Raw genomic sequence first — 53,885 nt, 5'->3', positions numbered from 1 at the left:
TCGGTCCACTGTGGGTGCGCTTCGCTGGTTGCAGCGGACATTTCTTCGACCAGATCGGTGGGGACGCTCGTAGCCCGGTCGTACTCTCTTCCGACCTCACGCAGGACGGCCGTTCGTTCGTCGTCGAGATCGGCATCGCGGAGCGTCTCGACCCACTCAGCCATCTCTTCGTCGGTTAACAGCTCGTGTCCGATCGCGGAGAGTGCAGAAAGCTGTCCGGAGCGAGCGGTGGTGCCACCTTCCGGCATCATCACTTCCTGGTCCCAGCGCAATACGCCGGCTGCAGCCCCGACGTTGTGGCGTCGTTCGACGCGCTGGAGGAACTCCTCGTAGGTTTCGTCAGTGTTCGTCGTCGTAGCGCTATCCGACATGAACGATCGTTGCAGAGGGTGGGTCAAGAATGCGTGGGTCTCGGTACTCTACGTCTTTCGGACCGTTCGAAGGGCTTTATCGTGGACGACTCTTCGTGCACTCTGGTTCGATCGAATCCACCTTCTCTCCAGTCATCCGGTGACGTACGACTCGATCGCATCACGGTAGATCGATCGACAGCGCCTGAGGAAGTCGAGGGAGACGCTCTCCGTGGCGGTGTGTGCCTCTCCTGGCTCAGCGGGCCCGCAGATCACGCAGTCGGTGCCGGATTCGGCCAGCCATCCGGCGTCAGTTGCGTGGGGTTTGACCACGTTCTGGGGATCGTGGCCCTCGGATCGATCGTGGCTCGATCGGGCCGCCGCGAGCACGTCCGCAGCGAACGCATCGTCACCGCAACGCATCGGCGGAAGATCCTGGTCGACGATCCACTCGATACCCTCCGTAGCTGCCACGCGGTCGATGGAGGCGCGTTCCCCAGGAACGGTTCGCTCGTCGACCGTGATTTCACACCGATCGGGGACGACGTTCCAGGCCGTCCCGCCCTCGATTTCCGTGACGACCAGGCTGCCAGAGATCGACTCTCCGGCGACCTCGACTGACGGCACGGCCAGCGACTGGAGCGACTCGACGGCGTCAGTCGCCCGATAGATCGCGTTCACGCCTTCGTCCGGAACGCTGGCATGGGCGCTCGTTCCGTTTGCGACGATCGTGCTTGCTCGACGGCCCTTGTGCGCAACGGCGACGTCGGTGACGCCGGATGCCGAGTACCCCGTCGACCCCTCTCCTACGATGGCCGCGTCGGGAGCGAACCCGTTTTCGATGGCGTGCCGGGCTCCCTCCCCGCCGACTTCTTCGCCGACGAAGCTGGCGAAGACGACGGCGGGCGCCGAGGCGTCATTGCGGTCGGGTACCGTCGCATCGCGAAATGCGAGCATGGCAGCTGCGACAGCCCCCTTCATGTCCGCAGCGCCACGGCCGTAGAGTCGGCCGTCTCGCCGCTCGACGACGTACTCGCCGTCGGCGCCGACCTGTTCCTCGTCCGGCGGAACGACGTCGTGGTGCCCCACGAGCGCGAGTGACTCCCCAGCGGTGAGGATGCCGTCCGTGGAGCTGGATTCATCGGCTGCCGATCGTCGCGCGAGTACGTTTCCGACCGCATCTCGTCGCACGGTCGCGTTCGTCTCTTCTCGAAGCCACGATTCGATCAGATCGCCAGCGGCTGTCGGATCGTCGTGGCTCGGGATGGCCACGAGATCGCTGGTGAGTTCGCAGAGTTCGTCCATGCCGCTGGCAGGGGCTGCCAGGCTGATAATCGGTGGGGCTAGCGGTCCCCTGTCCAGAGGGTACGTCCGTGGTGACTCTATAGAAAGCTGGGCCTAGAGCCGTTCGAGTCGCTCGTCTTCGCGGACTTTCGGGCAGTCGACGACCCTGAACTGCTCCATGTTGACGAGTTCGAGGATCTCGGTCCCCTCGTGCGAACAGTTCACTTCTGGTGGGTCCGAGAAGAATGGGCACTGTTCGCAGTAGCTTCGTTTCTCGATCACGCGGACGTCCTGTTCGTCTTCGTCTGGGAGATCGGTCGGTTCGTCGGCATCGTCGAGTTGCTCCCACACCACGTCGGTGTCGATCTCTGGGACGGATTCCTCGTCGAACAGGCCATCGTCGGGTCGATCGGCCTCGCGGCTTCGTCGCTCGTCGACGGTGGCAGCGAGCGATCCCAGTGGCGCGTCTGCGCTCGCACCGCTTTCCTCCGACGCGTCAGTGGGCGAGTCTCCGGTGGACTGGGCCTCGTGGTCGTCTGGGGTGGCACTGGAATTCGTCTCGAGTCCGAACGGATCGGTGCGCTCCTGGTCGCTTCGAATCGGATCCTCGTCGAACCCGGTTTCGGTACTCGCTGAATCCTCTACGGTCTTCGCATCGTCCCGATCTTGATCGCTGTCGCCGTCGGACCGATCGTCGTTGCTCATGAATCGTCGTCACCTGCCGTGTCCCAGTCGACGTCGGCCGGATCGGGCCGTTCCCGATCCACGTCGGCCTGCAGTTCGTCGGCGAGTGAATCATCGACGGAGCCGGTGAGTGCAGGGTGACTACCCGTTAGAAACGTCGGAGAGCCGAGGAACCCCTGTTTTGGTTCGACGTCGACGAAGGTCGCCGCGCAGTAGGGGCACTCCGGAGCCGTGAGCAGCGCCGCACGGACCGATCGGTCGCAGTCACCGCAGTCGGCGCTCGAGATGCCCTCCAACGCGGCGTCCCGTTTGAGCCGGTCGGCGGCCTCCCGCTCCTCGATCGAACCAGCGATTTCACGAAGCTGCTCCCGACTGGCGATCGTGGCTCTGGCGAGCCTGTCGGTGCGGCTCGAGAGGTCGTCCGTCGTGTCGAGGAGATACTCCAGAACGTCTTCGAAGTTGTCGAACCCGTCCTCGAGGCTCCCCTCGACGGTTTCGAGATGGTCCTGGTGAGCCGAGAGCTGTTCGTCCAGCGCCGCAATCTCTGCTTCGAGGTCGTCGAGCGTCGATACGATGGTCTCGTGGTCGTGCTCGGCCGGGGCTTTCCCGTCGGCTTCGCGTTTGACCTGAATCACTCTCGACCGAACGTCCTCGATCAGCGACCGAAACTCGGCCTCGAGGTCGTCGAGATCGTCCTGATCGACGCGGTCACTGTCGCTGTCGTCGGCGCTTGTGATCGTGGTTTCGAGATCAGTCTCTGGGTCGTCGAGCGTCTGATGAGCGGCGAGCAGTTCCTGCAGGAATCGGTTCGCGTCTACGCTGTGCTCGTCTGCCCGGCGCTGGAGCCAGCGCCGGACGTCCTCGGACACCGAAATATCCGTTGCGTTGCCGGTGTCTTCGCTCGCCATCTGACAGTAACACCGGCGTCACAGCATAAGTATCCCGTGGCCAGTCGGGCCAGGAAGTGGCGGTCAGGCAGAGATTAGCGGATCTTGCGGACGTCGCTGATATCGAAGCCGCCGTCGTGAATCTCGGTCTCGAAGCGGATGATCTCCTCTTCTTCGAGTCGGGAGAGCACGCCGCGGAACTGCTTGACGACCATCGTTCGCGCACGCTCGCTCCCGCCAGTCTCCCACTCGAAGAGGAATGTTCCGTCCGTGGCCTCCATGAGACGCCCGAGCTCCGTTGCCTGGAGGGTCTCCAACGTTACGAGCAGGACGACCATGCCGCCCCACTGTTTTGCGGCCTTGGTGAGCCCTTTGATGAGCAGCGTGATGTCGGTCCAGTCCATTTCGCCGCTGGCAACGCTGATCAAGTCGGTGACGGAGTCGATGACCACGAGGCTACCCTCTCCCTTGCGGCTTAGATACTCGCCGACGGCTTCGAGTACGTCTCGTCGGTCGTGTCGGTCCCCGAGCGAGTTGATGTCCGGCGTCTTCCCGGCGTACCAGTCGCTGGGGACCTGACTGAGCTGGAAATACTCCTCAGAGAAGTCCTCGAAGGTGATGGCGTCGGCGGCAGCATCGACGAGCCCTTCGTCCATCGTGTACTCCATCTCCTCGATCAGCGCGTTCCGGTCGTCGGTGAAGGAGAGATACTGGACCGAGGTCGGGAGTTCGGCACCCGTCTCCAGATCGCCGTAGTAGAGTTCGAACTGTTCCTCGTCTGCGTGTGCCAGCGCGTTCATCGCGGCGGTCGTATAGAGGAACTCGCGTCCCCCGGCGCCCACCTCGCTACCCAGCAACACTGTGCTGCCGGCGGGAGCGCCGCCGCCGATCATCGCATCGAGCCGCGAGACGCCGAAGGGGACCCGAACCATAGCGTCCGTTCGAAGCGGCTCCCGTTAGCACTTACGGCAGATTGGCTGGCCGGTTCGCACGCAATCCAGGTAGTATTCCGGAGAATGACCGACGCATGGATATACGGGGTTGGTATCCCCAGTCAGATACTGGACCAGGACATCACCGTTTACTACTGCCCTCGTAAGATACATCACGCTAATGAGAAGCGGAATTATTATGAGGTAGGTGTGGTACGTGGTGGCCATGCACCGGCGCGGAGACCGACGGTGGTTGGTGGATCACCGTATCGGCGCGGATACAGCAGTGACTCGGAGCGGGGCCGACACGTGTTCGGAGGGATCGGCGTGACAGGGACAGACCGCGGGGCGGAACGCCGTCGACTTCTCGCGGCTGTTCGAAACGATGGTGAGTCCAACTCGTCGTCGGACGATGCTGAGCCGAAATCACCCAGCAATCGGCGAGGTGAACCCGCACCCGACGGCGGCATTCTCACGCTCGATGGCCCGCTGTTTCACTGCACGAACTGCGATCGGACCTATCTCGAAGAGCCCGTGACTTGCGATAGCTGTGGCGAATCCGAATTCGATCGTCGCACGGCCGAGTGACTGGCTGGGGGATCGATTTTTCACCGATACTGCCCATTAGGTACGCGTGGGCTCTCCCCCGACGCCCGTAGCGATCTACGACCGTGCAATCGAGGAGGGGAACCGTCGCCTCGAACAGTCGTTTCTGGAGCTCGTCGGAACGAGTTTCCTGGCGGGCCTGACCATCGTTTTCGGCGTCGTGGCGCTCGGGATCGTCGAATCGATCGTCGAGCCACAGTTCGGTGGCGTTGCCAAACTCGCCGGCGCGCTTGCATTCGGCGTCGGCCTCGTATTTCTGGTCGTTGGTCGGACGGAGCTGTTTAATGAGAACTTCTCCGATCCGGCAGCGGCAGCCATCGAGCGATCCGATTCGTGGTTGCTCGGACCCCTTCTCCGACTCTGGTCGCTCACGTTCGCCTTCAATCTCGCAGGGGGCTGCCTGTTCGCGTTCGTCTTTGCCGTCGACGGTGCATTGCCCCCCGGAGCGGGCGAGTCGCTGGCCCATTACGCGACTGCGACGGCAGAGCGTGGTGCCAGAACGTGGTTCGCGCGTGGCATCGCTGGCGGCGCACTCCTCAGTCTGCTCTCCTTCCTCCTCGTCGCCGTCGACGGAGACCCCAGTCGGATCGCGCTCGCGTACGTGGTCGGCGTCCTTCTCGCGCTCGGCCCGTTCGACCACGTCGTGGTGACCGTACTCCACCTGTTCGTCGGCGTACTCTACGGTGCTGACGTCGGCCTCGGAACGGTGCTGTGGTTGACGATCGTCGTGACGGCGGGGAACCTCGTCGGTGGTCTCGGACTGGTGACGTTTACTCATGCGGCACAGGCGAGGGGCGCTCGGGACTGACGGCCCGTCGACTAGTTCAGACCCTGACGCGAGTCGGTAGCCTTCCCCAAATCGGCTGCCAACTGATGCAGTCGACTCGGCGGCTCACACGCGACTGAGGGCCATAGAGTGGGTTGTATGCAAGTTGTTGTCGTTGCCGACCAGAACGTTTTTGGCCTTCTCACAAAATATCTTTAATAGACACGAGATCAATGTCCGTTACCTGCACACTGCCTGCCACGAGCGGTCCTCGGTCCGGTATCGCGACCTCGCAGACTGCTGACTCGACCACCACGGCTGCACCTTCTGAGGTGGCTCCGCAATGAGACACGGTGACACCGACTGGTGGCCCAACCAGCTGAAGCTCGACATTCTGGATCAGAACGCTAGCCACGTCAGTCCCCTCGACGAGGAGTTCGACTACGCCGACGAGTTCGAGGAGCTCGATCTCGAGGCGGTCAAAGCGGACCTCGAGGAGCTGATGACGAGTTCGCAGGACTGGTGGCCGGCCGACTACGGCCACTACGGGCCGCTGTTCATCCGGATGGCCTGGCACAGCGCCGGTACCTACCGAACCATCGACGGCCGGGGCGGTGCGACCGGCGGTCGACAGCGGCTGCCGCCGCTGAATAGCTGGCCGGACAACGTCAATCTCGACAAGGCACGCCGGCTGCTCTGGCCGGTCAAGCAGAAGTACGGCAAGCAACTCTCCTGGGCCGACCTGATCGTGCTGGCCGGCAACGTCGCCCTGGAGTCCATGGGCTTCGAGACGTTCGGCTTTGCTGGCGGCCGTGAGGACGCCTTCGAGCCCGACGACGCCGTCGACTGGGGCCCCGAGGGCGAGTTCGAGTCCATGTCCGAGGACCGCTTCGACGAGGACGGCGACCTCAAGGAGCCACTCGGCAACACCGTGATGGGCCTCATCTACGTCAATCCAGAGGGTCCGGACGGCGAACCCGACGTCGAGGGGTCAGCGAAGAACATTCGGCAGGCGTTCAGCCGGATGGCGATGAACGACGAAGAGACTGCCGCGCTCATCGCGGGCGGACACACGTTCGGGAAAGTCCACGGCGCAGACAGCGGTGACAACCTCGGTCCCGAGCCCGACGCAGCTCCCATCGACCAGCAAGGGCTTGGTTGGGAGAACGAGTTCGGAGAGGGGAAGGGCCCCGATACGATCACCAGCGGCATCGAGGGTCCGTGGACCCAGGCACCGGTTCAGTGGGACATGGGCTACGTCGACAACCTGCTGGACCACGACTGGACGTCGGTCAAGGGCCCCGGCGGCGCGTGGCAGTGGGAGCCAGTCGGCGACGAACTCGAAATGTCCGTTCCCGACGTCGAGGGAGCCCCCGACTCCGTCACCCCCATGATGCTGACGACGGACATCGCGCTCAAGCACGACCCGGACTACCGGGCCGTCCTTGAGCGCTTCCAGGAGGACCCCCAGGCGTTCCAGCAGGCCTTCGCGAAGGCGTGGTACAAGCTCATCCACCGCGACATGGGTCCGCCGTCCCGGTTCCTCGGTCCGGAGGTTCCCGAGGAGACGATGATCTGGCAGGATCCGATTCCCGACGCTACCTACGACCTGATCGGCGAGGCGGAGATCGAAGAGCTCGAATCGGCGATTCTCGACTCGGAGCTCTCCCGATCCCAGTTGGTCAAGACTGCCTGGGCGTCGGCCTCGACGTATCGCGACAGCGACAAGCGTGGCGGTGCGAACGGCGCACGCATCCGACTCGAACCCCAGCGTAGCTGGGAGGTCAACGAGCCAGCCGAACTCGACGCCGTCCTCGACACGCTCGAGGAGATCCAGACGTCGTTCAACGACTCACGCTCCACCGAGGTGCGCGTCTCGCTCGCCGATCTCATCGTTCTGGGCGGAAACGTCGCCATCGAGCAGGCAGCGGCCGACGCCGGCCACGACGTGGACGTTCCCTTCGAGCCCGGACGAACGGACGCGACGCAAGAGCAGACCGACGTCGACTCCTTCGAGGCGCTCAAGCCGCGAGTCGACGGGTTCCGGAACTACTTCGGCGGCGAACACGACCTGCCCGCCGAAGAACTACTCGTCGACAAGGCCGATCTGCTCGACCTGACGCCCCCCGAGATGACGGCGCTGGTCGGCGGTATGCGCGCCCTCGACGCGAACTATCAGAACTCGGATCTCGGCGTGTTCACCGACGAGCCCGGAACGCTGACCAACGACTTCTTCGAGACCCTCCTCGACGTGAGCAACGAGTGGGAGGCCGTCTCCGAGGACGAGCAGACGTTCGAACTGCGAGACCGCGAGACTGGCGAGGTCGAGTGGACGGCGTCTCGCGTCGACCTCATCTTCGGTTCGAACGCCCGACTTCGAGCGATCTCGGAGGTCTACGGCAGCGACGACGGCGAGGAGGAGTTCGTCGAGGACTTCGTCGAGGTCTGGACGAAAGTCATGCAGCACGACCGCTACGACCTCGACTAGCGGCTTTGTAGGGCGGCGAGATGCGGATTTTTGTTTTCTCGGTTTGTTGGCGAGCAATCGTTGCTACCGCTCAGTAGATTGCGGTATGACCAGCAACTGTGTGTCGCCCAATGGGTGAGATAGCGAAACTTGGAACGTCCCGTGGGCCGGGGCGAATATCGAACACGGGAAGACATTCCTGCTCGCTTCGCTCCGCGGGCTGTGACTTCCCTGCTCGAATTCGCTTGGCTGCAATCTCCACGCATCGCAGCCTCGTCGCTGTCGCTCCTCGAATTGAGTGCGGGAAAAGTGGGCCGGCGCGAATTCGAATCGCGGTTACGGCCACCCGAAGGCCGAAGGATACCAAGCTACCCCACCGGCCCGCAGGTGAAGCAAGCGCCCGTCTGCCTTTAACGATTCCGGAGTGGGGCAGCGCACGGCCGATCTACGGCGGTCAGTATCTCTCGAAGCCGCCCGTATCCAGCCAGTTGTGAGCGACGGTGATTGCCTGGTCACCGTGGAGTGCTTGCGGTCCCAGTGAGATCGGCGTCGCGTCGTGTTGGGCGAGTACGGTTCGTTCGTCCTCGGTGAAGTCGTGGTGGTCGGAGAGCACGAATACTGGATCTTCGGGTGGCTGCACCGAGGGGGCTGGATCGCCATCTTCGTCGAGGACGATCAGATCTCCGCTGGCGGCGACGGCGTCGAGCGTTGCTTCCAACCCGCGGCGGCGGAGCTCGACGCCGGGGGAGCTTTCGACGGGTTGGTGGCCGATCGCTTCCTCGCGCTCCTCGAGGGCGCCCCGGAGCAACGCCGCCGTCGAGCGCTCGTCGGGGTTCAGCCGGCGGACGCTGGCGCCGTCGACGGTGATCGTGACGGCGTCGTCGATGACGAGATGGACGAGCGCGTCGGTGCGGATGCCATGCGACGTCAACAGTCCAGCAGTGACCGATCGGCAGAGGACGTCGAATCGGCCCGCTCCCGGAAGGTCGTCGAGCGAGATTTCGACGTCGGGCGTGACCTCGTGGCCGACGACGATGAACTGGCGCATGGCGATGCAAAGCGTCGGGCCACCAATAGCGTCGTCGCATCGAGACCGACGGAATCTGTGGTCGAACTCAGTCGCGCGGCGGATCCGCAAGGTACTACCGCGACCGCGGCGCTGCAACGGACATGAACGTCGTTGACGTGGCCCGCGACCTGCTGGCGAGCGGGCCGATCTGCGATCCCTGTCTCGGCCGGCCGTTCGCCGACCGGAGTTTCGGGCTCACCAACGCCGAGCGTGGCGGGTCGCTTCGAACTGCCGTCGCGCTGACCGAGGACGAGCCATTCGAGTCTGGCGCCACCGACGACTGCTGGGTGTGTGAAGGCCACTGCTCGACGCACGAGGAGTGGGCCGAGCGCATCGTCGAAGCCCTGGAGAACTACGAGTTCGAGAGCTATCAGGTCGGAACCCGTACTCCGCCACTCCTCGAGGAAAACGACAGACTACTGCGCGAGGAAGCCGGTCTCGACGCCGACGCTGGCGAGTCGTTCAAGTCTGCGTTCAACCGCGAAGTCGGAAAGCGATTCGGTCAGCTGACTGGGACGGGGGTGGACTTCGACCGTCCCGACGTGCTCGCCCTACTGAACGTTGAGCGTGGCGACGTCGACGTACAGGTCAACCCCGCGTTCGTGTACGGCCGGTACCGCAAGGTACAGCGCGACGTCCCCCAGACGGAGTGGCCGTGTCGCGAGTGTGGCGGCTCTGGGAAGCAGCTCGGCGACGACGGCGAGGAGGACTGCGAACACTGCGACGGCTCGGGCTACATGTACCCTACGAGCGTCGAGCAGTCGGTCTCTCCCCACGTCCTCGCCGCGATGGATGGTGAGGAGGCGCTGTTTCACGGCGCTGGCCGCGAGGACGTCGACGCACTGATGCTGGGTACCGGACGACCGTTCGTGGTCGAGGTCAAGCGTCCCCGTGTTCGAGCGCCCGACGTCGACACGCTCGAAGCCGAGATCAACGAGGCAGCGGCCGGCCAGGTCGAGGTAGAGGGGATCGAGCTCGCGACCTACGAGATGGTCGAGCGCGTCAAGGAACTCGACGCGAGCAAGCGCTACCGCGCCTCGATCGCGCTGTTCGAACCGATCGACGACGAGGCGTTCGAGACGGCTCTCGGGGAACTCGATGGCACCACCGTCGAGCAGTTCACGCCCGAGCGCGTGGACCACCGTCGAGCGAGCACGACCAGGACTCGAACCGTCTACGCTATCGGAGGCGAACTCCACGACGTGGAAACCGTGAGCCCCGACGATCTCCCCGGGGATGCCGAGATCGCGGATCGCTACGCAGCGGAGATCGACCTCGACGAGATCGTTCGAACGGGGACCGTCGAGATCCACGGTGAAGGCGGGCTCTACGTCAAAGAGCTCGTCAGCGGTGACGAGGGCCGCACCGAACCCAGTCTGGCGGGGCTGCTCGGCGCCGAGGTCGTCGTGACGGCGCTAGACGTACTTGCCGTCGAGGGCAAGGACGAACCCTTCGAGGACGAGGAGTTCTTCCGCACCTGAGATGGCCGATTACTGCTCGGACTCGTCCGAACTGCCTGCATCCACCGGTCGCTCGGGCTCGACGTAGATTTTCGTCACTTCGGGTGCGGCCGCCTTGATCGCGTCTTCGATCGACGTGATTCGCTCGTCGATCGTGCGGGTGTCCAGCCCTCGATCGAAGGCGACGTCGGCCGTGACCACCACGTCACCGGGGCCGAAGAAGACCGATCGGAAGTCGACGATCGAGCCGACGCCGTCGGTCTCGCGGATAATCCGCTTGAGTTCGTCCTCGTCGTCTTTGCGGAGACTCTCACCGATGAGGAGTCGTTTGTTTTCCCAGGCGAGCGCGATCGCGAATCCCATCAGCATGATCCCGATGAGCAGCGCGCTGACTGCGTCGTAGATCGGGTCGCCGGTCGTCCGAGTGAGGAAGATACCCGTCAGGGCGATTCCCAGCCCGGAGAGGGCGATCGTGTCCTCGGTGAGTGCGGTGAGGATCGTCGTCTGGCTGGTCTTCCGGAACGCCTCGACGTACCCGTCGTAGCCGTGCTTTTCCATCTCCTTTTGCATGCCAGCGCGGGCCTTGTAGAGCGCATAGGCCTCGAAGACGATCGCACCGAGCAGGATTGCGTAGTTGACGTAGACGCCCTGGACCGCGACGTCGACGATGGGGAGCTGCTGGGCTTCCTCGCTGAAGCTGGTCTCCCCGTGTCTAATCGCTTCGATGCCGTGCCGTGCGCTCTCCCACCCGGCGATTCCGAACAGCATGACGGAGACGAGGAAGGAGAAGAAGAATTCCGCCTTTCCGTAGCCGAATGGATGGTGTTCGTCTGCCTCACGGCGACCGTAGAAGATGCCAACGAGAAGAAACACCTGGTTGCCAGTGTCGGAGATCGAGTGGTACGTTTCCGCGAGCATGGAGGGGCTCCCGGTGATCAGAAAGCCGCCGAACTTCAGACAGGCGATGGCAGCGTTGGCGACGAGCGCTGCGAGAACGACGGAGACGCTGGATGCCATTGACGGACGTGGCACCAGCCGATAGTTAGCTCTGGCGGGTTGTTGCGACGATCGCGCGTCCGATCGATCTAAATCCATCGGTGGGTGAGCACGGATACGGTGCCGGGAATCGATCCAGCACCGACTGGCAGTCCTTGGGCTCACTGTCTGCACACACTGAGGGGCTATTCGTCGACGATACGGAAGAAACAGGCTGGAGTTCGCGACCTGATCGAGATCGCCGCGAGGTAGGTTCCCGGATCGAAGCTGAACTCGGACTGCCGAATCAGATCGGGAATTTCGGTCGCGTTCCACGTTCTGGAATCGCCGACGGCCAGTTCCTCGTACGCATCACCAGTCGTGGTCTGTTCGATGCGATCCCAGTCACCGTTCTGCTCGACCCACAGCTGCCAGCTCGCGGGGTTGAACTCCAGCTGCTCGCTGGATTCGTTCCGGAGCGTCAGGGTGATCGCGTCCGGATCGGTCGTCGATTCTAGGGACGGTTCAAGAACTACCGCAGATCCTTCCGAATCGTCCGTCTGTGAACAACTCAGTCCGGATTCGTCGACGCCATCGGGCGGGCAGTCGTACTCGGCGATCGGCTGCTCACTGACCGATGGGGAGGAGGAGGAGGAGGAGCTGCTGCAGCCTGCCATAACTGCTATCGCGGGGACGAGACCGCTCACGAAGGTTCTTCGGCGCACGACCGGTCCTTCAATCTGCTATCAAAAAAACTTCAGGAAGATCCGAATGAGGTGATCCGCGTTCTACCGTCTTCGTCGCGAGCTGTAATCGCGGTTCTGAAGCGTCGAATGGCCGCTATGACGGCAGCCGATTGCGATCAGGAATCTCCCGGAGGTATCAGATCGCGCTGGAACTCGTCGAACGTCCGGAGGTCGTCCGGGATCCCTCGTTCGATGACGCGTTCGTTGCGATCGGTATCGCTCGAATCGTCGAGTGGCGCTGCGACGGGCTCCCAGCCCGGTTTGACCTTGACGCTTTTTGCGGGCGACCCCACTGCGATGTGGTGGGCGGGAATATCTGTCGTGACGGAGGACTTCGCACCGATCAGCGCGTTCTCGCCGATCTTGCAGCCCGCACGGAGCATGGTGTCGTACGTCAGCCGAACGTCGTCCTCGATGATCGTGTGGTAGTTCGTGATCTCCGTCTGGTCCACGACGTCGTGGTCGTGGCTGTAGATGTGCGCGTCGTCGGAAATCGAGACGCGATCGCCGATCGTCAGCTTCCCGCGATCGTCGAGGTGGACGTCGTCGTGGATCACGACGTTGTCGCCGACCTCAATATTGTGCCCGTAGGTGAAGCTAATATTCTTGAAGAATCGGCACCCCTCGCCACAGTCCTCGAACAGGTGTGTGGCGAGCATTCGACGGAACCGGAGTGCGAACTCGACATTGTCGGCCAGCGGCGTCGCGTCGAACTGCCGCCAGAGCCACTGGAGGTGCTTCGATTCGCGGAACTGCTCCTCGTCTTTTTCGGCGTAGTATTCGCTTTCCAGCGTCGTGTTACAGGGATCGTAGCTCTGCAGTCGCACGCGCTCCGCAGCGGAGACGCTCTCACCGTTCTGCCAGCGGTCGTAGGCATCGCGGTCCCCAAAGAGGTCGACGAGGACGTCTTCGACGACGCGACACGTGTCTTCCTCGGACGCGAGTCGCTCGTCGACCTCGTCGATGAACGCCCTGACGCCCGCCTCCGCGTCGGTGGGGAGGCTGACGTGACGTTTCGTCATAGCTGGTCGTTGATCGCGGCTGTTGATATGGGTTTCCGTCGCGGAACGCGGCTCCGTCGGCGTCTGATGCCCGAATCGCTGGCGCCTTCGAGTATTTCGTGCTCCGTGGATCGCAGTCGTTGTGGCCCCCGATTCCACGGGTGACCGATCCACGCCTTCCGCGTCTCCTAAGTACGCGGACCCGAAGGTACACGTATGCGATATCGGGAACTCGGCGAGACAGGCCTCGAGGTCAGCGAGGTCGCTTTCGGCGCCTGGGTAGTGGGAACGGACTGGTGGGGCAACCGAACGCACCAAGACGATCTCGACATGATCGACACCGCACTCGATGCCGGCATCAACTTCTTCGACACCGGCGACGTCTACGGTCACGGCGACAGCGAGGAGATCGTCGGGGAAGCGCTCGCCGACCACCGGGACGACGTCGTCGTCTCTACGAAAGTCGGCTACGACTTCTACAACAATCCGCAGGCGGGACACGGCGAGCTGCCCAAGCGGATGGAGCCCGACTGGATCGAGACGGCACTCGATCGATCGCTCGAGCGGCTCGACTTCGACTACGTCGACCTGCTGATGGTCCACAACGCGAACGTCGACGAGATCGACGCTGACGTGCTGGAGACACTCGACCGTCTCGAGGAGTCCGGCCGCGTCGATTCCGTCGGCTGGGCACTTGGTCCCTCGATCGGCTGGCTCGCAGAGGGCGAGGCCGCCGCTGAAGCGGACGTCGACGCGCTCCAGACCGTGTTCAACCTCTTCGAACAGGAGCCGGGCCAACATTTCCTCGACAAAATCGACGCACACGACGCATCGACGAGTCTGCTTCCGCGAGTGCCCCATTCATCCGGGCTGCTCAACGAACAGGTGACGCCCGACACCGAACTCGGTGAGGGCGACCACCGGTCACACCGGCCAGAGGAGTGGTACGAGGCCGGCTGGGAGAAAGTCGAACAGATCCGGTTCCTCGAACGTGACGGCGAGCGGACCCTCGCTCAGGCGGCCATCCAGTGGCTCCTCTATCACGACGCCGTCGCCAGCGTGACGCCGACGTTCCGTTCGGAGGCCGACGTGACGGCGTGGGCCGCTGCCTCGGGGGTGCCGCCACTCTCCGACGCCGAGTACGAGCGCGTGCAAGAGCTCTACGCCGACAATTTCGACATCGACTCCGACGACGGCATGGACTCGCTCAGGACGTCCGTCGACGGCGAGGACATCCGCGAGGCGGGTCTCGACAAGGAGCCTGCTGCGTACTGATTCCGGGTGACCTCGCCGGCCCTTCTTCTGTTGGACTGACCAACTGCAATTCGGTTCAGCGTCGGCTGCGGATTTCCACTGCAGACCGACAGACTGCACGCACCCGGGCCTCCTCAGGACCACTTACACTCCGAAGTGTCGCGTCGTGGATTTCACCCGCACCCAGCAGCGGCTCGTCGACTGGAATGGACGGAAAATGGCGCTGTGCGTTCGAGGTTAGATCGAGTCGGCTGCGAGTTGTCCCTCTTCGGCAGCCGCTTCGCGGCAGCTGGACGAACAGAAGGCGACGAACTCACCGTCGATCCGCGCGGTTTCGCCCTGACTCGTCACTTCGTCGCCACAGACGGCACACTCGAGAGCGAACGCCGTCCCTGAGACTTCGGGGGTCCACTGCTCGTCAGTGAGCAACCGAACGTCGAAGGATTCGACGTTCTCCGTGGCGACGCTCTCTTCGAGCACTTCGTGGACGGCGTCCTCGGGGACTGTGGCGTGGGCGACGACCGAGCCGTCTGCGGTCGCGTAGACGTGCTCGACGACGTTCTGGGAAGCGAGGCTCTCTGCAACGTCTTCGGTTGTTCCTGGGGCGGTAGATACGTCGATAAGGACCTGGATGCCGGCGTCGAGCGTCGACCGATCGACGTCGAGGGTGAACCGGCGGATGACGCCGAGTTCCTGCAGTCGGTCGATCCGGTCGGAGACTGTCGGGGGCGAGACCCCGACTTTGTCGGCGATTTCGCTGTATGGCCTGCGGGCGTTGGCGACCAGGAGCCGGAGGATCTCGAGATCCGTATCGTCGAGCTGGGGCATGTACCGGAGTACCGACGGTTCGCATATACCATTTTCGACATCCGGCGATTTATTTTTGTTTTATTCTATGCGGCCGGAACTATTGCCACAAGGGTGGAATATGCTGGAAGAGTTTGTAATTATGCGATATATGCGGGCCACTTCTGCCGATACTGGTCAGGATTTTTGCCGTCGTTTGCCCTTATTTCTGGGTTCGTTTCGACCCCCGTCGTACAGGCGTCTGACAGATTGTCTATTCGATGAAAGGTCGATCTTGTCGAGCCTCGAAATGCGGACTGGGGATCCGAACGAAAAGACGCTGAGGGAGCGAGAGATTACGAGCCGGTTCCGTCGCCGTGGGTCACGCCGTCCTGGGCGTCCGCGTTCATTCGTCGCAGTGCAGCGCGTGCGTTCGATGCATCGTACCCGAAGTAGATGGCGTCCGCAGTTGCTTCGGCGACCTCTGCCGCATGGATTAGCGCATCGAGATCAACGTCCACCGCGTACAGTTCGATTGCGAAATCGGCCTCGATTCTGTCGGCGAACCCACTCGCCAGCGCTTCGAGCCAGTAGGTGGTCCCATAGGCCGTGTCGTAGAGCGGAACCACGAACTCGTCGACGTGGGGCGTAATCGCCTCGATGTCCAGTCCGGACCGTTCGAAGATGTGGCCGGGATAGGGGTCGGGGTAGAGTGTGAGGCTGGTTCGACCGGGAATCCGGGACGCTGCTTCGGCGACGAACTCCGTGATCAGGGCCGCGCGCCACTCCTGCCAATTCTCGTGGTCGCTCTCTGTGAACTGCTCCCGGCACGTGTCACAGCGACAGTAGCCCGCGCGAGGGAACCCGACGTCGTCGAGACGAACGTCGGGTGCGACGGCCGCACAGTCCTCGATGGTCGCGAGGACCCCAGATCGGTACTCTTCGCGCGAAGGACAGACGTAGGACCAGTCGAAGTAGGGCTGCTCACGCGTGGCCAGTGTTCCGTCTGCGTCCACGGCGGCGAGTGACGGATCGGCCTCGACAGCTGCAGTGTCGCCGAAGCAAGATACCATGTTGGTCGCAGACTCGATCGGTTCGGCGCCACGGCCAGTGACGTCTTTGACCTCGTAGAACGCGCGGTCGAACTCCTCCCAGGTGGTCTCGGGCTCGTTGCGCGTGACGACGCCGTACATACACGTCGTACGTGGCAGGGGACTGTTAAGGCCGCCGCTCGCGACGTGATTCGTCGTGGGACCGCTGGTCAGGGCAGAATCAACCAGATCGCCAGTAGTGACTCACTGGTGATCTATTACTGCTGGAGAACTATCGGGTCCGGCGAGCGACTACTCCGCTTCGTACTCGACTTCAACAGCGGAGTCGGACGCGAAGAGCTTGTAGGCGATTAGGACGACAGCGATCAGCGCGAGCACTTTGAGGGCCTTGGACATAGATTCGCGTACGGAGGCGCAGCATAAATTACTACCGCATCGTACGATTCTCCCGAGGTCCCGGACCGTCCGTACCGGTGATCTACGTTCGAGATCTACCTCTCCAACTGTTTGGTTTCCGGGCAGACTCGTCACTGGTTCTGTACGTCCGTCCGGGCGTTCTCGTGAAACGTGTGGCCGTGCCTCACGCAACCCTTATTGTTGCACCTGAACGATTATGATATATGGACGTCGCCAGTCCACTCCGAGCCGGCATCGCTGTGGAGCCGCAGGGTAGCCTCCGTTCGGCCGCCCCGTTCGAGTGGCAGACTATGGCGACAAAATTCTTTGCAGTCATCGGAGACCGTCCAGTTTGCCCACGCGGGCACGACGACCCGATGGCCCTGGGTGAGGGCGCGTCCAGGTAGTCGATGAGCGTCTCTCGGCACCCGATTGCGCTCCGGATCGAGTCACTCGTAGGGCAACGAGCCGCACTGCTCGCGACCGTCATGTGCCTCCCGCTCGTGGACGGTATCTTCCCCGCCCTGATCGTCGCTGGGGCGCTCGACTCCCCGGCAGGAATCGTCCAGGTCGGGCTCCTGATCTTCGGTGGCAGTGCGATGGTCGCTGTGATCCTCGCTGACTTCGACGGGAGCGGACGCGAGGGCGCACGAATCGTCGCATTGGTTGCGGTGCCCCTCGTTGCGCTTGCTGCCCTCGAGGCAGCATTCGCTCCTGCGATCGCGGGCGCTCTCAACATGGTCGTCTTCCACCGCTTCGCCGCGCTGGTCGTCCTGGCCGTCGCGGCATCGACCGCCAGTGCACGGATCGCTGCCTACGTTCCCCGTCCGGCAGTCGTGATCGTCCTGGGCCTGTTGGCGAGCATCGAACCTTCGAACGCGACGCTGGCTGCGACCGCCGAACCAGAGCTGATCGTACGCGGCGTCGCCGCTGCGCTGGTCGGCGTTGGATTCGCATTCCTGCTCGCGATCACGAGCCCGACCCTCCGGAGCGTCGTCGATCTCGATCGATTCAGGTTCGGTAGCGCTGTGGCGCTGGGCCTGCTCGGCGTCGGGCTTCTCCCGGGCGCCCAGGAGGTCGGCCTCCTCACCGATCTCGCGCCGCTGGTCGTTCTTGGCCTCTCCGCGCTGTTCGCCTTCGACCCCGACCGGGAGATCGGCGGCTGGAGTGACGACGCATCCGGCCGTCCCGGCGCTCCGGAATCCGTCCACACGGGTGCCAATGAGTCGGAGGCCTCGTCCGCGGCGAGCACCGGATCGACCACTGGGGCGGCAGCCTCCTCCACCCCGTCGTCCACTGCTGCTGACGGCGGCGAGAACACTGGGCAACCGCCGGACGCGCCGGACGACGATTCGAACGACGATCGCCCACCCTGGTTGTAGCCGATTGAACCGACGGTCGTCCGCTTCGCGCTCTGTGGTTTGGTTTCGATCGAACCCTGCTTCGAGCGATCCTAGCAACCCTTACGAAGCGGGAGCAACGACGGAGTCATATGAGCGAAAACCGGGTCGTCCAGGGCCGCATGGTGACCCCTGCATCGCTGGCGGAGATCGTCGAAGGCGATGGTGTGATCGACGCCGAAGCTATCGAGGACGCCGACCGGGAGTGTCCAGAGTGTGACGGCGCCGTCCTCGCCGTCGGCTACATGCCGACAGTCACGGAGTTCGTGACCGGCTACAAGTGCCAGGACTGTGACTGGGCCGAGACGGACAGGGAGTGAGACGAGTCACGTGACTGGCGCGTCTTCTTCGGAGCCCGACCCGTCCGACCTCGACGAACTGCTCGACGCGATCCATGCCGAGCTCGCTGCCACGCAGGAGCTCCCGGTCGAGCGGTCGGCCGCGCGGTGGATTGGCGAGGCCGAAGCGGTCGCACGCGACCTCGCTGAAGCCGACCTCTCACGGTCCGTCGTCTCGGAGCGTCTGGGACACGTCGAGTCGCTCCTTTCGGAGGTCGGTACGACCGGCGACCAGGCAGCGGACGAACATCTCGACCGTGCGAAATCCCTGACGAGTGCAGCTCTCGAGGCAGCCGTTTCCAGCTAATTCCGCCGGCTGTTCCCCGATGGGGCGCTGCTGGCGGTGTCCTTTTGCTTCGCGGTCCGAACTCCCGCCATGGAGCGCGTCGCGTTCGACGCCGTCGAACCAGGACCGTGCACCGGTGCTGCGACAGCCCGCCACCTCTCCGATGCGCTGGATGCGGACACCGTGGCGATAAACCACTACTCCATAGCATCGGACGAGCGTGTCAGCGGTCTCCACGCGCACGGTGATCAGGAGGAGATCTTCGTCGTGCTGGATGGCACAGCTACGATCGAAACGCTCGACGGCGTGGTGCAACTGGAATCCTCGGAAGTCCTTCGATTTCCACCTGGCGAGTACCAGTCGGTTCGTAATGAACACGCTGAACCAGTGGAGCTGCTCGCCATTGGTGCTCCGCCGGAGTCCGAGGACGTTCGGATCCCGCTTCCCTGCCCGGACTGTGGACACGAGTTTCGACGGCCGTCCGTGACTGAGTCCGGTCCTGTTTTGCAGTGCCCGGCGTGTGGCGCTCAGGAGGCCGCGACCTGTTCGAACTGTGGGGGCGAGAGTCTCTACGCAGTGCTCGGTCCGAACGGCGGTCCGGTGTCGTCGTGCTCGGAGTGTGGCGCGATGGAGGAGCAGTAGCAAATTGCTGGTCCGGATCATCCGGGCTACGTCGGGGGAATCGAAACCCCTAAAGTGCGACCAGCAGAAGTCGGGGCCGCGGGGTCGTGGCCCAGTCCGGCAGGGCGACTGACTCCAGAGAGCCCGCCTCTGACGAACTACCTGATATACGGAACGGCCGGGTTGATCACCGGACGTGACGACGACGCTCTGGAGTTCCGAGGCGGATCGGAGATATCAGTCGATCGGGGGTTCAAATCCCTCCGACCCCATCTGAAATAAAAAGGTACAGCGGCTGTACCTCTGTTTTACAGAACTTCCGGATTTCCGGGTGGTCGGCGTGAGCGGCGCCATTCCTACTCCGGCGTCTCGGGCCGCTCCGTCGGCCGAATCGGAGTGCCGCCACTGTGGCGAGCATCTCACGGGGCGGTTCTGCCGCGTCTTCGGCGACGCGAACGGCGACGTGCATCGCTGCTTCGGCTGCGACAGCCGACGGCGCGTGCTCTCCGGAACTGCCGCCGGAAAGACCGTGCCGTATCCCGATCCCGAGCGGTTCCGGGGTGAGTCAGCGTGAGCGACCAGCTCCCTCTCTGGCTCCGTTCTCTCGATCGAGCAGCGCCGTTTATCGAGATTGCGCTCGTCGTCCTCCTCGCCTGCTTCATCGTCGCCGGGTCGGTCGAAACAGTACGTCTTCTGCCGTTCTCCGACCCAACCCCCTACCACTATTCCGCGTTCGCGTTGGCACTCACTGCATCGGTTTTCGAGGTGGATCTCCGATGAGCGAGTCCTCCGAACCGACCGGACTCGCCGCCCACGGGATCCGTCCGAAGACGATCCTCCGTGAGCCGACGACGAACGGCGAGGAGAAGCAGATCTGCCCCGAGGACGGACGCCCCATCGGCGGCACGCTCGGTACGCAGACGATCGCCCACCCGGAGATCGCGGGCGACGGCGAGGCCGACGAGCTGCTCACCCACGGCTGGCTCTGCGTGGCGCACCCCACGCCGATCGTGATGCCGCGCCACCCGTCGGAGATGCCCGACGGCTGGGAGTCGGTCGAGCTGGTGATCGCCGACCAGCGGACCCGCGAGGTCCCCGTTCCCGTCGAGGAGGTGCCCGATGTCGAGTAGCGCCTTCGCGACGGATCTCGACGAGGAACTCGCGACGGTCGCCTCCGAACGCGTCCATGCGCTGGAGAGCGTCGTCTGCGAGCGCTACGCGGCGCTCCGGTACTCGCTGGATCGTTGCAATCGGAACGCCTGCGACGGCTACGCGACCGATGAGACGCCCGGCCTCGACGCCGAGGTGCCCGTCGAGACGAAGGGCGTCCGCCTGCGCCACCACGACGGCGAAGGTCGTCTGAACGTCCACCTCGACAGTCACGAGACGCTGGTCGAGGAGGGCGGCTACTACGCCGTGGTCCTGTATACGACGGTCGAGCACGGGGGCGACGAGCGCGTGATCGTCCTCGAGTCGGCGATCGTCACGCCCGAGGAGATCGGGCGCTGGACGGATGGCAGCGGATCGCCGTATCAGAAGGTCCGCTGGTCGCAGGTGCTCCCCGATCGCGGCGTCGATCGGGCGAGGTGGTCGCAGTGAACCGCGAGCGTTCGCTCTGGGCGGCACTCGTGGCGCTCGCCGCTGGCGACGCCGCGACCACGCTGGTCGCCCTGGAGATGGGCCTACCTGAAGCGAATCCGCTGCTCGCAGCACTCGTCGGCGCCGTGGGACTGCTCGCTATCCCGCTCTCGCAGGTCGTTTACGTCGGCGGCGCCGCCGCGATCGTCCGCGTCGTCGAGGATCACGGCCGTCGGCCCGTGCTGCTCGCCGGGATCTCCCTCAGCGCGATCGTCGTCGCGAACAATCTCGCTGCCGTCCTCGTCGTGGGGTGGTCGGCGTGATCGATCCATCTACGTCCGCTACTGACCGCTGGCGGATCGGTCACCTGTTCGCGGACCACGGTGCCGAGTCCGAGGTCCTCGCGAGCGTCGGGGAGGTCGTCCGCGTGACGATCGAGCCGGAGCCGAACCCGGTCGTCGACGAGACGATCCAGATGGACCTCATGGCGGAGACGCCGGACCTGGACCTGGATCTCGCCGTGCTACACCCGCGATGCACGGACGCCAGCGACATGACGAGCATCAGCGGCGATCCGAAGGACCACGCCAACCAGATCCCGCGGGCTCGCGAGCTGGCCCAGGAGGTCGCCGAGGACTACGTGATCGAGAACAAGCCCCGCGACGACCTCCGCGATCCGACGGTGCTGACCGGCCGGATGTTCGGGCTCCCGATCGCCTACGAGCGAGCGTTCGAGTCGTCATTCCCGATCCGAGCGCCAGCTCGCGAGCAGTCCCTCGGCGAGAAGACGGTGAGCCCGTACTTCTACAGCGACCGCTCGCGGGACTGGTGGGCCGCCGTGAAGGGCTACACCGGAGACTACCCGAAGGGCCACCTCGCGAAGAACGCGCTTCCAGCGGTCTACGTTCAGACGATCGTCCGAAGCTGGCTCGAGGCCGCGAACGAACGCGACGGGACGGTCCCCCAGGACAACAACACCCCGGCGCCGCGGAAGGTCGCGGACGATCAGGCCGAACTCCCCGAGGTGGTACGATGAACGGCCCTGTAGCGGTCGACCAGACCGTTTCGAATGGTGGACGCGATCGCGACGGCTCGCCGCGGATGCTCTCGCGGTGGACGTTCCAGTACACGCCAGCCCGCCAGTTCGTCGAGAGGCGGCTGGAGGGCCGCGTTCTGAACGCCTGCGCCGGAAAGACGAAGCTGAACCACGACGGAGAGATCGTCCGGAACGACCTCAACCCGGAGCGCGACGCCGATCACTATCTCGACGTCGTCGAGCTGCCCGAGCACTTCGAGCCGCGGAGCTTCGACACGATCGTCTTCGATCCGCCGTTCGATCAGAAGCAGGCGGAGGAGAAGTACGACGGCCTCCACGCCAGCGACGTCTACGGCGCCTTGGAGGGCTTCGAGAAGCTCGTCCGGCCGGGCGGCGCGGTGATCTGCTTCGGCTGGAACTCGTGGGGCATGCGGTCCTTCGGCGCCTTCGAGCGCGAGGATACCTACCTGTTCCAGCGGGGGCCGATCCACCGCGACGTGATCGCGACGATCGACCGCCGCACGAGTTCATCTCTCGCTACAGACGGTGATTCCAACCGTTCTGTAGACACGGTAAGTGATCGCGACGGAGGTGAGCGATGAGCGGCTCCCGGCTCTACGACGCCCTCCTCGGTCTCATCCTGGCCGTGTCTGGAGCGTTCGCCATCCGCTCGATGGTTCCCTGGCTCTGGTGGGATCTCGTCGTCGGGGGGCTCCGCCTCACCGCCGAGGATGCTCCGATTATGTTCGCGGTAGCCGCTGGGTCCGTCATTCTCGGGACCGTGATCGCCGTCGGACAGGCGGCGATCTGGGTCCACGAGACTCGAGAGCCAGAGACCTGCGAAATCGATGGGTGCGACGGAGATCCGGAGCCGATATGGATCCAGGGACAGGCTCGCCTGCTCTGCGGCGACCACACCGTTGACGTAGTCGAGAAGATCCTCGAACGCCGCGATGGAGGCGGATCGAAGTGAGCAGCCGGATCGCTCCCGAGGCCGACGAGTGCGGCCGCTGCGGCGCCACTGAGGGCGTCCGCTGGGTCGGCTGCCGCTGCCTCTGTCCCGAGTGTCGCCAGGACCAGCGAGACGCCGCGGAGGGCCCGCTCTCGTGACTCGGTGCGCTCTCTGTGGCGGACGGGCCCGGTGGCGCTCCGCTCGCGTGTACGTCGCTCCTGACGGCTCGAAGGCGCTCGTGCTCTGCCGGAGTTGCCTGTCGGCGCGGCCGGCCAGCCGTCAGTACCAACCGAGCAGCGGCTCGCTGCCGGACCGGAGCGAGATCGACATCTCCCGGCGCGGGGTGACCGATCGGTGACCGACAACCTCACGGACGCACAGAGAGCCCTCGCCGAAGGCGATTACAGCGATCCGGGACGGTCTGACCCCGACGCCACGAACTACGGATGCGAGCACTGCGGCGAGGGGTTCGATACGCTCGTCGCCAAGCGGGCTCACGATTGTCCGCAGAAGCAAGCCAACGAGGCGGCCGAGGCCGACACCGAACTGCGCGACGGCGTGGTTGCTCCCGAGATCCACGAGTTCGGCGCGCACGTCACGTTCGACGGCGGGCGCCACGGCATGAGTCCGTACTGGGCCGTGGTCAGCCAGTTCGACGAGGCGCTGGCCTATCAGGACTCCGACGAGGCCTTCATCGAGGACGTCGCCGGGAGTGACTGGAAGGTCCAGAAGGCGAACTACTGGGAGAGTGGGATCGCCGCTGAGGGCGAGGATTTCGATGTTTTCAACGAGTACAAGATCAAGCTGACCGATTTGAGCGACCCAAAGGGCCTCCGGAAGCTCTCGATCGATTTTAAGGCCTCTCTCCCGAACGCGAAGGGCACCGACGGCGATCCCATCCGGTCGCTTCCCGACGATCTCCCCGAGGGCATCCGCGTCCGTTTCGACTCATCTTACGTCGATCCGGAGGACTACATCCCGATCCTCCGAGCGGTCGCCAGAAAAATGGACATCCGACCGAGCTACTTCGACTCGGAGAAGGTATACCGGCCCTGGAGCCGTGTGTTCAATGCTGCTGCCTACGTCCGGATCATGCGCTCGATCTCCGAGCAGTTGATCGTTTCAGAGGGCGCGCTGCTGGAGCGTCTCGGGCGCTTCGGCTGGCAGAATCGCGGCCGAGGGATGCTGAAGTGGGACAACGAAGAGATCATGGGCCACAACAACGCCTTTGCCGATACTCCGAAGATCTGGAGCAAGCTCATCGGCGACCGCGAGATTGGTGCGCTGCTGAAGTCCTACCACATGAAGAACCCCGAGAAGAACCCCGACGGGTCGACCTCACACCCGAAGCTGGAACTCCAGTTCAGCAACGAGTTCAGCCCCGACGAGCGCGAGTACATCCCGTGGGAAGACCCCGACGGGTACGATCGGCACGACCTCATCGGCGAGATCGACGAGACGCTCGTCAACTGCCTGCACTGGGCCGGGATCAACCTGAGCGCCGACGATCCCGCCTACGTCGAGGACGAGTACTTCGCCGCCGAAGCCGAGCCCCGAAAGCTGCGGATCGTCGACGATCCCATAGACGTCGTCGAGGACGTCGAGGCCGACCTCGCGGCCCAGCGCTTCCACGCCGCCGACCTCACGGACTCCGAAGAAGAGGTCTGGCGGCGCGTCGCCGACGGTGGGAAGCTCCACTACGAGGAACTGGCTGACTCTGCGAACGTTGGCACGAGCACCGTCTATCGGGCGCTCCAGAAGGCTGGCCCGGTGATCCGGAACGAGCAGGGCGAGATCGCCGTCGAGGACGAGGTGATGCGCGAGCGGTTGAGTGGGCTGTTCCAAGTGATCGATCGAGCCGCGGAGTGGGCTGGGCGCGAGCTGCGCGATCTCGCCAGCGACGCATCCGATATTCCCCAGGACTCGCCGTTCGCCCGCTGGATGCAGACCTACGGCGTGAAGCTCTCCGACCTCGACGGGATGGACGCCCCGGTCGAAGGCGTCCCCGACGAGGACTGGATCGAACTCGACGTGAATCTCGGGCAGTGGAGCGAGACAGAGATCAAGCGCATTCTACGGGAGGGCGGACTCGCCGCCCGTGACACCAGCCGCGATCTCCTCGAGCGCTTCGCGAACGCCGTGGTGTACTGGCGCGACGAGGGCGGGGATCGGAAGCACCGGCTGGCCGCCGGTCGCTTCAGCGGCTTGCTTCGTGTTGGCGGTCAGACCATCGCGTGAGCACCGAGTAGTGGCAACGCCGTTCTGAGGGTTCTTTTCTACAAGCCTGCTTGCACTCTTTTCGAGTAAACGCAGTTATCCACAAGCTCACTTGTTTTCCGGATAGCGGCATCTCACGCTCGAAGCGCCGCGGCGGTTGGATCATCACCGCAACCTGGGAAGGGACCCCTTAGGGAGTGTGGCTAAGGCCACAGATCCAAAATACTCCGCAGCGGCGGCTGGGCGTGCAGTTGAAACGCACCCCTTGGGGTGCGCGCGAAAAATCGGGGGGTGGGGTCAGCTACGTACGGTCAGAAAGCGCCGTCGAGCAGCATGCCGATGAGCCGCTCGACGATCTCCTCGGTGGAAGGCGGGGATGCGGTGACCAGTCCGGCATCCCCGGCGACGACCCACGCTCCGTAGGCCGCGAGAGCAAGCAGGAACAGCTTGAGTAGCGGCCGAATCATGGGGTTTCCTCGGCAGTGGGATCGTTCAAACCGCCTCGCGAGCGCTCGCGCGTACGCGCATAATGCGCGCTCGCCCGCCACGCACGTAGGCGGGCCCCCTGTGTCCGCTGACCGGCCGGCTGTCCCGTCGCCCTCTGCCAGATTCGGGGGCGGCGGCGGTCATCAGTCATCGGCTGGCCCCTCCGCAGTCGGTCCGCCGCCGCTCCGATCCGGCGAGTTCTCCGGTTCCAGCCCCAGAGACGCCGGATCATAGCGGTCAGTGGCGTTCGAGACGGTTCCCTTCCCGACCTCGGCCTTCTCGGCGATCTTCGAGTAGGAGAGGCCGGTCGTGTAGTACATCCGGGCGAGCAGCCGGTACTTCAGATCCCGCATGTCCTCCTCGGGAACGTAGCCAGCGGGCACGTCGATCTCCTCCTCGTCGCTCGACCAGCTCCATTCGGCCATGTCGTCGGTATCGAACTCCCACGTCGCATCCGGGACGCCGCGAAGGGAGAACTGCGGGTTCACCGGCTCGCGGTCCTTGATGCCCTCGTAGACGACGACGCGCTTCAGTTCGGGCTTGTGGACGAAGTCAGCCATCGAGCGGAACAGAACGTGTACGTCGCCCTTGTCGTGGCCGATCGTTCCGAGGTTGACGCCGTTCTTGCGCATCTTCTTGACGAGGCCGCCCATGAGCCGCACGACGCGCTGGGCGTTCCCGCCGTCCTGCGCGGTCAGCTCCGAACTCGCCTCGTCGAACCAGAACCAGCGAACGTCATCGCTGGAGCCCTCTTCGGTCCACTCGACGAGGTCGTCGTAGTTGTCGATGAGCTTCCAGTCGACGCCCTCCGGCACGTCGACGCGGAAGTTCGTCGCGAACTCCGGCGTCGGCACGTCGTCGGGATCGAGGCCGTCGGTCTCCTCGGCGATCTTCCGAGCCCGCGAGTAGTGCCGATGGACGGCCTGCATGCACCGGACCGCGAACGACGTTTTGCCGCGGCCCATGAGCGCGGCGAGGTACACGACCTTGCACGGATCGTCGTGGCACAGCCAGTCCTCCAGCTCGTCCTCGGCGTCGACGCCGCTCATGTCGCGGGAGTAGTTCGGGATCCCCGCGAGGTACGCCGCCGTCGCGTTGTCGCCGTCCTTGATCGCCTGCGACGCGGTTTCGGTCGCGTACTGCTCGACGGCGCGCTTGGCGAGCTTGGTCTCCCAGAACGACGAGGGGAGATCCTCGTGCCGCGTCGGGTCGTACTCCTGCTGCGCGAAGACGAGGAACTCCCGAATCTGGTCGTCCTCGACGAGCCCGGCGATCTGCGAGATCTCCGTCTCGACGTCCATCTTCCCCAGGACGATCTCGCGAAGCTCCCGCATCGGGCCGTGTCCGCCCTCGCCGTCGACGGACTCCGGTTTAGTCATCGGCGGGCTCGCCTCCGTTCTCCGCGGCGGATTCCGGGTCGCCGATCGAGATCTCGACGGAATCGGGCGACTTCGCACCGTCGTCGCCGTCCTCGTCGTTGGACTCCTCGATCCGCTCGCCCATGTCGTCGATCCCGCGATCCGCGAGCAGCTTGTCGACGCTCTCCTCGCCCTCGCGTCGGAGCTTGTCGAGTTCGTCGATCATGGACGGGCCGTCCGGCGATTCGATGTTTTCGGCGGCCTCGATGACCGATTGCACGGCGCTGCTTGCAGCCCGGCGCCGAGCCTCCGGCGCCTGGACGATCTCTTCGAGCGAGCGATCGGCCTCTTTCGACAGTTCGCTCTTGACCTCGTAGATCGCCTGCCGGTAGCGCCGGAGGTCCGCGTTGCTCGCGCCCGCCATGTAGGACGCGACGGCGAGGTTCCGGTCGGGGTAGTACCGATCGACTTCGTAGCCCTTCCGGTATATTTTGTTCCCGTCGTCGTCCTCGCCGACCATGCGCGAGACCTCGACGAGATACGACGACGCGTCGTGCTCGTCGCCGTGGTAGTCGACGACGGTCATGTCCTCGAAGCGGTCCTGCGAGAGCTTTCGAGTGGCGCGGTCACCGTCGGCGGGCTGGAGCTCTTCGAGGATCTCCGCCTCGTCGCTCGCGAGTTCGTCGCTGATCCGCTTCGTCGGGAGGAACGCGACCGCGAGCCCGGCGACCGTCGAGAACAGCGCGACGGCTCCCCACACTGGGAGCGCGATCCAGAGGCGGTAGAGCCCGTAGAGCCCGACGCCGATGAGGGCCGTCTGGCCCCACCACGGCAGGCCGCCGAAGCGACGCCAGCCCCGACCAGCCAGTTCCCGCGGCCCGGTCGTCCGCCAGTCGACGCCGAAGAGCGTTCGGATCACGGGCGAACCACCTCGTGGGAGTCGTGCTGGTCAGCGACCTTCGACCACCCGACGACGCCGATCGCGATCCCGCCGCCGAGCGCAGCGAAGAGCGCCGCGACCTGAACGTACCGCCACGTCGAGTCACCGGAGATCCCGGGCAGGCCGCCGCTGCTGCTCTCGCTGCCGAGCCCCACGAGCCCGTACTGTGTGCCGACCGTCACCGCGGGCCGGTCCTCGTTCCGAACCGTGAACTCGACCTCGACGCGCTCGCCGCCGGGCACCGTCACGCGCTGGCGCCGAATATCCACGGCGCCCTGGAGGCGCTGGCTCGCGTCCGTCACGGTGACCTGCCGGGTTACGTCGCTCTCGACGACGATCGTCACCGTGTCGCCGCTCCACTCCGAGCTGACCACGCGCGTCTCGGAGTCGATCGCGATCTCGTAGTTCTCCGCGGTCCCGTTCGCGGCCTCGCCGTCCTGCGCGGCCGCCGCCCCCACGCCACCGAAGGCCGTGAGGGCGATCACGAGCACGAGCGCGACGGCTGCCGATCGGGAGAGAGTAGAGGATGGCATGGCGGGGTTACCTCAGTGCGACGACCAGGGCGATCCCGCCGGTTGCGAGGATCAGCCAGTTCGGGACTCCCATCGTAGAGCCCGTGAGCCAGCCGTCGCGGCCCATCCCAGGCAGCCAGGACCAGTCGAAGCCGTTCCAACTGATCCCGCCCCCGCCGCCACCGCCGCCAGACGTGGCGTAGTTGTCGATGTCCTCGCGGCGTTCGAGGTAGTTCTCGATCCACGAGAGATCGACCGTGCTGCTGGTCGGGTTGTAGCCCTCTCCGGCGACGGTCTCGACCTCCTCGCCGCTCTCGACGTCGTAGGCTTCGAGGATGGTGAACGGCGCCGTCAACTGCATGACGGTCGCCGACTCGTCGCCCTGGTAGCGGAGCGTCACTGACGCCACTTCCGCGACGGACTCCTCGAGGTCGCCGCTCGCGTCGTAGGTCACCGCCGTTGCGTCCTCGATGATCGTCGCGTCCGACGGCTCGGCGATCGACCAGTCGTCCCAGGCGATCGTCACCGTCTCACCCCTGTTGGTCTCGACGACGTACTCCAGATCCGTGATTACGCCGACGTTGAGCTTGATCTGCCCGCCGTCGATGCTGTCGCGGTAGTCCTCCGAGGGGAGCTGCCGTTCCATCGACTCCGTGTCGGCGGCTGCGTAGTAGTCGCCAGCCCGTTCGGACGGGCTGATGACCGTTCCAACCTCGATCTCGAAGTCCGAGTTCGAGCAGTAGAGCGTGCCCTCGAACGTCGTTCCGTCGTCGAGTTGGAACCGCATTCGATTCTCGGAGTCGAAGCTGAGTCCGAGCGCAGCGAGATCGGCCGCGGCGTAGGCGAGATGGCCCGTCGACTGGTACTCACTCGACCACTGCGCGGCCATCACGGTCGGATTGTTCTCGATGAGATCCTGTACGTCGATCTCGCCAGCCTGGACGGCACCGTAGGCGTTCGAGACCCACTTCTCGGCGTTGTCCAGCATCATCTGATGTTGCTGGACGATGCCATCCCAGAGGATCATGTACTGGTTCAGGGTTCGGAAATTCCCCCATTCCTCACCGTTCTCCTCGATCGCCGTTTCGGCCTCGGCGTAGGTCTCGGGGCCTTCCCCCGGGTAATAGACCCACCAGTTCACGTTCTTTCCAGCCTCTACCCCGTCGAGCTTGTTTGCAGGGATGTTCCAGTTCGCCCAGATCTCCTCATATTCGATGCTGTCGAACTGAGAACTACCGCTGACGGACGGATTGGGACCCCTCAGATCGATGGTTGTGGACGTGTTGAAGTCCATATTCACACCGGCCCAATGGACAGATGAACTACTATTGGCCTGGATCTGGCTCACGGAGACCGTCGACCCGTTGAGCAGCGTTACATCAACCGGCTCCAGCGCGACCGAACCATTCCACCTCCCCGTAAGGGGGGAGTTGGAATTGTCCTCGTCGTAGGCAATAATGTCGTGCTTGATTCGGGCGAAGTCAGTTGGATCCGACACGCCATCGTGCTGGTCGAACTCCTTGTACGCTGCTTCGAGCTTCGACGCCTGAACGTTCCAGTGGTTGATGAAATTCGTCTGAACAGTCTCCGCGTAGTACTTCGAAACCGCGTTCTGTGCAGCCGTGAGTACCTCAGACTCTGACTTCCCCGCCTTGATAGCCTCGATGGCCTTAGCCTTATAGAGGACCGCCGCGATCGTCGTCGCGTCCTCCAGGCGATTCCAGAGCGTCGAGAGCATCGTCTCGTCCGCACTTTGGGCGTATTTGCCGGTGCGATACCAGCTCTCGGCCATGGCTTCGGGCGTGCTCGACCCAGATGGGAACGACTGCCCGTCGATCGCCTCGACAGCCTCTTGCGCGAGATAGACGCCGTAGGTCCCGCCCCCGGTCACAGTCGCGCCAGCCGATGCCTCCTCCCACGAGAGGTCGATCGCTCCGGCCGTGCCGATACCGCTCGTCGCGATCGCCGCGGCGCCAGCAGCGCCGCCGACTCCCTGGAGGAACCGGCGACGGCTGACGCCGCCGTTCTGTGCCTGACTCATCGTTAGTACAGGTCCTCGAACCAGTCTCGTCGGTTGCCGACGAACAGGAGCGCGGCCACGGCGCCGATGACGAGCGCGAAGATCGGGATGCCCCACATGGAGCCCCAACCGTCGTCACTCGATCCGGCGCCGCCTCCGCCGCTGCCGCCCTCGACGAACGTCCCGGCCTCGGCGGAGTCGACGACTCCGGAGTCAGCGGTCAGCACGACCGACCAGTTGCCGATCGGATCGGAGTCGTTGACAGCCCACTCCTCGACGACGGTCTCGCTCGCGTTGCCGGAGATCGTCGTGTTCGCGACGGTCGTGCCGTTCGCGTCGGTCACGACCACGTCGGCCGTCGCGTTGGAGTCGTTGATGCCGCTCGCGAACGTGACCTCCGTGTAGACCGTGCCGGTGTCGTTGCCGACCTCGACGGTCTCGTTCAGCGGTTCGGCGGCCACGGCGCCGCCACTGATCGCGGCGACGCCGACGATGCCCGCGATCGCGACGAGCGCGAGGAAGGCCACAGTGTTCGGAACGCGATTCTCCCGGTCGATCGAGTTGAGGATGTTCCAGTTCATGTTAGTTTTTGATCGAAATGATGGTGAAGCCTCCCGTCTGCAGGAAGAAGGCGATCAGTGCGATCGGCATCGTCGCCAGCGAGTCCGCGAGCCCCGGGAAGACCGGGGGCGCGAGGACGAGCGTGGCCGTCGCGAAGACCAGCCACATCTCCTCGCCGTTGAACTCGAAGAAGGACACATCTCGGTTGAAGTAGATGTATCCCAGCGCGACGATCGAGGCGATCGAGCCCAGCGTCAGCCGGAGGTTGCCCGCCTCCAGCAGCACGTTGCTGAAGTCCAGCATGAAGACCTCCGGCCCGACGATCCCGAGGCTCGTCAGCGACCCCAGGATGAAGACCGGAGCGCCGAGCAGCAGCTCGCGAGGATCGAGTTTGTTCTTCGCCATCTCAGTCCTCGGTGATCTCTCCGATGGCGTTCCAGCCCTTCGCGGCGCCAGCGGCGACGAACGCGCCGTAGGCTCCGGTGAGGACCTGTCCAGAGAGCCCCGCCGTGTCGACGAGGACGTTGGTGTCTACGAGACCGACCGCGCCGAAGGCGATTGCCCCGGCCGCGGCGCCGATCCCGGCGATCATCTGTACCGTGTCGTTGTCGAGTAGGTCGTCTGCCATGACCGGGAAGGCGGGCAGCCTGCCCCTACTTCAAGCTCCGATCTCCGGGGAGAGCGACCCCCGTAGCGTCCCCCACTAACCCCTACCTTTTTGACCGGGCAAACTGCCCTCCTTCGCGAACATGGGAGGACTCAGAAAGCTCAGTGGCCGGAAGGGCACGCCCAGCGTATCGCTCGATAAAGGCGATCTCGAACTGGATGGACTGGTGACCAGCGACGGGGAGATCCCCGACGGGCAGCGGATGCACGTCCAGCGTCTCGGACGGCGGGTCTACCTCGTCCGCGCCGTCGAGGACGGCAGCGTCCCGGACGTCGACAACCTTCTTCGCGCAGGCCAGCTATAGCCAGTCGACCTTTTCGCGTTCCCGCTGTTGTGCCTCCGGCGAGTGCGTCCCGCGGTAGTGATCGAGGAACGTCTCCAGATCGTTCCAGCCGCCCCAGTCACAGACCAGCATCGCATCCACGTCGGCGGAGCGCAGGGATGTCGCCCAGGTCCGCCGGAGATCGTGAAACGCGAGGTGCCGCCAGCCGTCTTCGCCACTCTCCTCGGCGAGACCGTCGGCTGCCGAGCGGATCCACCGCCGGAGCGACCGCGTGCTCGTCACGTCGAGGAGCGAGCTGCTCGCTGGCTCGTCGCGAACGTCGGCGACAGTCCGGATCGTCGTCGCGAGATCGCGCGGCACGGGCGTCTCGCGGTACTTGTCGCCCTTCCCGTGCCAGACGCGGAGGATCGTTCCGGCGTCGGTCTCGGCGACGTGCTCGGGCGCTACGTCGAGGATCTCGTGGGACCGCAGCCCGCAGCGCGCCCCGAGCGCGAAGGCGAGCCGCTGCTGGGTGCCGTCGGCTCGATCGAGCAGTTTCGATACGTCAGTCTGGCTCAGCCAGACCTTCATGTCGTCGCGGTTCTCGTGTTCTCGTAGATTCATGGCGTCCGGATCACTCGCAGCCCGGACGGCAGTGCGGGGGTAAAAGGGGTTTTCGGTGGGGTTGGCGGCTCGATCGGCGCCGAATTTGTCCGAGACTCAGCCAGTTTCCGGACGAAGTGGTCAGGATGGCACAAGCGTTATGTACTGCACAGGTTGTAAGGATATTCAATGGCACCCGAAGAAGGCGATCGTCGCAGTGAATCGCCAGCCACGGGTGCCGGCCCGGTTCGTATAAGCAGGAGTGTACCATCAAGCGGGGAGATTTCTGGAACGAGGCACGCTGAGGTGACTCCTGGGATTTGTACTGTAACCTCCTGTGAAATCGGATTCGACGGGTTTGTGGGACAAGCTCAATGTCAAACGCAGAAAAAAGAATTCCAGTTACGGAAGAACGATGGAAAGAACTACACGACCTGAAAGGTCCGGGACAGACCTTCGACGAGCTGATCGAGGAACTCGTCGAAGAGCGCAAGAAGGAGCGGCTGTTCCGGGATATGAACCAGATTCGCGAGGAGAGCGAGTTCGAACCACTCGACGAGGTGTAAGTCTGAATGAGTGACGAGTACCAATTGCTCGTCTCTCAGGAAGTTCAGGAGTTCCTCGAAGAAGTCGAGGAGAAGACTGAGCGGATCGTCCGTGAGAACCTCGAAAAGCTCTCAGATCCCTATCCCGGTCGTGGGCTCGGGGACAAAGAGAAAATCACATGGCGTGGTGAGGAGGTCTACCGACTGCACATCGGGAGGACATGGACGGCGTTCTACGATATCAACGAATCCGAAGACGTCGTGGAAGTGCTGGATATCCTGCCGATAGATCAGGCACATAGCGAGTACGGCGACCTCGATTGAGGTCCGTTTTGTCAGCCAGTTACCGGACGGTGCTCACACTTCGATGTCGATCTCGCCGAGCAGCGCGTCGGTCGCCTCGCGATCGAGGCGGAGCATCTTGTTGCCGACCGAGTAGGACCCTTCGCCAGCGACGCCGACGAGCAGCTCGCCGAGAGCGTCGAGGTGTGCGTCGGATCTCGCCTCCTCGCGAATCTGGAGCAGTCTTGCGTCACCTGCGCGTTGCCCTCGGCACTCGACGTAGCAGGCCGCGACGGCGCGCTGGAGGTCGTCCGGGCCGTCACGGATCCACTGGGGCAGGACGTGCGTCGGGCCTGTCGGCGCGCCGGCGGCGACGAGCACGCGGCCGAAGACGCTCGCGTCCGCGTTTGGTCGGGCCTCGATGCCCTGGCCGTCGTCGTCGCGGTCGATCCACGAGAGTTGGATGCCGAGATCGACGGCGGCCTCGGTGATCCGCTTCTGCTCGGCGTCGGTGTGGGCGGCGAAGCGCGGGCGGAAGTGCTCCGTCGCGATCGAGCCGCCAGCGAAGATCCAGGCGACGCAAACGGCGAGCGCTCGGCGTCGTCGGACGTTCCCCTTCGCTACCAGCCACTCGCGATCGAGCGCGGTCCGGAGGCCGTGCACGGGATCAGGTGCGCCGCCGTCGTCGACCCACGCGCTGATGCGGCCGCGGGGGAGATCGAGCGCGTTCCCGACCGCCGACGAGCCCGCGTCCGGGTGGTCCGCGCAATAGTCCGCGACGCGGTGGTACTCGAGGACTCGGTCCCAGCCGTCTCGGCCGCGATACGTCCGGGCGAACGCCGGGGCCGTTGGCATCGGATCGGCCAGTGACCGAGCGCGGGGGACGGGATCCATCGGTTCGAGCCACTCGGTCCGGCCCCAAACACGTTCCGGCCGCGGAGCGGTTTCGTCGTGCGATTCCCCAGCGCGATAATCGGGAAATCGGGTCTTTTCTCGTTGTGAACAAGCCCCGCACGGCGCTCTCAGCCTCAGAGGAAACCCCAGTCTGGATTATATTTCAGAACATAGAGTGGTGGCCGTTTCAGGACCATTCGGATTCGTCGGCCCGTAGATTTACGATGTCGGGGCGATACTCCCATATGGCGGCCGCGTTAGCGTCTGTCTAAAGTTCTCGGCGTGCCCCCTCTGGGGCACGTTTCAATGGCCAATGGTTTTATTATGGAATAGTGAGGAGAGCAGTTCGCAATGCAATTCCGAGAACTACTGAACGACGACGACGCGGTGTCGCCGGTTATTGGCGTCATTCTCATGGTCGCCATAACCGTCATCCTGGCAGCGGTAATCGGTGCGTTCGTGCTCGGCTTTGGTGGCGGCGGTCCGTCCGCGCCGACCGCGAGCTGGGACACGACTGAGGGCCTGGATGCGAGTGACAACGTAGATAATGTCACATTCGAACTGACCAACACTGGCGATGAGATTGAGTCAGACGCGCTCTCCGTTGGTGGTGACACTACCGCTACGTTGCCCACCGGCCTCCCCGATGAACTGAGTGCCGGTGACACGATTGAAGTTGACATCCCCTCCGGCGCAAGTGAGGGCGACTCGGTGACGATCGTGTGGTCGAAGGACGGCAGCTCATCTACGCTTGCAACTCACGAGCTGTCGGCTGGCGGCGTATAGAGCTAATCACCTTTTCGGGATTCCCCGAATCCATTTTTCGGCGAGCGTCCCAGTGTCCTCAGCCGTCGCGCTCCAGTTCGTCAGCGTCAAGCTCGCCATCGAGGTAGGCGCGGCCGCGGTCGGTGATCGCATAGTATCCCTTGCTCTCCTCGACCTTCTTCACGAGATCCTGCTCTTTGAGTATAGGTAGCCGACGTGATACCGTCGGATGTGAGACTCCTTCGATGTTGTAGGCGATCACAGCGGGCGGCAGGGCGATTCCAGCTTCCTCCAGCAGTTCCAGAATCGCGGGGTCCGACTTAGTCATCCACGACACCAGCGGGCGCATTGCCGATTGACACACAAACAGCGATCATAACGGTAGGTGGCACCGATTAGGATAATATTGTTTGCTATTGTAGCTGATAGCGTTTAGCATTAGATTTAATAGCATGTACTTACTCGGTGGCGAGCAACGGAGCCACACGGGACCCGCCGCTGGTCGGTCGGGTTCTCAGTAAGCTGCGGACCCGGCGTAGTAGCGCCGGCCCGCGTGGCCTCCGTGAACAAGCACGGAAGCATGCAAACTCGCACCCTGCGGGGGCTTGAATCCCCTGCACGTCTGGTCGCATCGACGCCGCGCCTCGACATGGCGCGCAGCAACACGTTCACTTTCACCGGGCTTCAGGCCGGCCTACTCCTCGGGCGCGTCCCGAGTGGTTGCCGGATGTATCCCACAAGCACACGCGCATCCACGAATGGGCCGGCGGCGAAACGCCGGCTCGCGCAGGTCGTCGTCGAGGAAGCCGACGAGGGCTGGCGCGCGACCGAGCACGGCACCGAGATCGAGGGCGTCGGACACTCCGCCGCCCGCGCCGCAGAGGACTATTTCCGGCGCGTTGCGGAAGCTGACGAGGCGCCCAAGCCCGCCGAGCCCGCGGAGGGATCGGCATGAGCGGCTGGGGCTACGCGGTGGAGTTCGAAGCCGGCACGCTCGCTGTCGTCGAGACTCGGGCTGGCGCCGCGGCTCTCTGCGCGATAGGGAACCGACACGAGGCGATGGGCTCGGATCAGTGGCGAGTCAATCCCGTCCGGCACACCGCAACCAGCTCTCTCACTCCATTCCGCTGGAGCGCCGGGACGGCGCGGAGGGAAGCATGAGCGTCGAGTGCCCGCACGAGGCCGAACGCGAGCTGCGCGACGAGCCGAAGCCCGCCGCTCGCGACGAGCCCCGCGGCGAGACGATCGTCGGCGATCCGCTCCGCGACGGCGGCGCGACCGACGCCGAGGTCCGCGACGCGATCGAGGCGGCCCGCCTGGACGGTGATCGGTGATGATCCCGGGACTCGACGGCGAGATCCACGGGCGGACCATGGTCGCCATCGCGATGGCGAACTTCGGCGGCCTGGGGGCCGGGATCGGGGCCGAGCACTTCGGCTGGCTCGGATATATCGGAGTCGCCGCGGTGGCGCTCTACGGTGCGCTGTGGTACACGCCCGACGCCGAGACCGTCACGAGCGACTGGATCGACTACCAGCGCGAGCAGCAAACGGAGGGATCCGACGCGTGAAGTCGATCGAGTTCGCCGAGCGCTACGTCGAGCCGATCCAGGCCGGCGCGAAGACCGCGACCGTCCGGATCGACGAGTGCGAGGAGATCGAGAAGGGCGATCACCTTCAGTTCGAGACCCCCAGCGGCGAGGTCTTCTGGACTGCCCGGATCAGCTCGTTCGCGGTCGCCAGCGTCGAGATCGCGCCCCACGTCATGCGGGTGTTCGAGGCCGAGCACGCCCACGACCGGGTGAGCTCCCTGCTCGAAACACTCGAGGAGCACTACGATCGCGAGATCCGGCGCGAGACCGAGTGCCGAGTGCTCTGCTGGGACCACGAGAACGCGGGTGAGATCGATGCGTGAGCCCATGCACTGGCGGCTCTCCGACGACCCGCCGGAGACTCCGGGCAACGCCGGCGACGATCCCGACCCGGATGCGGGGGGTCTTCCCGAGCCCTGCGATCGCGACGAGCGGGCGGCGACAGCGGAGTTCCTGGCGAGCGTCGCCAGTGCCGACCCCGACGAGGATCCGCTCGCCGGCGTCGAGAACCGCGGCGGGCATCGGCTGGGCTGTGACCCGGAGGCTCCGCATGCCTGACTGCCCCGAGTGCGGGACGGCGACGGAGAAGACCGGCGCCGCGACGCCCGGCAACCAGCCCGAGCGAAAGTGTCCAGGCTGCGGCTGGGTCAACTGGGTGGCCGGACAGTGACCTGCCCCGACTGCGGCGGCGGTCGCGTCCGTCGCGACGGCGGCTGCCCGGTCTGCCCGAGCTGCGGCTGGAGCGACTGTCACGGTGGCAAAGCGTGACCGGATCGTATCAAGCCGACTGCTGGCACTGCGACGGCCCGGCGTTCACGGCCGCCGCGTCCTACTGCCCGTGGTGCGGCGCCGGTCTCGACGGCGCCGACCCAGAGCCTCGCCTCTGGAACACGATCCAGCGCGAGGGCCTCGACGCCAACCCGTGGGACCCCTCTTTCGTCTTTCAGGAGGGCGTGACTCACCTGGGCACTGGCAAGGCCGCGAAGACCACCGATGCAATCCGTCAGCAGATGCGCGAAGAGGTCGCCGCATCGGTCGGCTGCGATCCCGCCGACGTGGCGCTCGTGAGCAAGCCGTTCGCTGACGCGGTCGACGAGCTGCCCGACGGCGTGAGTACGGTCTCGATCGAGGAGGTGCGTGGACAGTGAGCCGGAGCGATCACGACCTGACGCCGCGCGAGGCGCGGGACCGGTTCATCGCCCGGCGCAAGGGCGAGAACACCGAGACGACCGTCCGCTCCTATCAGAACCGGCTGACCCGGTTCGTCGAGTGGTGCGAGGAGCAGCAGATCGAGTCCATGTCGGAGCTGTCCGGCTGGGATCTCGACGAGTACCGTGCCGCTCGCGAGCAGTCCGGCGTCTCGGCCGCGACGCTCCGCGGGCAACTCATGGCGCTGAAGCAGCTCCTCGACTACCTCGATGACCTCGACGTCGTGGCCGACGATCTCGGCGAGAAGGTCCAGATCCCGACGCTCTCGAAAGACGAGGAGTCGAGCGACCAGAAGCTCGCCCACGACGACGCCGAGGAACTGCTCGGCTTCTTCCGCGAGTCCCGCGCCTGGAGGGGCCGACCCCAGCACGCAGTCCTCGAGCTCGCGTGGCACGTCGGGTGCCGAATGAGCGGGATCCGTGCGCTCGATCTCCGGGACTTCGACCCCGACGCGCAGACGCTGGAGTTCCGACACCGGCCGCCTTGGACCCGGCTGAAGAACAAGGAAGAGGGCGAGCGCGTGGTCGGGATCTCCGAGTTCGTCGTCGACGCGCTGGAGCGGTACATCGCGAGGGAGCGGATCGACAAGCGCGACGAGAAGGGCCGGGAGCCGCTGTTCTGCGCCCGGCAGGGCCGCCCGTCCGACTCGACGCTCCGCGCCTGGAGCTACACGGCGACACAGCCCTGCGTCGTCGTCAACTGCCCGCACGGGAACCGGCGGGAGTCCTGCGACTTCACCCGCCGGAACTTCGCGAGCAAGTGCCCGAGCAGTCGGGCGCTCCACGCAGTCCGAACTGGAAGCATCACCTGGCAGCTTCTCCAGGGGCTCGACATCGAGACGGTCGCCGATCGGGTGAACGCTCGCCCGGATACGATTCGGCGGCACTACTACCGAGCCGATCTCCACGAGGAGTTCGAGAAGCTGCGAGCAGACACAACGCTGAAACTTGACATCCAAGATACCGATGACCTTTCGTAACGTCCGTAATCGACGGCGAGCAGGCCCATGGGAGCAGCGAGAGCGCGTAGAACCGCGCCCTCCGACCCCATTTTCTGGCGACGAACGGACGTGAGGAGACAGAAATAGACAGAGGAGGATTTGAACCTGAGTAGTCGCAGCCCGCGCAGGCCCGAAGGGCCAAGCAGGACCGTCTACTCGTGGTTCAACATCCCTCCGACTGGTCAGGTTCTCACCGGAAACTAATCGCGACGGATGGGTCTGCCCTGCGGTAAGAGTGAACGAAGCTCGTCTCGTACTGGATGGCACGCACCAACGGGCGGCGTTCACTGGGTCTTCAATCTTTAGGTCACACCTCGCTCGTGATCCCGCGCTCGGCCCGGATCGCTCGTAGTCCAATCGAGCGCGCGCCAGATCATTTTGCGGAGAATCGACCCGGTTTCCACGGATTTCTATCGATCATTTAGATACTGTCCTTTACCGGGGCACCGAATAATCTCCCTGGTGGCCAATCTGCAGCCGATCGAGGTACCCTTCGAATTTGCTGGTACTACGGCCACAGGGGCGGTAATTCTACTCGCCGATAATTTCCAGAATGGGTCTTTTCTCGTTCTGAATTCACCCCCCTAGCTCTCCTCAACCTCAGACAATCACCCGCCGTGTCTTATCTTTCAGAAAATATATCCATCCATGTTTCTTCGATGGGATACTGACCTGGATCATAGGTTCGTAAATCCGCTGTATCTGGCTGGAAAGGCCCCCTACGTATGCGTGTGACCAGTGTGGAGCCGGTTTACCACTATGGGGTGGCTACCATGGCCGATGGTTTTATTATCGAATAGTTAGATGACTAGTCTGGAATGCGTATCCGACAACTATTCACAGACGACGACGCGGTATCACCGGTCATCGGGGTTATACTGATGGTCGCGATCACGGTCATCCTGGCAGCGGTAATCGGTGCTTTCGTACTCGGCTTCGGTGGGAGCCAATCAAGTGCTCCTTCGGCGAGCTTCGACGTCCAAGAGACTAGTGGCAACACACAATTTACATTCGATAGCGGGAATGAGATTGATCCATCAAATCTGTATTGTTCGGGCGCCGATAACCCCATTAGCGATTACAGTTCAGGTACTCCCAGTAGCACTGACGTTACCGATAAATCCATTTCAGGAACTGAAATGTCCGCAGGCGATACAGTGACTTGCGGTTCAGCTGATTCCTTAGTATGGGATGACGGGGATACCTCTTCAACCATCGCGGAGCTCGAATCCTAAACAATGATGATGGAACAGATTGTCACAGACGACGACGCGGTATCGCCGGTCATCGGTGTCATCCTGATGGTCGCGATTACGGTCATCCTGGCAGCGGTAATCGGCGCCTTCGTGCTCGGCTTCGGTGGCGGCGGCCCGTCCGCGCCCACAGCGAGCTGGGGGTCGACTGAGGAAGTTGACTCAAGCAGCAATTTGGTGGTTACTTTCGAAGCGAATAGTGTTAGCGAGGAATTTGATTCCGGGACGCTGAAGGTGTCAGGACCAGGGGTTGACGCTGGTGATATTTCCACTGGAACACAGATTGGCGCCGGTACGACAATCACGGTTACATTCGACAGTACTGGGGCGGACGGTGCAACCTCCGGTGATGAGATCGAGCTAATTTGGTCGGAGGAAGGCAGTTCATCGACGCTCTATACTCATACTGTAGGAGAAGATCCCTCGAGTAACGAGTGGACCAGCGGTGCAGCTAGCATCTAAACTGGTACATCTTCTCTTTCTCGCGTAATGTTCTCGGTGCTCTCAAATTGTACAAGGGCTTCAGGATGCTGAGCTAACCTTAACTCAGTCTCTTTTCACACCCAGCAACCGGTCAAGTTTAGATAGTATTCTAACTGGGATACATCTGGTCAGCACAGCGGTAGAAAGCCTCGGCCGCTGGCCTCCCGCAACTCGTTGCACGCTTCGGCCGCTTCGCGGCCTGCAGCGCTTACTTCGTCGGGGGTCGGCCAGAGCCATCGTCATTTAAGTCCGCGGGTTGGCAGTTTTTGCGGCTGCCTATCGAACGTATTTCTCCAGTAAAACTACACTCGATCCAGCAATCTCCTCAATGCCTATAACGAACCCACCACGTTCCAGATACATGGCCGTCATCCAAGCGCAAGAGATATCCAAATGCTACGGCACCCTCATGGCGCTCAATCGCGTCGATCTCACGGTCGAGGAGGGAGAGATCTTCGGCTTCCTCGGTCCGAACGGCGCGGTAAAGTCGACGATGATCAACGTCTTTCTAGACTTCGTCGTGTTGATCCTCTTCCGGTTCCAGGACAATCCGCTGGCTACCCTCGGATTGGGCCGTCTTCGCGAAGCTCCTCGATCCGAGCTCTGCGTACGTCAATCTGCTGGGAGATGCCATCGGCTCCGACCTTGTTGCTCCCAGTGGGCACTTCGGCGCCCTCTGGTTTACGGAGCCGCCGATGGCGGGTTTGGTGCTCCTCGGCTGGATCGTCATTCCCCTGCTACTCGGCTATCGGGAGTTCGCTTCCTCGGATCTCTGAACGAAGCTTCTTAGAAGATTCTCGACAGCGCCTCTACGCATAGAGACCATGCGGATTCACGGAATGTACGGCAGCTTCGTTCAGTACGGGAACTCCATTCCGTTCGTTCAGAGCGAACGATAGTGAGGGCCGGAACGCGCGGCTGGATTCCAATCACGGTACGCAATGGACTGCGGTCGCGGAGAAGAGCAGTTATTGGCGCTCCTGAGGTTCAAATAGAACGACGCGGCAACTGCATCCTACCGATGTCGACCATCCGCTTTGCACGTACAAAACGGTTTAGTACCGCCGTCGCTAGCTATGGACTATGAGCCAGGGTCGCGACGATTCCGGGCAGTTCACCGAAACTGCGACCGATCAGCAACTCCTCAAGGTCTTCGACTACGAGGACGACCCGGTCCTTACGACCACGGAGGTGGCCGATGGACTCCAGCGGTTCGGGGTCCAGCTCTCTTCGGAGGCAGTTCGCCGCCGGCTCCACGAATTAGAAGACGAGGGGTCCGTCTCACGCAAGGAGTTCGGAGCGCGAGCCGTCGGCTGGTGGGCTACCGTCGCCCCCGAACTCGACCCTGCGGTTGCGGATCGGATCGATCGCCGCGAGGGCTCCAAAGAGTGGGAGACGCTGTAATCGTCCCAATCGATGCCGCAGGTGCTGTTACATCCTGACGTCGAGAAGCGGTTGCAGTCCCTCCCGAACGACGTCGAGGACCGGATCCGATCGAAGCTTCGGGCTGCAGGAACCGATCCCGAGCGCATGTGTAAGCCGTTGAAAGGCCGGGACGAATACTCCGTCCGTATCGGGAAGCGACGGGCGATCGTCGACTGGGATCGGTCGGCCGACGAACTCCGCGTACTCGATGTCGACACTCGAGATACCGTCTACGACTGAGGTCGATCGGACTGTAGTAGACCGTTCGCCTCAGCAAGCAGTACTGTCCTCCTGATCTTCGTTACTCGAACCCAGCCGACGGCTGATCGTCCTCACTCGACGACTGATGTTCTTGCGCTGCTCGCCAAAGGAACGCAGCTGAGGAGCACATCCACTACCAACCCAAAAGACACAGTCCGGGGTCTACGGTCGGGTAGTCGATGCTGATCTTCCTCTTGCTAGCCATTTATAGTTGGTAGAACGTCGACTTCCCATGCATTCAGGTCCTTCAGCTGAATTTTACGTCAACTGCTCACTCCATCTGAATTTGCAACGTAATGGTGTCTTAGGAAAGTGGGACAACCTACCCGAGACGGTACATCTCGATGGATGTACTCCGTGAATGCACGGACAGAAACACTGCTTAAAGCCTATAACAAATCAAGGAAGCCTAGGTACATGGCCGCCATTCAGGCACGCGAGGTTTCCAAGCGCTACGGCACTCTCACAGCGCTCGATCGCGTCGACCTCACGGTCGAGGAGGGCGAGATTTTCGGCTTCCTCGGTCCGAACGGCGCGGGCAAGTCGACGATGATCAACGTCTTTCTCGACTTCGTCCGACCGAACACCGGGCAGGTCGAGATCTTCGGGCACGACTGCCAGCGCGCGAGTGTCGCTGCGCGAGAGCGCATGGGCGTGCTCCCTGAGGGCTACGAGTTGTACGACCGGCTCACCGGACGACAGCACGTGCTCTTCGCGATGGAGAGCAAGGACGCTGGCGGTGAGCCGATGGAAATCTTGGAACGCGTCGGTATCGAGGATGCCGCGGATCGGAAGGCCGGTGGCTACTCGAAGGGGATGGCCCAGCGGCTCGTCCTCGGGATGGCGCTCGTGGGTGAGCCGGATCTGCTGATCCTCGACGAGCCGACGACGGGGCTGGACCCCCGCGGTGCGCGTGCGATGCGCGAGATCATCCGCGAGGAGAACGAACGCGGCACGACGATCTTCTTCTCGAGCCACATTCTCGAGCAGGTCGAGGCCGTGTGTGATCGGGTCGGGATCCTCCACGACGGCGAATTGGCAGCGATCGACACGATCGACGGCCTCCGTCAGTCCGTCGGCGGCGGAACGAAACTCCTGATCACCGTCGACGATATCGAACGCGTCGAGGTCGGACGGATCGAGGCGATCGCGGGCGTCGAGTCCGCGTGGATCGAGTCCGAGCCGAGTCAGATCGTCGTCACCTGCTCGAACGACGCGAAGATGGACGTGCTCGTGGGCCTCGACGATGTCGGCGTGGACGTGCTGAACTTCGAGACCGAGGAGCCCTCCCTCGAGGACCTCTTCGTCGAGTACACCGGAGGGGGCGAGTGATGACGTGGCGGACGATCGCCAAGAAGGACGCACGGGCGGTGCTGGACTCCCGAACGTTCCGGTGGTTTCTCGGTATCGTGGCGATCGCGTTCGTGTTCGGCGGGTACATGCTGCCGCTGAGTGTCGAGGCGCCGACGACCAGCGACCTGCCGAGCTCGATGGTGGATGCCGTGACGCTTCTCCTGCCCCTGCTCGGTATCATGCTGGGCTACAAGGCGATCGTGGGCGAGCGCACGTCGGGACGCCTGAATCTGCTGCTCTCCCTACCACACAGCCGCCGCGACGTGGTGGTCGGGAAGCTGGTCGGCCGTGGCGGGCTGCTCGCAGTCGCGGTCTCGGTGGGAATCGTCCTCGGCGCGTTGCTCGTGTACTATCCCTTCGGCACGCTGGAGCCCCTTGTGCTGGCGTCCTATCTCCTCGTCACGGTTTGCTTCGGACTCGCATTCGTGGGAATCGCGCTGGCGATATCCACGCTGACGACGTCGGAACACCTCGCGACGGCCGGCGCCTTCGGCACGTTCTTCGTGCTGGTCGTGGTCTGGCCACAGCTCCAGCCGCTGTTCAGCGTCGCTCTGGAGCGGGTCGGCCTCGCGAGCGGCGGGCTGCCGGAGTGGGCGCTGTTCGTCCACGGCGCAACGCCGGGACTGCTCTACGAACGGGTCGTCGAGGGATTCTACGGCGGCGCCTCGGACGGACCGTATCTCGGACCCGACGCCGCGTGGTACCTCGGCGAGTGGGTCGCCCTGGCCCTGCTCATCGCATGGGCGATCGTCCCGATCACGCTCGGCTACCTGCGGTTCCAGTCCACCGACCTATGAACGGATCACGTCACACGTCATGGATCGACGATCGGCGCGGTGGTCGACTGAGCGAGCGTTTCACTGGAACGATGTGTTTCATTGGTGTGGAGCATTCCACAATTACGGACCCTGATACTCGATCGGCAAGAGGGGGTGACTCCTCGTGAGCTGGCAGGCGATCGCCCGCAAGGACGTACGGGACGCCGCGCGGGCCAAGAGCGTCTGGCTCCTCTCCGGGGTCTTTCTGGTCTTTTTCCTCGGACTGACCTATTTCGTTCCACGGCTCGGTGACGCTGAGTTCGATACGTTCCTGGCACTCAGCGGTGAGGTCCTCGGACTCTTCCTCCCGCTCGTCGGCATCGTACTCGGGTACAAGGCGGTGATCACGGAGCGCGAGTCCGGGAGCATCTCGTTGCTCCTATCTCTGCCCCACAGCCGTCGGGACGTCGCGATCGGCAAGTTCGTCGGGCGTTCGATCGTGCTCGCCGTCCCGACCGCCATCGGCCTCGCCGTCGCAGCGCCACTGGTGGCGATCCGCTACGGATCGTTTGCGCCGCTCCAATATCTGGGGTTCTCGCTGCTCACGATACTCTACGGACTTGTCTTCGTCGGCATCGCGATCGGGCTCTCGATGGCGACGACGGCTTCTCGCCGGGTGACTGCAGGGGCGTTCGGTGCCTACGTCGTCCTCGTGATGTTCTGGCTCACGCTCGTCAATCTCCTCGTGCTGGTGCTCTTCCGGTTCCAGGGAACGCCACTCGAGGATCCGCCCGACTGGGCCGTGTTCGCGAAACTTCTCGATCCGAGTACAGCGTACGTGTATCTGCTGGGCGACGGTCTCGGCTCCGGGGTCATCTCTCCCGTTGCGCAGTTCGGCTCAGAGTGGTTTACCGCGCCGCCGATGGCACTGGCCGTGATGCTGGGTTGGATCGTCGTTCCGATGGTGCTGGGGTATCGGGAGTTCGCACGGTCGGATCTGTAGGCAAATCTGGCCCTGGTCACAGGTACCGTCGTTGCGCCCACCGTCCACCGGTCTGGTGTCGCTTCTTCCCCGTGGTCCCGCAGCCTGCCCTCGCAGACTTCGACGCTTCCGCGGCCTTACTCGAACCCAGCGGCTGGCTGATCGTCGTCACTCGTATCGGACGCGGTCTGCCCCGCACCGCCGAACGGAATTCCACCGAGCAGCGCAGCGACCACGAGAATCGATGCCGACAAAACCACGAAGTCACCGCTGGGATCGTAGCCGGCCAGTCCCGCTCCCGTCGAGACGACGAAGACGGTTACGTAGAACGCCACGATTGCGAGGCCGATCAGGACGGCGAAGGTAATCACCGTCTGTACCAGATCGCCGAGCACGTCTGTAAGTGACATCGGACTGTGCCAGAGGGGCACAGATTGTAAATCCCGGCCTCGCGCGGCGATCGGATTTATAACGATTCCACACATAGTCGTGGACGTCAGATGGCAACGACTCTCGAGTCGGTCCTGCTCGAATACTCTCAGGACAAAGTGATCGTCGTCGACGAGGCGGGGAGCCTCATCTACGCTAACGCTGCGACCCAACGGATTCTGGGGTACGATCCGGACGCGGTCGAGGGCGTGAACGTGTTCGATCTCGTGCATCCGGACGATCTCGAGGCTGCTCGCAACTGTTTCGAGTCGGTCATCGACGCGTCGGAACCACGAACCGAGACGCACAGGTACCGGTTCCAGGCCGCCGACGGCTCGTACGTCTGGATGGAGAGTCGCTTCTCGAACGTCACCGACGAGGCGCTGGGCGGCTACGTCATCAGCTCGCGGGACGTCACCGAGCAGGTCGAAGCCGAGCGAGAACGAGAAATTGCGGAGGAACGACTGTCTGAGATCGCCGGCACCGTGGGTGACGTGCTCTGGATGTTCGACGAAAGCTGGACGGAGCTACATTTCGTAAACCCTGCTTACGAGGACGTGTTCGGCGAGTCCGTCGAGACGCTCGAGGACGATCCGTCGACGTTCATCGACGCGATCCATCCCGAAGATCGCGACCGCGTTCGCGAGGCGATGGCGCGGATCTCTGACGGCGAGTCCGTCGACGTCGAGTATCGGGTGAACCACGACCGAAACTACGGCCGCTGGGTGTGGGTCCAGGGCGAGCCGATCGTCGAGGACGGCGAGGTCGTCCGGATCGTCGGGTTCGCTCGCGACGTCACGGACCGACGCCGACGAGAGCGCCAGCTCGTCGTGATGGACAACCTCCTCCGCCACAATCTCCGCAACGACATGTCGGTCATCGCCGGCAACGCCGAGATGATCGTCGAAGACGGATCCGAGCCCGCCGTCGGCCGTGCCGAGATAATCCGTACGCAAGCGGCGGATCTCATCGATAGTGCCGACAAGCAACGAGAGATCATCGAACTTCTCACGTCGCCAGCGGTGCCGATCCCCCTCGACGTCACCGAGACGGTCGACGCTGCAGTCTCGAAGATCCGAGAACGGCATCCGTCGACGACTGTCGAGACGGACATCCCAGCGTCCCTGGCCGTGAGCTCCCTGAGGGAGCTCGAGCTCGCTATCGTCGAGCTGGTCGAGAACGCCATCGAGAACGCTGTGGACGACGATACAACAGTCTCCATCTCCGCGATTGCGAGCGACGACTCCGCCGAGATCACGGTTCGCGATGAGTGTCCGCCGATTCCCGAGGTCGAGCACCGCGTGCTCACTGGCGACTGGGCGATGGACGACGTCTATCACACGTCCGGCCTCGGGCTGTGGCTGGTATACTGGATCGTCGATCTCTCCGACGGCGACGTTACCTTCGCCAGTCGTGATCCCGTGGGGAACTCGATCCGGCTCCGACTCCCGCGTGCAGATACCGTGCCGGAGTAACTGGACTGCGTGTCGGTCCCCTCGGGGTTTGCCGACGGATCGGATCCACCGCCTGTGGTTTCCCTGTATCGTCCGGATCCGCCCGCTACCGAGTGGCGCCACGGTGCCCGTCCAGACTGGCGGTCGTCAGGGTTAGTACGATTCGGTCCGACTCGCCGACAATGGCAGCCCAGGCGATGCTCACGACGGTCGAGCACGTCGACGAGGAGGGTTCCTTCCTGTTCACCGTCGCCGACGACTACGGCGTGAAAGAGGAGGTCATCCTCGTCCCCTGTGAGGACGGCGTCGAAGCGTGGCACAACCGATGCACCCACGAGGATTTCCGCCTCGATCGGGGCTTCGGTGTGATCTACCGCGAGGGCGAGATCGTCTGTGCCAAACACGGCTCGACGTTCGACACCTGCTCTGGCTTTTGCGACAACGGCGACGCGAAGGACACCACGCTCCCCCACGTGGAGGTGGCGTGCGAGGACGGTGACGTCGTGCTCGTCGACGAGAACTACACCTTCCTGCACGAAGGCGGCATCGACGATGGTGACGACGGGGACGGCGGAATGCCGGGATCGACGAGCAGCATCGGCTTCTAGAGTGTCTCAGCGCAATCGTCTTCGTTTCGGTGGACAACAGCTTTGTGACGACCGTCCCTCGGAAACTCCGTGAAGCGCACGGTTGGCATGGGGCTCCTGATTCTGGCGGGCCTCCTCGCAATTTCCGGTGCGTTACTCTCGATGCTCTCGGCGCCAGGTTCGACCAGACTCCTGGACTCGCTCGGCTGGAAGGTGGTCGTCGGTGCTGGAATCGTCGCCGGAGCCTACGGGCTTTATCTGCTCGCCTCGCGCGCAATCGTCGCAACTACACCCTCCAAGTCGCGTGCGCATCGCCTGCTCACGATCGTTCGGCTCGGCATCTTCCTCGCCGCCGTCCTCGCGTTGCTCGGGTTGCTCACTCAGCGATGGCTCGGTCTCATGGTCTCCCTGAGCGTCGTCGGCTTCGCGATCACCTTCGCACTCCAACAGCCCCTCGCCTCGCTGATCGGGTGGGCGTACATCACGGTCAAACAGCCCTATCGCGTCGGCGATCGGGTTCGTATCGATGACGCGAAAGGCGACGTGATCGACGTGGACTTACTCGTCACTACGCTCTGGGAGGTCGGTGGCGAACTAATCTCGGGTAATCAGCCCTCGGGCCGGCTTGTTACAGTACCCAACAGCACTGTGTTGTCGACGCAGGTCTACAACTTCTCCTGGGACGACTTCCCGTACGTCTGGAACGAGTTGACGGTTCAGGTCGCCTACGAGACCGATCTCGAGTTCGCTCGCTCGGTGATGGTCGAGGAGGCCGACGAGTTCCTCGGCGACGAGATGGCTCGTCGCGTCGACCAGTACCGAGCGGTGCTGGCTGAGACGCCCGTCGAACTCGAGGTCCGCGAGCGCCCCTCGGTCAACGTCGTTCAACAGGAGAGCTGGGTGGAGCTTCGCTTGCGTTACCTCGTCCACCCCAAGAAGAGCCAGTCGGTCAGAAACGAACTCTACGAGCGGATCCTCGAGCGGTGCAACGACGCGCCGGATCGGGTGGCGTTCCCCGTTAGCCGGAACCGGTGAGTACGGCCGATCCCCACTCGCTCCTCCTATTCTGATCGACTGGGTGAAACTGCTATATCGTTCCATCAGGTTTCCTACCGCCCGATATCGACACTCGTTGTACCATCATTTTTTATCATTGGGGTTTCTGTGGTCGCAGTATGGATGGGGTGGAAGCGGAACGATCGGTGTCGGATCGGGTGACCAGGATGACGACGCTCCCGGTGATGCTGGAGGAAACGGCGGCGGAGTATCCCGACCGGCAGGCACAGGGGTACCAGGGCGGAATCTACGACAGATCACTCGCTTCCACGGCGATCCCGGAGCCTGCGGCGGGGGAGTACGAGACGCTGACCTACGACCAGATGCGAGACGTCGTGAGCAATCTCGCCGCTGGGTTTCGCGATCTGGGTATCGATCCCGGCGACCGGGTTGGGATCTTCGCCGACACTCGCCTGGAGTGGGCACACTCCGATTTCGCGATCATGGCGGCCGGTGGCGTGGTCACGACCGTCTACAAGAGCTCCTCGCCCGATCAGGTGGAGTACTTGCTCGAGGATCCGGGCGCGACAGGCGTCGTGGTGGAAAACGAGACGCTCCTCGAACGCGTACTCGAGATCGCCGACGGGCTGGCCCTCGAGTGGATCGTCTCGATGGAGCCACTCGACGGTGACCACGCAGAGCGCGATCACGTCTACGAACTTGGCGACATCTACGAGCGGGGACAGGAGTGTTTCGACGAGGCCAGCTACGAGGCGTGGCTCGACGAGCGCGACCCCGACGATCTCGCGAGTCTCGTCTACACGTCTGGAACGACCGGCCAGCCCAAAGGCGTCCGACTGACTCACCGGAACTTCCGTTCGAACGTCAGCCAGGTCCGCAGACGTCACGGGAAGCGATCCGACAAACACTACTCGACCCCGGTCATCGACCGGACGACGCGAACTGTCTCGTATCTCCCACTCGCCCACGTCTTCGAGCGTCTCGCCGGCCACTTCGTCATATTCGCCGTCGGTGGGACAGTCTGCTACGCCGAAAGCCCGGACACGCTAAAGGATGACTTCGCGCTGTTCGAGCCCACCAGTGCCACGAGCGTCCCCCGCGTCTACGAGAAGATGTACGACGCCATTCGCGAGGAGGCCGCCGAGTCCTCGATCAAGGAGCGGATCTTCGAGTGGGCGACGGACGTCGCCCGCGAGTACCACCAGGCAGAACGCCCCGGACTCGGTACTCGCGGCCGGTACTGGCTCGCAGACAGACTCGTGTTCTCGGACGTGCGCGATGCGCTCGGGGGCAACGTCGAGTTGCTCGTCAGCGGCGGCGGCACGCTCTCCGAAGAACTCTGCACGATCTATCACGGTATGGGGCTGCCGATCTGTGAGGGGTACGGTCTGACGGAGGCGTCGCCGGTCGTCACCGCGAACCCCGCCGAGTCGGTGAAGACCGGGACGATCGGCCCGCCGCTCGTCGACGTGGACGTCGAGATCGACACGTCGGTCGTGCTCGACGACGAGGTGACTAACGTGTTCGGCGAGACCGGCGAGTTGCTGATCGACGGGCCCAACGTGACAGACGGCTACTGGAACATGCCCAAAGAGACCGAGACGGCGTTCACCGAGGACGGCTACTTCCGGACCGGCGACATCGTGACGAAACGTCCGGATGGCTACCTCTCCTTCCACGAGCGCAGCAAGCAGATGCTCGTGCTCCGAACCGGGAAGAACGTCGCACCGGCACCGATCGAGGACGCGTTCGTCGACAGCGACGTCGTCGAACAGTCGATGGTGGTCGGTGACGACCGAAAGTACGTTGGCGCACTCCTCGTGCCGAATTTCGACGCGATCCGGCGATGGGCCGACCGCAGTGGCGTGGACCTCCCAGCGGATCCCGAGGCGGTCTGTCAGAACGACGCCGTTCGCAACCGGATCCAGACCGAGGTCGACCGGATCAACGAGCGGTTCGAGCCACACGAACAGATCGGCGATTTCCGGCTCGTTCCCTCGGAGTTCACCGAGGACAACGGGCTCATGACGCCAACCCTCAAAAAGCGCCGTGCGAAGATCGAGAGCCGGTACGACCGCCTGATCGAGGACATTTACGAAGAGGCAGACGCAGAAGCGGCAGCTCCGCGAACTGACTGACGTCGCTCGAGACGAACATCTGGCTCGGAAATCTGTGGCATTTCTCTCACAACGTGTTCCTGCGGGCTCCTTCGGCCACAGATTGCGGTTTACGGCGGGTCTTCGGAGAGGCGGTGCTCTCCCGATCGACGACGGACGGCCGCCCTCGTGTGCGGTCTCGGCGTGACCGCGCGACGATCCTTTACCTGAAGGTGGGCTGTGATCTCCGGGGCAGATAACTGGTGAGAAAGCCAGCGACCAGAGGCGCGTCTCAGTCGTCGTCAGCGAACTCGCTACTGGGCATCCGTGGTTCAGCCGCCGGCCCGTCGACTTCGAACGTCGCGAGATTGCTGGAGAGATGGCGCGCCTGGTTCGCGAGCCCTTCGATCGTCCCGGTCATGTCGGTGAGGTTCGCGGTCTGTTCCTCGGTTGCAGCCGCGACCGTCTCGGCCTCGACCGAGGTCTGTTCGGAGATGCTCGTCGCCTCTTCGACGCTGGCGACGACCTCCTCGGTGGACTCGGCCTGCTCCTCGGTGGCTGCGGAAATCTCCTGAACGCCAGTGTTGGTCTCTCGTGCGAACTCGGCGATCTCGTCCAGCACGTCGGCAGCCTCCCGAACGCTCTTGGCGTTCGTGGCGACCCGCTCTTTCGTCTCCCGTACCTCAGTGGCGGTCCGGTCGGTCTCCGTACGGATGCGTTGGATGCGGTTCTCGACGTCCTGGGCGGCTTCTTTCGTCTCCGAGGCCAGCTCCTTGACCTCCTGTGCCACGACGGCGAAACCCTCGCCGTCGCCGTCGCCACCGGCGCCACGAGACGCCTCGATGTTCGCGTTCAGCGCGATCATGTTCGTCTGCTCAGCAACCTCGGATATAAACTCGATCAGTTCGTCGATCTCGGCCATCTCCGCTTCGAGGTCCTCGATGGCCTCGACGGCGGACGCAGACTCGGCTTCGATCTGCTCCATCCCTTCGACGGCATCCTTTGCTGCTGCGCGACCCGAGCGGCCCGCGCTGGCAGTCTCCTCGGCCACGTCTGCGACCTGGTTCGTCGTCGCTGCGATCTCCTCGGTGGTGGTCGAGAGGCTCTCCATCTCCTGGCTTACCGACTTGAGGGTCTCGAACTGTCTGTCGGCACCGACCGAGATCTCCTGTGTCGACTCGGTCACCTGTTCGCTCGCGTTCTTGATCTCCGTCGCGGATTCGGCGGCCGCCTCGCTCGCCTCGTCGACCGCCGCGGCGAAGGACTTCGTCTCCGCGACGGTCATCTCGATTTCGTCGAGCATCTCGTTGCAGGACTGGGCGACGGCCGCCATCGCCTCGTTGTGGCTCTCGGGGTCGAGCCGCCGGGTGAGATCGCCGTCGGCGACTGTCGCCATCGTTGCCTCGTACTGATCGGCCTTGTCTTCGAGATGATTCGAGAGCGACTCTACCTCCGTCCGGGCCGACTCTGCCTCCTCGCGAGCGGACTCGACCTCGTCGATACGCACCTTCAACGACGCGCGCATTCGGTCGAATGCACGTCCGAGGTCGCCGATCTCGTCGGCACGGTCGGTCGGCACGTCCGCATCGAGGTTCCCCGCCTCGAGTTCCTCGGCTGCGTTCGAGAGTTTCCCGACGGAGCGGACCGTGTTCCGGCCGAGGGTCACTCCGAGCACTGCGAGGCTCACGACCACCAGCCCGACCATCACGAGCATCTGGTTCGAGATCGACTCCTGCAGTGCGTAGGCCTGGCTCGTCGGGACGCGTGTGGACACCGTCCACCCGTTGGACTCGACCGGTGCGTAGCCGACCGCGACCGACCCATTCGGGGAGTCCGTACTGGAGACGAACCCGTCTGATCCGTTCAGCGAGAGCGAATCGTCTGTCAGTACGGTCCGGTCGTCACTCGACATGACGACGGTCCCGTCACCGTCCGTCACGACAGCCCGACCGCCTTCCGAGCTACGGAGCACGTCGGTCGAGAGCGACTGGAGGCTCGCGAGCACGACAACGGCCCCCGTGTGGGAATCTCGCGTTTCGGTTACGAACATCTCCAGCGCCCTCCCCGAACCGCTGGCGCGGAAGGTGTCCGACGTCCGTACGACGCCAGTCTGGTTGCTGGTCAGCTCTGCGATCCGCTCGGTCACGCCTGGTTTGAGCCGGCTCGTCCCCTCGATGACCGAGCGATCACCTGCTTGAAGACGTATCTCGCCCGTCTCTTCGTGGACGTAGTACGCACCGACGACGTGCTCGTTCCGTTCGACGGTCCCCGTCAGCAACGACTGTATGCGGCCATAGGAGTCGTCGCGTCCGCTGATCGTCGATATCGTCGTCCCGAGCGACCGGGTATTCGTACTCGTGGACCCCGTCCAGTCGTCGAGCTGTGAGGCCTGTAGCTCTGCCGAGGTCGACAGCTCCTCTTCTGTCTCCCCACGAAGTTCCTCGCCGGCGTTGACGTACACGTACGCCCCGAGCGCCCCGGTAATCACAGTCACCAGAACGAGAGCGACGAGGAACTTTCGTCCGTAACTGTCGAGAAGTCGCCTCGGCAACAGCGCTCGTATGAGTGAGCCCATCGAGTACGCCCACAACAATCATCCTTCTATAACTTTCTGAAATTTTATATGTATGGTTATCTAATACAGTGTGTCGGTATGTGGGGGCCACACGAGAATGGATCTCACTTTGTAGATGTCGGTAGTGGTACGTAGTTCGACCACTGGGCGTTTGGCACGTGTCGAATCGCAAACACAAGGAGACGTATACGTTTCCGTCGTTCCCCAACGCTGTCGATGCCATCGCTGGGGAGTCTATTGCCGGTGATTTCATCGCTCACGATTCCTTCAGTTCCGGTTCCGTCGCTGGTGGTCCACTGCCGTCGTTGCTGAATGGGAGGAACGCTTAGGTGACCGACGGCCACAATCCTTCATATGGCTCTCCTGTCAGACGA

General features: G+C 63.6%; 65 protein-coding genes, 2 tRNA genes and 1 pseudogene (2 of these 68 only partly in view). 43 read left to right on the top strand and 25 right to left on the bottom strand.

Annotated features, from left to right (window positions below):
* From MXF70_RS12675 to MXF70_RS12655, 5 genes are all read right to left on the bottom strand, one after another.
* Nucleotides 1–371: the beginning of a carboxypeptidase M32 gene (locus tag MXF70_RS12675; protein ID WP_248515996.1), read on the bottom strand. It extends 1,141 nt beyond the left edge of the window; only the first 371 of its 1,512 coding nucleotides appear in the window; it begins with the start codon at nt 369–371; the stop codon falls past the left edge of the window.
* 132 nt (nt 372–503) lie between these two features.
* Nucleotides 504–1,655 carry a M20 family metallopeptidase gene (locus tag MXF70_RS12670; RefSeq protein ID WP_248515995.1) on the bottom strand — a complete coding sequence of 384 codons (1,152 nt, stop codon included), beginning with the start codon at nt 1,653–1,655 and terminating at the stop codon, nt 504–506.
* 93 nt (nt 1,656–1,748) lie between these two features.
* Nucleotides 1,749–2,339: a DUF8135 domain-containing protein gene (locus MXF70_RS12665; RefSeq protein ID WP_248515994.1), complete on the bottom strand. Its 591-nt coding sequence runs from the start codon at nt 2,337–2,339 to the stop codon at nt 1,749–1,751.
* Nucleotides 2,336–3,226: a hypothetical protein gene (locus MXF70_RS12660; protein ID WP_248515993.1), complete on the bottom strand. Its 891-nt coding sequence runs from the start codon at nt 3,224–3,226 to the stop codon at nt 2,336–2,338. Before MXF70_RS12660 ends, MXF70_RS12665 begins: the two co-directional genes overlap by 4 nt.
* Nucleotides 3,227–3,300: 74 nt before the next feature.
* Nucleotides 3,301–4,137 (bottom strand): RAD55 family ATPase, encoded by an 837-nt coding sequence (locus MXF70_RS12655; protein WP_248515992.1) that lies wholly within the window; start codon nt 4,135–4,137, stop codon nt 3,301–3,303.
* A gap of 634 nt (nt 4,138–4,771) precedes the next feature.
* On the opposite strand from MXF70_RS12655, the gene MXF70_RS12650 reads away from it, so the two are divergent.
* Both MXF70_RS12650 and katG read left to right on the top strand, forming a co-directional pair.
* Nucleotides 4,772–5,551 (top strand): formate/nitrite transporter family protein, encoded by a 780-nt coding sequence (locus MXF70_RS12650; RefSeq protein WP_248515991.1) that lies wholly within the window; start codon nt 4,772–4,774, stop codon nt 5,549–5,551.
* 301 nt (nt 5,552–5,852) lie between these two features.
* Complete coding sequence (gene katG / locus MXF70_RS12645) at nt 5,853–7,997, top strand: catalase/peroxidase HPI (protein ID WP_248515989.1); 2,145 nt, start codon at nt 5,853–5,855, stop codon at nt 7,995–7,997.
* A 289-nt stretch (nt 7,998–8,286) separates the two neighbouring features.
* Here the strand turns inward: katG and MXF70_RS12640 are convergent.
* Nucleotides 8,287–8,359, bottom strand: a tRNA-Pro gene (locus MXF70_RS12640).
* 71 nt (nt 8,360–8,430) lie between these two features.
* Nucleotides 8,431–9,024, bottom strand: a complete 594-nt coding sequence (trmY, locus tag MXF70_RS12635; RefSeq protein ID WP_248515988.1) for a tRNA (pseudouridine(54)-N(1))-methyltransferase TrmY — start codon at nt 9,022–9,024, stop codon at nt 8,431–8,433.
* A 122-nt stretch (nt 9,025–9,146) separates the two neighbouring features.
* Here trmY and MXF70_RS12630 point away from each other — a divergent pair, with 122 nt between their 5' ends.
* Nucleotides 9,147–10,526 carry a tRNA pseudouridine(54/55) synthase Pus10 gene (locus tag MXF70_RS12630; RefSeq protein ID WP_248515987.1) on the top strand — a complete coding sequence of 460 codons (1,380 nt, stop codon included), beginning with the start codon at nt 9,147–9,149 and terminating at the stop codon, nt 10,524–10,526.
* Nucleotides 10,527–10,535: 9 nt separating this feature from the next.
* Here the strand turns inward: MXF70_RS12630 and MXF70_RS12625 are convergent, their stop codons facing one another.
* The 3 genes from MXF70_RS12625 to MXF70_RS12615 form a co-directional block, all read right to left on the bottom strand.
* Entirely contained in the window at nt 10,536–11,522 is a 987-nt protein-coding gene (locus MXF70_RS12625; protein WP_248515986.1) for a cation diffusion facilitator family transporter, read from the bottom strand.
* A gap of 164 nt (nt 11,523–11,686) precedes the next feature.
* Entirely contained in the window at nt 11,687–12,157 is a 471-nt protein-coding gene (locus MXF70_RS12620; protein WP_248515985.1) for a hypothetical protein, read from the bottom strand.
* 185 nt (nt 12,158–12,342) lie between these two features.
* The gene (locus tag MXF70_RS12615) at nt 12,343–13,248 is read right to left on the bottom strand and encodes an acyltransferase (protein WP_248515984.1); all 906 of its coding nucleotides are present in this window, start codon (nt 13,246–13,248) and stop codon (nt 12,343–12,345) included.
* A gap of 195 nt (nt 13,249–13,443) precedes the next feature.
* Here MXF70_RS12615 and MXF70_RS12610 point away from each other — a divergent pair, with 195 nt between their 5' ends.
* Nucleotides 13,444–14,502, top strand: coding sequence for an aldo/keto reductase (locus MXF70_RS12610; RefSeq protein WP_248515983.1), 1,059 nt, complete (start codon nt 13,444–13,446; stop codon nt 14,500–14,502).
* Between the two features lie 216 nt (nt 14,503–14,718).
* On the opposite strand, the gene MXF70_RS12605 is transcribed toward MXF70_RS12610, so the two are convergent.
* The gene (locus MXF70_RS12605) at nt 14,719–15,309 is read right to left on the bottom strand and encodes an Lrp/AsnC family transcriptional regulator (protein ID WP_248515982.1); all 591 of its coding nucleotides are present in this window, start codon (nt 15,307–15,309) and stop codon (nt 14,719–14,721) included.
* Between the two features lie 314 nt (nt 15,310–15,623).
* Nucleotides 15,624–16,460 carry a hypothetical protein gene (locus tag MXF70_RS12600; protein ID WP_248515980.1) on the bottom strand — a complete coding sequence of 279 codons (837 nt, stop codon included), beginning with the start codon at nt 16,458–16,460 and terminating at the stop codon, nt 15,624–15,626.
* Between the two features lie 665 nt (nt 16,461–17,125).
* Here MXF70_RS12600 and MXF70_RS12595 point away from each other — a divergent pair.
* The 15 genes from MXF70_RS12595 (at nt 17,126) to MXF70_RS12525 (ending at nt 25,164) form a co-directional block, all read left to right on the top strand.
* Entirely contained in the window at nt 17,126–18,097 is a 972-nt protein-coding gene (locus MXF70_RS12595) for a DUF5794 domain-containing protein (protein ID WP_248515979.1), read from the top strand.
* 110 nt (nt 18,098–18,207) lie between these two features.
* The gene (locus tag MXF70_RS12590) at nt 18,208–18,435 is read left to right on the top strand and encodes a DUF5795 family protein (RefSeq protein ID WP_248515978.1); all 228 of its coding nucleotides are present in this window, start codon (nt 18,208–18,210) and stop codon (nt 18,433–18,435) included.
* 10 nt (nt 18,436–18,445) lie between these two features.
* Nucleotides 18,446–18,760, top strand: coding sequence for a DUF8152 family protein (locus tag MXF70_RS12585; RefSeq protein ID WP_248515977.1), 315 nt, complete (start codon nt 18,446–18,448; stop codon nt 18,758–18,760).
* A gap of 69 nt (nt 18,761–18,829) precedes the next feature.
* Nucleotides 18,830–19,381, top strand: coding sequence for a cupin domain-containing protein (locus tag MXF70_RS12580; protein ID WP_248515975.1), 552 nt, complete (start codon nt 18,830–18,832; stop codon nt 19,379–19,381).
* Between the two features lie 80 nt (nt 19,382–19,461).
* Nucleotides 19,462–19,632: transfer RNA gene (locus tag MXF70_RS12575), tRNA-Trp, on the top strand.
* A gap of 68 nt (nt 19,633–19,700) precedes the next feature.
* Nucleotides 19,701–19,934, top strand: a complete 234-nt coding sequence (locus MXF70_RS12570) for a DUF7563 family protein (protein WP_248515974.1) — start codon at nt 19,701–19,703, stop codon at nt 19,932–19,934.
* Nucleotides 19,931–20,140, top strand: coding sequence for a hypothetical protein (locus tag MXF70_RS12565; RefSeq protein WP_248515973.1), 210 nt, complete (start codon nt 19,931–19,933; stop codon nt 20,138–20,140). The genes MXF70_RS12570 and MXF70_RS12565 overlap by 4 nt, the downstream gene beginning before the upstream one ends.
* Nucleotides 20,137–20,490 carry a hypothetical protein gene (locus tag MXF70_RS12560; protein ID WP_248515972.1) on the top strand — a complete coding sequence of 118 codons (354 nt, stop codon included), beginning with the start codon at nt 20,137–20,139 and terminating at the stop codon, nt 20,488–20,490. The genes MXF70_RS12565 and MXF70_RS12560 overlap by 4 nt, the downstream gene beginning before the upstream one ends.
* The gene (locus MXF70_RS12555) at nt 20,480–20,959 is read left to right on the top strand and encodes a PD-(D/E)XK family putative nuclease (protein ID WP_248515971.1); all 480 of its coding nucleotides are present in this window, start codon (nt 20,480–20,482) and stop codon (nt 20,957–20,959) included. Before MXF70_RS12560 ends, MXF70_RS12555 begins: the two co-directional genes overlap by 11 nt.
* Nucleotides 20,956–21,261, top strand: a complete 306-nt coding sequence (locus MXF70_RS12550) for a DUF5658 family protein (RefSeq protein WP_248515970.1) — start codon at nt 20,956–20,958, stop codon at nt 21,259–21,261. Before MXF70_RS12555 ends, MXF70_RS12550 begins: the two co-directional genes overlap by 4 nt.
* Nucleotides 21,258–21,974, top strand: coding sequence for a hypothetical protein (locus MXF70_RS12545; RefSeq protein ID WP_248515969.1), 717 nt, complete (start codon nt 21,258–21,260; stop codon nt 21,972–21,974). Before MXF70_RS12550 ends, MXF70_RS12545 begins: the two co-directional genes overlap by 4 nt.
* Nucleotides 21,971–22,576, top strand: coding sequence for a hypothetical protein (locus MXF70_RS12540; protein ID WP_248515968.1), 606 nt, complete (start codon nt 21,971–21,973; stop codon nt 22,574–22,576). The genes MXF70_RS12545 and MXF70_RS12540 overlap by 4 nt, the downstream gene beginning before the upstream one ends.
* The gene (locus tag MXF70_RS12535; protein WP_248515967.1) at nt 22,573–22,947 is read left to right on the top strand and encodes a hypothetical protein; all 375 of its coding nucleotides are present in this window, start codon (nt 22,573–22,575) and stop codon (nt 22,945–22,947) included. Before MXF70_RS12540 ends, MXF70_RS12535 begins: the two co-directional genes overlap by 4 nt.
* Nucleotides 22,944–23,084: a hypothetical protein gene (locus MXF70_RS12530; RefSeq protein WP_248515966.1), complete on the top strand. Its 141-nt coding sequence runs from the start codon at nt 22,944–22,946 to the stop codon at nt 23,082–23,084. Before MXF70_RS12535 ends, MXF70_RS12530 begins: the two co-directional genes overlap by 4 nt.
* A 196-nt stretch (nt 23,085–23,280) precedes the next feature.
* Nucleotides 23,281–25,164: a DUF7845 domain-containing protein gene (locus MXF70_RS12525; protein WP_248515965.1), complete on the top strand. Its 1,884-nt coding sequence runs from the start codon at nt 23,281–23,283 to the stop codon at nt 25,162–25,164.
* Nucleotides 25,165–25,454: 290 nt separating this feature from the next.
* On the opposite strand, the gene MXF70_RS12520 is transcribed toward MXF70_RS12525, so the two are convergent.
* From MXF70_RS12520 to MXF70_RS12485, 8 genes are all read right to left on the bottom strand, one after another.
* Nucleotides 25,455–25,610 (bottom strand): hypothetical protein, encoded by a 156-nt coding sequence (locus MXF70_RS12520; RefSeq protein ID WP_248515964.1) that lies wholly within the window; start codon nt 25,608–25,610, stop codon nt 25,455–25,457.
* Nucleotides 25,611–25,772: 162 nt separating this feature from the next.
* Nucleotides 25,773–27,008: a hypothetical protein gene (locus tag MXF70_RS12515; protein ID WP_248515963.1), complete on the bottom strand. Its 1,236-nt coding sequence runs from the start codon at nt 27,006–27,008 to the stop codon at nt 25,773–25,775.
* Nucleotides 27,001–27,906: a hypothetical protein gene (locus MXF70_RS12510; RefSeq protein WP_248515962.1), complete on the bottom strand. Its 906-nt coding sequence runs from the start codon at nt 27,904–27,906 to the stop codon at nt 27,001–27,003. Before MXF70_RS12510 ends, MXF70_RS12515 begins: the two co-directional genes overlap by 8 nt.
* A complete protein-coding gene (locus MXF70_RS12505; RefSeq protein ID WP_248515961.1) occupies nt 27,903–28,460 on the bottom strand; it encodes a DUF8063 family protein in 558 nt (185 codons plus the stop codon). Before MXF70_RS12505 ends, MXF70_RS12510 begins: the two co-directional genes overlap by 4 nt.
* Before the next feature lie 7 nt (nt 28,461–28,467).
* Entirely contained in the window at nt 28,468–30,480 is a 2,013-nt protein-coding gene (locus MXF70_RS12500) for an Env/VP5 family phage fusion protein (RefSeq protein ID WP_248515960.1), read from the bottom strand.
* Between the two features lie 2 nt (nt 30,481–30,482).
* Nucleotides 30,483–31,040 (bottom strand): hypothetical protein, encoded by a 558-nt coding sequence (locus MXF70_RS12495; protein WP_248515959.1) that lies wholly within the window; start codon nt 31,038–31,040, stop codon nt 30,483–30,485.
* Nucleotide 31,041: 1 nt separating this feature from the next.
* Nucleotides 31,042–31,425 carry a DUF8023 family protein gene (locus tag MXF70_RS12490; RefSeq protein ID WP_248515958.1) on the bottom strand — a complete coding sequence of 128 codons (384 nt, stop codon included), beginning with the start codon at nt 31,423–31,425 and terminating at the stop codon, nt 31,042–31,044.
* A 1-nt stretch (nt 31,426) separates the two neighbouring features.
* Nucleotides 31,427–31,648: a hypothetical protein gene (locus MXF70_RS12485; protein ID WP_248515957.1), complete on the bottom strand. Its 222-nt coding sequence runs from the start codon at nt 31,646–31,648 to the stop codon at nt 31,427–31,429.
* A 121-nt stretch (nt 31,649–31,769) separates the two neighbouring features.
* On the opposite strand from MXF70_RS12485, the gene MXF70_RS12480 reads away from it, so the two are divergent.
* On the top strand, nt 31,770–31,991 hold the full coding sequence (locus MXF70_RS12480; protein ID WP_248515956.1) for a DUF8053 family protein: 222 nt from the start codon (nt 31,770–31,772) through the stop codon (nt 31,989–31,991).
* Here the strand turns inward: MXF70_RS12480 and MXF70_RS12475 are convergent.
* Nucleotides 31,986–32,573, bottom strand: a complete 588-nt coding sequence (locus MXF70_RS12475) for a tyrosine-type recombinase/integrase (RefSeq protein ID WP_248515955.1) — start codon at nt 32,571–32,573, stop codon at nt 31,986–31,988. The genes MXF70_RS12480 and MXF70_RS12475 overlap by 6 nt on opposite strands.
* A 353-nt stretch (nt 32,574–32,926) precedes the next feature.
* Between MXF70_RS12475 and MXF70_RS12470 the strand changes: the two genes are divergently transcribed.
* Nucleotides 32,927–33,118, top strand: a complete 192-nt coding sequence (locus MXF70_RS12470; RefSeq protein ID WP_248515954.1) for an antitoxin VapB family protein — start codon at nt 32,927–32,929, stop codon at nt 33,116–33,118.
* 6 nt (nt 33,119–33,124) lie between these two features.
* Entirely contained in the window at nt 33,125–33,421 is a 297-nt protein-coding gene (locus MXF70_RS12465) for a type II toxin-antitoxin system RelE/ParE family toxin (protein ID WP_248515953.1), read from the top strand.
* A gap of 33 nt (nt 33,422–33,454) precedes the next feature.
* On the opposite strand, the gene MXF70_RS12460 is transcribed toward MXF70_RS12465, so the two are convergent.
* Nucleotides 33,455–34,273: a hypothetical protein gene (locus MXF70_RS12460; protein ID WP_248515952.1), complete on the bottom strand. Its 819-nt coding sequence runs from the start codon at nt 34,271–34,273 to the stop codon at nt 33,455–33,457.
* A gap of 351 nt (nt 34,274–34,624) precedes the next feature.
* Between MXF70_RS12460 and MXF70_RS12455 the strand changes: the two genes are divergently transcribed.
* Complete coding sequence (locus MXF70_RS12455; protein WP_248515951.1) at nt 34,625–35,059, top strand: type IV pilin domain-containing protein; 435 nt, start codon at nt 34,625–34,627, stop codon at nt 35,057–35,059.
* Nucleotides 35,060–35,117: 58 nt separating this feature from the next.
* Here MXF70_RS12455 and MXF70_RS12450 read toward each other — a convergent pair whose 3' ends face one another.
* Nucleotides 35,118–35,387: a winged helix-turn-helix domain-containing protein gene (locus MXF70_RS12450; RefSeq protein WP_248515950.1), complete on the bottom strand. Its 270-nt coding sequence runs from the start codon at nt 35,385–35,387 to the stop codon at nt 35,118–35,120.
* Nucleotides 35,388–35,687: 300 nt separating this feature from the next.
* On the opposite strand from MXF70_RS12450, the gene MXF70_RS12445 reads away from it, so the two are divergent.
* From MXF70_RS12445 to MXF70_RS12375, 15 genes and pseudogenes are all read left to right on the top strand, one after another.
* Nucleotides 35,688–35,993, top strand: coding sequence for a hypothetical protein (locus MXF70_RS12445; protein WP_248515949.1), 306 nt, complete (start codon nt 35,688–35,690; stop codon nt 35,991–35,993).
* A 118-nt stretch (nt 35,994–36,111) separates the two neighbouring features.
* A complete protein-coding gene (locus tag MXF70_RS12440) occupies nt 36,112–36,372 on the top strand; it encodes a hypothetical protein (protein ID WP_248515948.1) in 261 nt (86 codons plus the stop codon).
* Nucleotides 36,372–36,608: a hypothetical protein gene (locus tag MXF70_RS12435; RefSeq protein ID WP_248515947.1), complete on the top strand. Its 237-nt coding sequence runs from the start codon at nt 36,372–36,374 to the stop codon at nt 36,606–36,608. The genes MXF70_RS12440 and MXF70_RS12435 overlap by 1 nt, the downstream gene beginning before the upstream one ends.
* Nucleotides 36,605–36,952 carry an ASCH domain-containing protein gene (locus MXF70_RS12430; protein WP_248515946.1) on the top strand — a complete coding sequence of 116 codons (348 nt, stop codon included), beginning with the start codon at nt 36,605–36,607 and terminating at the stop codon, nt 36,950–36,952. The genes MXF70_RS12435 and MXF70_RS12430 overlap by 4 nt, the downstream gene beginning before the upstream one ends.
* 4 nt (nt 36,953–36,956) lie before the next feature.
* Entirely contained in the window at nt 36,957–37,187 is a 231-nt protein-coding gene (locus tag MXF70_RS12425) for a hypothetical protein (protein WP_248515945.1), read from the top strand.
* A gap of 206 nt (nt 37,188–37,393) precedes the next feature.
* A complete protein-coding gene (locus MXF70_RS12420) occupies nt 37,394–37,777 on the top strand; it encodes a hypothetical protein (protein ID WP_248515944.1) in 384 nt (127 codons plus the stop codon).
* A complete protein-coding gene (locus tag MXF70_RS12415) occupies nt 37,774–38,817 on the top strand; it encodes a tyrosine-type recombinase/integrase (protein WP_248515943.1) in 1,044 nt (347 codons plus the stop codon). Before MXF70_RS12420 ends, MXF70_RS12415 begins: the two co-directional genes overlap by 4 nt.
* A gap of 839 nt (nt 38,818–39,656) precedes the next feature.
* Nucleotides 39,657–40,073, top strand: a complete 417-nt coding sequence (locus tag MXF70_RS12410) for a type IV pilin domain-containing protein (protein ID WP_248515942.1) — start codon at nt 39,657–39,659, stop codon at nt 40,071–40,073.
* 3 nt (nt 40,074–40,076) lie between these two features.
* Nucleotides 40,077–40,553, top strand: a complete 477-nt coding sequence (locus MXF70_RS12405; RefSeq protein ID WP_248515941.1) for a type IV pilin domain-containing protein — start codon at nt 40,077–40,079, stop codon at nt 40,551–40,553.
* 382 nt (nt 40,554–40,935) lie between these two features.
* A pseudogene (locus tag MXF70_RS12400) lies at nt 40,936–41,094 on the top strand (ATP-binding cassette domain-containing protein); the annotation flags it as partial.
* 563 nt (nt 41,095–41,657) lie between these two features.
* The gene (locus tag MXF70_RS12395) at nt 41,658–41,978 is read left to right on the top strand and encodes a winged-helix domain-containing protein (protein ID WP_248515940.1); all 321 of its coding nucleotides are present in this window, start codon (nt 41,658–41,660) and stop codon (nt 41,976–41,978) included.
* A 12-nt stretch (nt 41,979–41,990) separates the two neighbouring features.
* Nucleotides 41,991–42,239, top strand: coding sequence for a type II toxin-antitoxin system RelE family toxin (locus MXF70_RS12390; RefSeq protein ID WP_248515939.1), 249 nt, complete (start codon nt 41,991–41,993; stop codon nt 42,237–42,239).
* A gap of 438 nt (nt 42,240–42,677) precedes the next feature.
* On the top strand, nt 42,678–43,592 hold the full coding sequence (locus tag MXF70_RS12385) for an ABC transporter ATP-binding protein (protein ID WP_248515938.1): 915 nt from the start codon (nt 42,678–42,680) through the stop codon (nt 43,590–43,592).
* A complete protein-coding gene (locus MXF70_RS12380; RefSeq protein WP_248515937.1) occupies nt 43,592–44,410 on the top strand; it encodes an ABC transporter permease subunit in 819 nt (272 codons plus the stop codon). Before MXF70_RS12385 ends, MXF70_RS12380 begins: the two co-directional genes overlap by 1 nt.
* Before the next feature lie 145 nt (nt 44,411–44,555).
* Nucleotides 44,556–45,374 carry an ABC transporter permease gene (locus MXF70_RS12375; protein ID WP_248515936.1) on the top strand — a complete coding sequence of 273 codons (819 nt, stop codon included), beginning with the start codon at nt 44,556–44,558 and terminating at the stop codon, nt 45,372–45,374.
* A gap of 116 nt (nt 45,375–45,490) precedes the next feature.
* Here MXF70_RS12375 and MXF70_RS12370 read toward each other — a convergent pair whose 3' ends face one another.
* Nucleotides 45,491–45,763, bottom strand: a complete 273-nt coding sequence (locus MXF70_RS12370; RefSeq protein WP_248515935.1) for a hypothetical protein — start codon at nt 45,761–45,763, stop codon at nt 45,491–45,493.
* A gap of 90 nt (nt 45,764–45,853) precedes the next feature.
* On the opposite strand from MXF70_RS12370, the gene MXF70_RS12365 reads away from it, so the two are divergent.
* The 4 genes from MXF70_RS12365 to MXF70_RS12350 all read left to right on the top strand — a co-directional run bounded on the left by MXF70_RS12365 (nt 45,854) and on the right by MXF70_RS12350 (nt 50,978).
* On the top strand, nt 45,854–47,257 hold the full coding sequence (locus MXF70_RS12365) for a PAS domain S-box protein (RefSeq protein WP_248515934.1): 1,404 nt from the start codon (nt 45,854–45,856) through the stop codon (nt 47,255–47,257).
* A 161-nt stretch (nt 47,258–47,418) separates the two neighbouring features.
* Complete coding sequence (locus MXF70_RS12360; protein WP_248515933.1) at nt 47,419–47,844, top strand: Rieske (2Fe-2S) protein; 426 nt, start codon at nt 47,419–47,421, stop codon at nt 47,842–47,844.
* Between the two features lie 69 nt (nt 47,845–47,913).
* Complete coding sequence (locus MXF70_RS12355; protein ID WP_248515932.1) at nt 47,914–48,858, top strand: mechanosensitive ion channel family protein; 945 nt, start codon at nt 47,914–47,916, stop codon at nt 48,856–48,858.
* Between the two features lie 140 nt (nt 48,859–48,998).
* Nucleotides 48,999–50,978, top strand: a complete 1,980-nt coding sequence (locus MXF70_RS12350) for an AMP-dependent synthetase/ligase (RefSeq protein WP_248515931.1) — start codon at nt 48,999–49,001, stop codon at nt 50,976–50,978.
* Nucleotides 50,979–51,228: 250 nt separating this feature from the next.
* Here the strand turns inward: MXF70_RS12350 and MXF70_RS12345 are convergent, their stop codons facing one another.
* Nucleotides 51,229–53,430 (bottom strand): methyl-accepting chemotaxis protein, encoded by a 2,202-nt coding sequence (locus tag MXF70_RS12345; RefSeq protein WP_248515930.1) that lies wholly within the window; start codon nt 53,428–53,430, stop codon nt 51,229–51,231.
* A 435-nt stretch (nt 53,431–53,865) separates the two neighbouring features.
* Between MXF70_RS12345 and MXF70_RS12340 the strand changes: the two genes are divergently transcribed.
* On the top strand, nt 53,866–53,885 hold the start of the coding sequence (locus MXF70_RS12340) for an O-methyltransferase (protein WP_248515929.1). Its footprint extends 649 nt past the window's final position; 20 of the gene's 669 nt are visible here — the first part of the coding sequence; it begins with the start codon at nt 53,866–53,868; its stop codon lies beyond the right edge, outside the window.

Source organism: Salinarchaeum laminariae, assembly GCF_023204835.1.
Lineage (GTDB): Archaea > Halobacteriota > Halobacteria > Halobacteriales > Salinarchaeaceae > Salinarchaeum > Salinarchaeum laminariae.
Note: the sequence above shows the minus strand (reverse complement) of the source record. Positions and strands in the feature narration are given on the sequence as shown.

Excerpts from the sequence above, each read along its gene's own strand:
- MXF70_RS12505 (WP_248515961.1), bottom strand. The coding sequence starts at position 28,460 with ATGCCATCCTCTACTCTCTCCCGATCGGCAGCCGTCGCGCTCGTGCTC.
- MXF70_RS12555 (WP_248515971.1), top strand. The coding sequence starts at position 20,480 with ATGTCGAGTAGCGCCTTCGCGACGGATCTCGACGAGGAACTCGCGACG.
- MXF70_RS12385 (WP_248515938.1), top strand. The coding sequence starts at position 42,678 with ATGGCCGCCATTCAGGCACGCGAGGTTTCCAAGCGCTACGGCACTCTC.
- MXF70_RS12455 (WP_248515951.1), top strand. The coding sequence starts at position 34,625 with ATGCAATTCCGAGAACTACTGAACGACGACGACGCGGTGTCGCCGGTT.
- MXF70_RS12670 (WP_248515995.1), bottom strand. The coding sequence starts at position 1,655 with ATGGACGAACTCTGCGAACTCACCAGCGATCTCGTGGCCATCCCGAGC.
- MXF70_RS12605 (WP_248515982.1), bottom strand. The coding sequence starts at position 15,309 with ATGCCCCAGCTCGACGATACGGATCTCGAGATCCTCCGGCTCCTGGTC.
- MXF70_RS12520 (WP_248515964.1), bottom strand. The coding sequence starts at position 25,610 with ATGATTCGGCCGCTACTCAAGCTGTTCCTGCTTGCTCTCGCGGCCTAC.
- MXF70_RS12540 (WP_248515968.1), top strand. The coding sequence starts at position 21,971 with ATGAACGGCCCTGTAGCGGTCGACCAGACCGTTTCGAATGGTGGACGC.
- MXF70_RS12480 (WP_248515956.1), top strand. The coding sequence starts at position 31,770 with ATGGGAGGACTCAGAAAGCTCAGTGGCCGGAAGGGCACGCCCAGCGTA.
- MXF70_RS12560 (WP_248515972.1), top strand. The coding sequence starts at position 20,137 with ATGAGCGAGTCCTCCGAACCGACCGGACTCGCCGCCCACGGGATCCGT.
- MXF70_RS12610 (WP_248515983.1), top strand. The coding sequence starts at position 13,444 with ATGCGATATCGGGAACTCGGCGAGACAGGCCTCGAGGTCAGCGAGGTC.
- MXF70_RS12460 (WP_248515952.1), bottom strand. The coding sequence starts at position 34,273 with ATGGATCCCGTCCCCCGCGCTCGGTCACTGGCCGATCCGATGCCAACG.
- MXF70_RS12350 (WP_248515931.1), top strand. The coding sequence starts at position 48,999 with ATGGATGGGGTGGAAGCGGAACGATCGGTGTCGGATCGGGTGACCAGG.
- MXF70_RS12490 (WP_248515958.1), bottom strand. The coding sequence starts at position 31,425 with ATGGCGAAGAACAAACTCGATCCTCGCGAGCTGCTGCTCGGCGCTCCG.
- MXF70_RS12500 (WP_248515960.1), bottom strand. The coding sequence starts at position 30,480 with ATGAGTCAGGCACAGAACGGCGGCGTCAGCCGTCGCCGGTTCCTCCAG.
- MXF70_RS12450 (WP_248515950.1), bottom strand. The coding sequence starts at position 35,387 with ATGCGCCCGCTGGTGTCGTGGATGACTAAGTCGGACCCCGCGATTCTG.
- MXF70_RS12590 (WP_248515978.1), top strand. The coding sequence starts at position 18,208 with ATGAGCGAAAACCGGGTCGTCCAGGGCCGCATGGTGACCCCTGCATCG.
- MXF70_RS12660 (WP_248515993.1), bottom strand. The coding sequence starts at position 3,226 with ATGGCGAGCGAAGACACCGGCAACGCAACGGATATTTCGGTGTCCGAG.
- MXF70_RS12425 (WP_248515945.1), top strand. The coding sequence starts at position 36,957 with ATGCACTGGCGGCTCTCCGACGACCCGCCGGAGACTCCGGGCAACGCC.
- MXF70_RS12475 (WP_248515955.1), bottom strand. The coding sequence starts at position 32,573 with ATGAATCTACGAGAACACGAGAACCGCGACGACATGAAGGTCTGGCTG.
- MXF70_RS12470 (WP_248515954.1), top strand. The coding sequence starts at position 32,927 with ATGTCAAACGCAGAAAAAAGAATTCCAGTTACGGAAGAACGATGGAAA.
- MXF70_RS12625 (WP_248515986.1), bottom strand. The coding sequence starts at position 11,522 with ATGGCATCCAGCGTCTCCGTCGTTCTCGCAGCGCTCGTCGCCAACGCT.
- MXF70_RS12465 (WP_248515953.1), top strand. The coding sequence starts at position 33,125 with ATGAGTGACGAGTACCAATTGCTCGTCTCTCAGGAAGTTCAGGAGTTC.
- trmY (WP_248515988.1), bottom strand. The coding sequence starts at position 9,024 with ATGCGCCAGTTCATCGTCGTCGGCCACGAGGTCACGCCCGACGTCGAA.
- MXF70_RS12445 (WP_248515949.1), top strand. The coding sequence starts at position 35,688 with ATGGCGCGCAGCAACACGTTCACTTTCACCGGGCTTCAGGCCGGCCTA.
- MXF70_RS12495 (WP_248515959.1), bottom strand. The coding sequence starts at position 31,040 with ATGAACTGGAACATCCTCAACTCGATCGACCGGGAGAATCGCGTTCCG.
- MXF70_RS12360 (WP_248515933.1), top strand. The coding sequence starts at position 47,419 with ATGGCAGCCCAGGCGATGCTCACGACGGTCGAGCACGTCGACGAGGAG.
- MXF70_RS12410 (WP_248515942.1), top strand. The coding sequence starts at position 39,657 with ATGCGTATCCGACAACTATTCACAGACGACGACGCGGTATCACCGGTC.
- MXF70_RS12600 (WP_248515980.1), bottom strand. The coding sequence starts at position 16,460 with ATGTACGGCGTCGTCACGCGCAACGAGCCCGAGACCACCTGGGAGGAG.
- MXF70_RS12535 (WP_248515967.1), top strand. The coding sequence starts at position 22,573 with ATGAGCGGCTCCCGGCTCTACGACGCCCTCCTCGGTCTCATCCTGGCC.
- MXF70_RS12485 (WP_248515957.1), bottom strand. The coding sequence starts at position 31,648 with ATGGCAGACGACCTACTCGACAACGACACGGTACAGATGATCGCCGGG.
- MXF70_RS12580 (WP_248515975.1), top strand. The coding sequence starts at position 18,830 with ATGGAGCGCGTCGCGTTCGACGCCGTCGAACCAGGACCGTGCACCGGT.
- MXF70_RS12395 (WP_248515940.1), top strand. The coding sequence starts at position 41,658 with ATGAGCCAGGGTCGCGACGATTCCGGGCAGTTCACCGAAACTGCGACC.
- MXF70_RS12595 (WP_248515979.1), top strand. The coding sequence starts at position 17,126 with ATGAGCGTCTCTCGGCACCCGATTGCGCTCCGGATCGAGTCACTCGTA.
- MXF70_RS12630 (WP_248515987.1), top strand. The coding sequence starts at position 9,147 with ATGAACGTCGTTGACGTGGCCCGCGACCTGCTGGCGAGCGGGCCGATC.
- MXF70_RS12365 (WP_248515934.1), top strand. The coding sequence starts at position 45,854 with ATGGCAACGACTCTCGAGTCGGTCCTGCTCGAATACTCTCAGGACAAA.
- MXF70_RS12515 (WP_248515963.1), bottom strand. The coding sequence starts at position 27,008 with ATGACTAAACCGGAGTCCGTCGACGGCGAGGGCGGACACGGCCCGATG.
- MXF70_RS12655 (WP_248515992.1), bottom strand. The coding sequence starts at position 4,137 with ATGGTTCGGGTCCCCTTCGGCGTCTCGCGGCTCGATGCGATGATCGGC.
- MXF70_RS12405 (WP_248515941.1), top strand. The coding sequence starts at position 40,077 with ATGATGATGGAACAGATTGTCACAGACGACGACGCGGTATCGCCGGTC.
- MXF70_RS12615 (WP_248515984.1), bottom strand. The coding sequence starts at position 13,248 with ATGACGAAACGTCACGTCAGCCTCCCCACCGACGCGGAGGCGGGCGTC.
- MXF70_RS12665 (WP_248515994.1), bottom strand. The coding sequence starts at position 2,339 with ATGAGCAACGACGATCGGTCCGACGGCGACAGCGATCAAGATCGGGAC.
- MXF70_RS12380 (WP_248515937.1), top strand. The coding sequence starts at position 43,592 with ATGACGTGGCGGACGATCGCCAAGAAGGACGCACGGGCGGTGCTGGAC.
- katG (WP_248515989.1), top strand. The coding sequence starts at position 5,853 with ATGAGACACGGTGACACCGACTGGTGGCCCAACCAGCTGAAGCTCGAC.
- MXF70_RS12435 (WP_248515947.1), top strand. The coding sequence starts at position 36,372 with ATGATCCCGGGACTCGACGGCGAGATCCACGGGCGGACCATGGTCGCC.
- MXF70_RS12370 (WP_248515935.1), bottom strand. The coding sequence starts at position 45,763 with ATGTCACTTACAGACGTGCTCGGCGATCTGGTACAGACGGTGATTACC.
- MXF70_RS12620 (WP_248515985.1), bottom strand. The coding sequence starts at position 12,157 with ATGGCAGGCTGCAGCAGCTCCTCCTCCTCCTCCTCCCCATCGGTCAGT.
- MXF70_RS12390 (WP_248515939.1), top strand. The coding sequence starts at position 41,991 with ATGCCGCAGGTGCTGTTACATCCTGACGTCGAGAAGCGGTTGCAGTCC.